56 protein-coding genes, 1 tRNA gene and 1 pseudogene (1 of these 58 running past the window's edge) are annotated in these 57,671 nt (G+C 41.8%); 25 read left to right on the top strand and 33 right to left on the bottom strand.

Features of this window, described 5'->3' with window-relative positions; genetic code table 11:
- Positions 1-998 carry the 5' portion of an anaerobic glycerol-3-phosphate dehydrogenase subunit A gene (glpA, locus tag AC4IFO_RS17745; protein WP_219244635.1) on the bottom strand. The gene continues 658 nt to the left of window position 1, outside the view, so only the first 998 of its 1,656 coding nucleotides appear in the window; it begins with the start codon at positions 996-998; the stop codon falls past the left edge of the window.
- A gap of 436 nt (positions 999-1,434) precedes the next feature.
- Here glpA and glpT point away from each other — a divergent pair, with 436 nt between their 5' ends.
- Positions 1,435-2,784, top strand: coding sequence for a glycerol-3-phosphate transporter (gene glpT, locus AC4IFO_RS17740; RefSeq protein ID WP_490736369.1), 1,350 nt, complete (start codon positions 1,435-1,437; stop codon positions 2,782-2,784).
- A 92-nt stretch (positions 2,785-2,876) separates the two neighbouring features.
- On the top strand, positions 2,877-3,944 hold the full coding sequence (glpQ, locus tag AC4IFO_RS17735; protein ID WP_490736367.1) for a glycerophosphodiester phosphodiesterase: 1,068 nt from the start codon (positions 2,877-2,879) through the stop codon (positions 3,942-3,944).
- 73 nt (positions 3,945-4,017) lie between these two features.
- Here the strand turns inward: glpQ and epmA are convergent, their stop codons facing one another.
- Positions 4,018-4,995 (bottom strand): elongation factor P--(R)-beta-lysine ligase, encoded by a 978-nt coding sequence (epmA, locus tag AC4IFO_RS17730; RefSeq protein ID WP_275076498.1) that lies wholly within the window; start codon positions 4,993-4,995, stop codon positions 4,018-4,020.
- Between the two features lie 834 nt (positions 4,996-5,829).
- On the opposite strand from epmA, the gene frdA reads away from it, so the two are divergent.
- The 5 genes from frdA to AC4IFO_RS17705 all read left to right on the top strand — a co-directional run bounded on the left by frdA (position 5,830) and on the right by AC4IFO_RS17705 (position 9,864).
- On the top strand, positions 5,830-7,626 hold the full coding sequence (gene frdA, locus AC4IFO_RS17725) for a fumarate reductase (quinol) flavoprotein subunit (protein ID WP_219244639.1): 1,797 nt from the start codon (positions 5,830-5,832) through the stop codon (positions 7,624-7,626).
- Positions 7,619-8,353: a succinate dehydrogenase/fumarate reductase iron-sulfur subunit gene (locus AC4IFO_RS17720; RefSeq protein ID WP_004258616.1), complete on the top strand. Its 735-nt coding sequence runs from the start codon at positions 7,619-7,621 to the stop codon at positions 8,351-8,353. Before frdA ends, AC4IFO_RS17720 begins: the two co-directional genes overlap by 8 nt.
- A 14-nt stretch (positions 8,354-8,367) precedes the next feature.
- On the top strand, positions 8,368-8,763 hold the full coding sequence (gene frdC / locus AC4IFO_RS17715; protein ID WP_004258617.1) for a fumarate reductase subunit FrdC: 396 nt from the start codon (positions 8,368-8,370) through the stop codon (positions 8,761-8,763).
- A 15-nt stretch (positions 8,764-8,778) separates the two neighbouring features.
- Complete coding sequence (gene frdD, locus AC4IFO_RS17710; protein ID WP_206083482.1) at positions 8,779-9,132, top strand: fumarate reductase subunit FrdD; 354 nt, start codon at positions 8,779-8,781, stop codon at positions 9,130-9,132.
- Positions 9,133-9,465: 333 nt separating this feature from the next.
- Positions 9,466-9,864, top strand: coding sequence for a hypothetical protein (locus AC4IFO_RS17705; protein ID WP_490736364.1), 399 nt, complete (start codon positions 9,466-9,468; stop codon positions 9,862-9,864).
- A 51-nt stretch (positions 9,865-9,915) separates the two neighbouring features.
- On the opposite strand, the gene tetR is transcribed toward AC4IFO_RS17705, so the two are convergent.
- Positions 9,916-10,515 carry a tetracycline resistance transcriptional repressor TetR gene (tetR, locus tag AC4IFO_RS17700; RefSeq protein WP_490736362.1) on the bottom strand — a complete coding sequence of 200 codons (600 nt, stop codon included), beginning with the start codon at positions 10,513-10,515 and terminating at the stop codon, positions 9,916-9,918.
- Between the two features lie 81 nt (positions 10,516-10,596).
- On the opposite strand from tetR, the gene tet reads away from it, so the two are divergent.
- The 5 genes from tet to AC4IFO_RS17675 all read left to right on the top strand — a co-directional run bounded on the left by tet (position 10,597) and on the right by AC4IFO_RS17675 (position 17,111).
- Positions 10,597-11,799 carry a Tet(A)/Tet(B)/Tet(C) family tetracycline efflux MFS transporter gene (gene tet / locus AC4IFO_RS17695; protein WP_490736360.1) on the top strand — a complete coding sequence of 401 codons (1,203 nt, stop codon included), beginning with the start codon at positions 10,597-10,599 and terminating at the stop codon, positions 11,797-11,799.
- A gap of 79 nt (positions 11,800-11,878) precedes the next feature.
- Complete coding sequence (locus AC4IFO_RS17690; RefSeq protein ID WP_206083478.1) at positions 11,879-12,460, top strand: TetR/AcrR family transcriptional regulator; 582 nt, start codon at positions 11,879-11,881, stop codon at positions 12,458-12,460.
- A 241-nt stretch (positions 12,461-12,701) separates the two neighbouring features.
- Positions 12,702-14,843 carry a TonB-dependent siderophore receptor gene (locus AC4IFO_RS17685; RefSeq protein WP_490736357.1) on the top strand — a complete coding sequence of 714 codons (2,142 nt, stop codon included), beginning with the start codon at positions 12,702-12,704 and terminating at the stop codon, positions 14,841-14,843.
- A gap of 19 nt (positions 14,844-14,862) precedes the next feature.
- On the top strand, positions 14,863-15,996 hold the full coding sequence (locus tag AC4IFO_RS17680; protein ID WP_490736355.1) for an ABC transporter substrate-binding protein: 1,134 nt from the start codon (positions 14,863-14,865) through the stop codon (positions 15,994-15,996).
- 11 nt (positions 15,997-16,007) lie between these two features.
- On the top strand, positions 16,008-17,111 hold the full coding sequence (locus AC4IFO_RS17675; RefSeq protein WP_490736353.1) for a hypothetical protein: 1,104 nt from the start codon (positions 16,008-16,010) through the stop codon (positions 17,109-17,111).
- Positions 17,112-17,186: 75 nt separating this feature from the next.
- Here AC4IFO_RS17675 and AC4IFO_RS17670 read toward each other — a convergent pair whose 3' ends face one another.
- Both AC4IFO_RS17670 and AC4IFO_RS17665 read right to left on the bottom strand, forming a co-directional pair.
- On the bottom strand, positions 17,187-18,371 hold the full coding sequence (locus tag AC4IFO_RS17670; protein ID WP_490736351.1) for an MFS transporter: 1,185 nt from the start codon (positions 18,369-18,371) through the stop codon (positions 17,187-17,189).
- A 57-nt stretch (positions 18,372-18,428) separates the two neighbouring features.
- Positions 18,429-19,205, bottom strand: a pseudogene (locus tag AC4IFO_RS17665) (hypothetical protein).
- 187 nt (positions 19,206-19,392) lie between these two features.
- Between AC4IFO_RS17665 and AC4IFO_RS17660 the strand changes: the two are divergent.
- On the top strand, positions 19,393-19,614 hold the full coding sequence (locus tag AC4IFO_RS17660) for a helix-turn-helix domain-containing protein (RefSeq protein ID WP_490736349.1): 222 nt from the start codon (positions 19,393-19,395) through the stop codon (positions 19,612-19,614).
- Between the two features lie 83 nt (positions 19,615-19,697).
- Here the strand turns inward: AC4IFO_RS17660 and sugE are convergent, their stop codons facing one another.
- Positions 19,698-20,012 carry a quaternary ammonium compound efflux SMR transporter SugE gene (gene sugE / locus AC4IFO_RS17655; protein ID WP_004258648.1) on the bottom strand — a complete coding sequence of 105 codons (315 nt, stop codon included), beginning with the start codon at positions 20,010-20,012 and terminating at the stop codon, positions 19,698-19,700.
- A gap of 267 nt (positions 20,013-20,279) precedes the next feature.
- Between sugE and AC4IFO_RS17650 the strand changes: the two genes are divergently transcribed.
- The 3 genes from AC4IFO_RS17650 to AC4IFO_RS17640 all read left to right on the top strand — a co-directional run bounded on the left by AC4IFO_RS17650 (position 20,280) and on the right by AC4IFO_RS17640 (position 24,070).
- Positions 20,280-21,188, top strand: coding sequence for an EamA family transporter (locus AC4IFO_RS17650; protein WP_353242592.1), 909 nt, complete (start codon positions 20,280-20,282; stop codon positions 21,186-21,188).
- Positions 21,189-21,530: 342 nt separating this feature from the next.
- The gene (cstA, locus tag AC4IFO_RS17645; protein WP_490736347.1) at positions 21,531-23,624 is read left to right on the top strand and encodes a pyruvate/proton symporter CstA; all 2,094 of its coding nucleotides are present in this window, start codon (positions 21,531-21,533) and stop codon (positions 23,622-23,624) included.
- A 248-nt stretch (positions 23,625-23,872) separates the two neighbouring features.
- Complete coding sequence (locus AC4IFO_RS17640; RefSeq protein ID WP_353242593.1) at positions 23,873-24,070, top strand: YbdD/YjiX family protein; 198 nt, start codon at positions 23,873-23,875, stop codon at positions 24,068-24,070.
- A 78-nt stretch (positions 24,071-24,148) separates the two neighbouring features.
- On the opposite strand, the gene efp is transcribed toward AC4IFO_RS17640, so the two are convergent.
- Positions 24,149-24,715 (bottom strand): elongation factor P, encoded by a 567-nt coding sequence (gene efp, locus AC4IFO_RS17635; protein WP_004258667.1) that lies wholly within the window; start codon positions 24,713-24,715, stop codon positions 24,149-24,151.
- A 43-nt stretch (positions 24,716-24,758) separates the two neighbouring features.
- Between efp and epmB the strand changes: the two genes are divergently transcribed.
- Entirely contained in the window at positions 24,759-25,787 is a 1,029-nt protein-coding gene (gene epmB, locus AC4IFO_RS17630; RefSeq protein WP_490736345.1) for an EF-P beta-lysylation protein EpmB, read from the top strand.
- Positions 25,788-25,834: 47 nt separating this feature from the next.
- Here epmB and AC4IFO_RS17625 read toward each other — a convergent pair whose 3' ends face one another.
- The 4 genes from AC4IFO_RS17625 to AC4IFO_RS17610 form a co-directional block, all read right to left on the bottom strand.
- Entirely contained in the window at positions 25,835-26,179 is a 345-nt protein-coding gene (locus tag AC4IFO_RS17625) for a DUF4156 domain-containing protein (RefSeq protein WP_047756639.1), read from the bottom strand.
- A gap of 393 nt (positions 26,180-26,572) precedes the next feature.
- On the bottom strand, positions 26,573-28,216 hold the full coding sequence (gene groL, locus AC4IFO_RS17620) for a chaperonin GroEL (RefSeq protein ID WP_490736343.1): 1,644 nt from the start codon (positions 28,214-28,216) through the stop codon (positions 26,573-26,575).
- A 51-nt stretch (positions 28,217-28,267) separates the two neighbouring features.
- Positions 28,268-28,561 (bottom strand): co-chaperone GroES, encoded by a 294-nt coding sequence (locus AC4IFO_RS17615; protein ID WP_206083465.1) that lies wholly within the window; start codon positions 28,559-28,561, stop codon positions 28,268-28,270.
- 163 nt (positions 28,562-28,724) lie between these two features.
- Positions 28,725-29,240, bottom strand: a complete 516-nt coding sequence (locus tag AC4IFO_RS17610) for an FxsA family protein (protein WP_490736341.1) — start codon at positions 29,238-29,240, stop codon at positions 28,725-28,727.
- Positions 29,241-29,680: 440 nt separating this feature from the next.
- On the opposite strand from AC4IFO_RS17610, the gene aspA reads away from it, so the two are divergent.
- The 5 genes from aspA to AC4IFO_RS17585 all read left to right on the top strand — a co-directional run bounded on the left by aspA (position 29,681) and on the right by AC4IFO_RS17585 (position 34,534).
- A complete protein-coding gene (gene aspA / locus AC4IFO_RS17605; protein WP_490736339.1) occupies positions 29,681-31,105 on the top strand; it encodes an aspartate ammonia-lyase in 1,425 nt (474 codons plus the stop codon).
- A 144-nt stretch (positions 31,106-31,249) separates the two neighbouring features.
- Positions 31,250-32,572: an anaerobic C4-dicarboxylate transporter gene (locus AC4IFO_RS17600; RefSeq protein WP_490736337.1), complete on the top strand. Its 1,323-nt coding sequence runs from the start codon at positions 31,250-31,252 to the stop codon at positions 32,570-32,572.
- Between the two features lie 665 nt (positions 32,573-33,237).
- Positions 33,238-33,531: a helix-turn-helix domain-containing protein gene (locus AC4IFO_RS17595; protein WP_490736335.1), complete on the top strand. Its 294-nt coding sequence runs from the start codon at positions 33,238-33,240 to the stop codon at positions 33,529-33,531.
- Between the two features lie 228 nt (positions 33,532-33,759).
- Positions 33,760-34,332 (top strand): division control transcriptional repressor DicD, encoded by a 573-nt coding sequence (gene dicD / locus AC4IFO_RS17590; RefSeq protein ID WP_490736376.1) that lies wholly within the window; start codon positions 33,760-33,762, stop codon positions 34,330-34,332.
- 126 nt (positions 34,333-34,458) lie between these two features.
- Positions 34,459-34,534 (top strand) — tRNA-Phe (locus AC4IFO_RS17585).
- 136 nt (positions 34,535-34,670) lie between these two features.
- Here AC4IFO_RS17585 and AC4IFO_RS17580 read toward each other — a convergent pair.
- From AC4IFO_RS17580 to AC4IFO_RS17565, 4 genes are all read right to left on the bottom strand, one after another.
- Entirely contained in the window at positions 34,671-35,495 is an 825-nt protein-coding gene (locus AC4IFO_RS17580) for a hypothetical protein (protein ID WP_490736333.1), read from the bottom strand.
- Between the two features lie 183 nt (positions 35,496-35,678).
- Positions 35,679-36,410 (bottom strand): fimbrial biogenesis chaperone, encoded by a 732-nt coding sequence (locus AC4IFO_RS17575; RefSeq protein ID WP_490736331.1) that lies wholly within the window; start codon positions 36,408-36,410, stop codon positions 35,679-35,681.
- 22 nt (positions 36,411-36,432) lie between these two features.
- Entirely contained in the window at positions 36,433-38,916 is a 2,484-nt protein-coding gene (locus AC4IFO_RS17570; RefSeq protein ID WP_490736329.1) for a fimbria/pilus outer membrane usher protein, read from the bottom strand.
- An 82-nt stretch (positions 38,917-38,998) separates the two neighbouring features.
- Positions 38,999-39,529 (bottom strand): fimbrial protein, encoded by a 531-nt coding sequence (locus AC4IFO_RS17565; RefSeq protein WP_490736327.1) that lies wholly within the window; start codon positions 39,527-39,529, stop codon positions 38,999-39,001.
- A gap of 630 nt (positions 39,530-40,159) precedes the next feature.
- On the opposite strand from AC4IFO_RS17565, the gene AC4IFO_RS17560 reads away from it, so the two are divergent.
- Both AC4IFO_RS17560 and AC4IFO_RS17555 read left to right on the top strand, forming a co-directional pair.
- Positions 40,160-40,567: a DUF2628 domain-containing protein gene (locus tag AC4IFO_RS17560; RefSeq protein WP_490736325.1), complete on the top strand. Its 408-nt coding sequence runs from the start codon at positions 40,160-40,162 to the stop codon at positions 40,565-40,567.
- A 100-nt stretch (positions 40,568-40,667) separates the two neighbouring features.
- Entirely contained in the window at positions 40,668-41,042 is a 375-nt protein-coding gene (locus AC4IFO_RS17555; protein ID WP_490736323.1) for a DnaJ family domain-containing protein, read from the top strand.
- Positions 41,043-41,044: 2 nt separating this feature from the next.
- Here AC4IFO_RS17555 and AC4IFO_RS17550 read toward each other — a convergent pair whose 3' ends face one another.
- The 18 genes from AC4IFO_RS17550 to AC4IFO_RS17465 all read right to left on the bottom strand — a co-directional run bounded on the left by AC4IFO_RS17550 (position 41,045) and on the right by AC4IFO_RS17465 (position 56,242).
- The gene (locus AC4IFO_RS17550; protein WP_490736321.1) at positions 41,045-41,746 is read right to left on the bottom strand and encodes a helix-turn-helix transcriptional regulator; all 702 of its coding nucleotides are present in this window, start codon (positions 41,744-41,746) and stop codon (positions 41,045-41,047) included.
- Positions 41,747-42,000: 254 nt separating this feature from the next.
- Positions 42,001-42,336, bottom strand: coding sequence for a tRNA-binding protein (locus tag AC4IFO_RS17545; RefSeq protein ID WP_490736319.1), 336 nt, complete (start codon positions 42,334-42,336; stop codon positions 42,001-42,003).
- 193 nt (positions 42,337-42,529) lie between these two features.
- Entirely contained in the window at positions 42,530-42,856 is a 327-nt protein-coding gene (locus AC4IFO_RS17540; RefSeq protein WP_206083448.1) for a DMT family transporter, read from the bottom strand.
- A 22-nt stretch (positions 42,857-42,878) separates the two neighbouring features.
- Entirely contained in the window at positions 42,879-43,304 is a 426-nt protein-coding gene (locus AC4IFO_RS17535; RefSeq protein ID WP_374446614.1) for a DMT family transporter, read from the bottom strand.
- A gap of 53 nt (positions 43,305-43,357) precedes the next feature.
- Positions 43,358-44,047, bottom strand: coding sequence for a hypothetical protein (locus tag AC4IFO_RS17530; protein ID WP_490736317.1), 690 nt, complete (start codon positions 44,045-44,047; stop codon positions 43,358-43,360).
- A gap of 14 nt (positions 44,048-44,061) precedes the next feature.
- The gene (locus AC4IFO_RS17525) at positions 44,062-44,706 is read right to left on the bottom strand and encodes a phosphate propanoyltransferase (protein ID WP_490736315.1); all 645 of its coding nucleotides are present in this window, start codon (positions 44,704-44,706) and stop codon (positions 44,062-44,064) included.
- Positions 44,703-45,119: a BMC domain-containing protein gene (locus AC4IFO_RS17520; RefSeq protein WP_490736313.1), complete on the bottom strand. Its 417-nt coding sequence runs from the start codon at positions 45,117-45,119 to the stop codon at positions 44,703-44,705. The genes AC4IFO_RS17525 and AC4IFO_RS17520 overlap by 4 nt, the downstream gene beginning before the upstream one ends.
- A gap of 13 nt (positions 45,120-45,132) precedes the next feature.
- On the bottom strand, positions 45,133-46,083 hold the full coding sequence (cutD, locus tag AC4IFO_RS17515) for a choline TMA-lyase-activating enzyme (RefSeq protein ID WP_490736311.1): 951 nt from the start codon (positions 46,081-46,083) through the stop codon (positions 45,133-45,135).
- A 77-nt stretch (positions 46,084-46,160) separates the two neighbouring features.
- Positions 46,161-49,592: a choline trimethylamine-lyase gene (gene cutC / locus AC4IFO_RS17510; RefSeq protein WP_490736309.1), complete on the bottom strand. Its 3,432-nt coding sequence runs from the start codon at positions 49,590-49,592 to the stop codon at positions 46,161-46,163.
- A gap of 59 nt (positions 49,593-49,651) precedes the next feature.
- Positions 49,652-50,782: a 1-propanol dehydrogenase PduQ gene (locus AC4IFO_RS17505; protein WP_490736307.1), complete on the bottom strand. Its 1,131-nt coding sequence runs from the start codon at positions 50,780-50,782 to the stop codon at positions 49,652-49,654.
- Between the two features lie 8 nt (positions 50,783-50,790).
- Positions 50,791-51,048, bottom strand: coding sequence for a EutN/CcmL family microcompartment protein (locus AC4IFO_RS17500; RefSeq protein WP_047757248.1), 258 nt, complete (start codon positions 51,046-51,048; stop codon positions 50,791-50,793).
- A 26-nt stretch (positions 51,049-51,074) separates the two neighbouring features.
- Positions 51,075-52,688 (bottom strand): acetaldehyde dehydrogenase (acetylating), encoded by a 1,614-nt coding sequence (locus AC4IFO_RS17495; protein ID WP_490736305.1) that lies wholly within the window; start codon positions 52,686-52,688, stop codon positions 51,075-51,077.
- 69 nt (positions 52,689-52,757) lie between these two features.
- Positions 52,758-53,036 (bottom strand): BMC domain-containing protein, encoded by a 279-nt coding sequence (locus AC4IFO_RS17490; protein ID WP_006658501.1) that lies wholly within the window; start codon positions 53,034-53,036, stop codon positions 52,758-52,760.
- 14 nt (positions 53,037-53,050) lie between these two features.
- On the bottom strand, positions 53,051-53,335 hold the full coding sequence (locus tag AC4IFO_RS17485) for a BMC domain-containing protein (protein ID WP_042845468.1): 285 nt from the start codon (positions 53,333-53,335) through the stop codon (positions 53,051-53,053).
- A gap of 20 nt (positions 53,336-53,355) precedes the next feature.
- Positions 53,356-53,634 (bottom strand): BMC domain-containing protein, encoded by a 279-nt coding sequence (locus tag AC4IFO_RS17480; RefSeq protein WP_004249182.1) that lies wholly within the window; start codon positions 53,632-53,634, stop codon positions 53,356-53,358.
- A gap of 604 nt (positions 53,635-54,238) precedes the next feature.
- The gene (locus AC4IFO_RS17475) at positions 54,239-54,757 is read right to left on the bottom strand and encodes a FidL-like protein (RefSeq protein ID WP_490736302.1); all 519 of its coding nucleotides are present in this window, start codon (positions 54,755-54,757) and stop codon (positions 54,239-54,241) included.
- Positions 54,754-55,611 carry a winged helix-turn-helix domain-containing protein gene (locus AC4IFO_RS17470; protein ID WP_490736300.1) on the bottom strand — a complete coding sequence of 286 codons (858 nt, stop codon included), beginning with the start codon at positions 55,609-55,611 and terminating at the stop codon, positions 54,754-54,756. Before AC4IFO_RS17470 ends, AC4IFO_RS17475 begins: the two co-directional genes overlap by 4 nt.
- A 58-nt stretch (positions 55,612-55,669) precedes the next feature.
- A complete protein-coding gene (locus AC4IFO_RS17465) occupies positions 55,670-56,242 on the bottom strand; it encodes a TetR/AcrR family transcriptional regulator (protein WP_273802833.1) in 573 nt (190 codons plus the stop codon).
- 314 nt (positions 56,243-56,556) lie between these two features.
- Between AC4IFO_RS17465 and AC4IFO_RS17460 the strand changes: the two genes are divergently transcribed.
- The gene (locus AC4IFO_RS17460; RefSeq protein ID WP_490736297.1) at positions 56,557-57,117 is read left to right on the top strand and encodes an NADPH-dependent FMN reductase; all 561 of its coding nucleotides are present in this window, start codon (positions 56,557-56,559) and stop codon (positions 57,115-57,117) included.
- Positions 57,118-57,671 lie beyond the last annotated feature (554 nt).

Below are 57,671 nucleotides of genomic sequence, written 5' to 3'. Positions count from 1 at the left end.
ATACCGCGACTAACATTTCGCCCTGAAGGGTCATCATCGCTAGCCACTAAAGGGCGAACCCCTGCGTAGGCACGTAAAATGCGCGTTGTCGCCAATGCAGGTGATAACATCGAACCTTCGCGAATAAGAATATCAACCTCTTCTGGAGTGACGTACATATTGTCGATTTGGTCATATTCAATGTGTGTGGAAGTCGTCCCAATTAGTGAGATCGTATCACCAGGCACTAAAATATCCGCATCCGCAGGTTTACGGCAACGGTTGATCACCATGTTATTTAACCGATGACCTAAAATGAGCAATGCCCCTTTTGCAGGGAACATTTTGATTTTTAGCTCGCCATATTCGGCAATTTTTTGCCCCCAGATCCCACCAGCGTTAACGACAATTTCGGCGTAAATGTCATACTGTTTTTTTGCTTGATGGTCGTACACAGTCACACCTCGAACAGTATCACCGTCGCGGATAAGGCCGATAACTTCATGGTAAGTCAGTACTTTTGCACCATGTTCTCTGGCATCTAGCATATTTGCAGCGGTTAGACGAAATGGGTCAACGGTACCATCAGGTACACGAACCGCACCAATTAAGGCAGGGTTGACCGATGGCTCAAGACGGATAGCCTCTGCGGGGTCAATGGCATTTGCGTCAATACCTGCACTTTGGCAAGCTGTGATAAATTTTTGCTGATAATCGAGGCTGTCTTCAGGCAAGGTAATAAATAAGCCATCCGTTCGCTCAATACAATGATGGGCGATCCGCTTTAAGATTTTGTTCTCTTCGATACATTCTCTTGCAGATTCGCTATCGGTTACCGCATAACGCGCGCCACTGTGGAGCAAACCGTGGTTTCGCCCTGTTGCGCCAGTCGCGATGTCGTGCCTTTCAAGTAAAACGGTTCTTAGACCTCGGCGAGCGCAGTCACGAGCGACTCCTGCACCTGTTGCGCCACCACCGATAATGATGACATCCGTTTCAGTCACAGATGAGCCATTCATGTCGCATCCCTCACATTAATAAACATTTCTATAATCGATAAGTATAGATTCTATTTTTATAATCTATTATTAAATATAGAGCAGAAACGCGATCAATGTTTGATAAGGAACAAAAACGAAAGCGATTTGTACATTTTCAGTGTTATAAAGAACAATATCGTGATGAAAGTCACAAAATAATTAACATTTCTAGTTCCATTCCATTCACAAATATCATTTACTATGCAACTTCATAAACAAAATCAATAATTGTGCGTTGGATTACAGATAAAATGTTTTCTAATGGATACAATTTAGAGCAATTAAGAAAATAAAAGCTCTTAAATTACTCGGTTGTTTTCGTTTTTGTTACTTCACCAATAATAAACACTCAATCTTTCTCAACATTGAGAGCGATCAAGTGTAAATAAATATTAGCATGCCATCGGAGGCGTATATGTTAAGCATTTTTAAACCAGCACCTCATATAGAGAGGCTGCCAGCTGATAAGGTAGACCCAGTCTATCGTAAGCTTCGCTGGCAGATCTTCATGGGTATTTTCTTTGGTTACGCAGCGTATTATCTCGTCCGAAAGAACTTTGCCTTAGCAATGCCATACCTTGTTGAGCAAGGGTTTTCTAAAGGTGACTTAGGTTTCGCCTTATCAGGGATTTCAATTGCTTACGGTTTTTCTAAATTTATCATGGGGTCATTCTCTGACCGCGCAAACCCACGCTATTTCTTACCCGCTGGTTTGATACTGGCCTCTGCAGTGATGCTGATCATGGGCTTCGTGCCATGGGCAACATCAAGCATCATGGTCATGTTCGTATTACTGTTCCTTTGTGGTTGGTTCCAAGGTATGGGCTGGCCTCCTTGCGGACGTACCATGGTTCACTGGTGGTCACAAAAAGAGCGTGGTGGTATCGTTTCCGTATGGAACTGTGCCCACAACGTCGGTGGTGGTATTCCTCCATTGCTGTTCCTATTAGGTATGGCATGGTTTAACGACTGGAAAGCTGCGCTGTATATGCCAGCATTAGCCGCTATCCTTGTTGCCATCATTGCATTTGCGTTAATGCGCGATACCCCACAATCTTGTGGTCTTCCACCAATCGAAGAGTACAAAAACGACTATCCAACAGATTATAAAGCGTCTGATGAAGAAGAATTAACAGCGAAAGAAATCTTCATGAAATACGTTTTCCCTAACAAACTGTTATGGATGATTGCGATTGCGAACGTATTCGTATACTTACTGCGCTACGGTGTTCTTGACTGGTCACCAACTTACCTGCGTGAAGTGAAACACTTTGCAATGGATAAATCTTCATGGGCTTATTTCCTATATGAATACGCTGGTATCCCGGGCACATTATTATGTGGTTGGATGTCGGATAAAGTCTTCCGCGGTAACCGTGGTGCGACAGGTGTATTCTTCATGGTTCTCGTCACCATCGCCACTATCGTATTCTGGATGAATCCAGCGGGTAACCCGAACGTTGACATGGCTTGTATGCTGATCATCGGTTTCTTAATCTATGGTCCTGTTATGTTGATTGGATTACATGCCCTTGAACTCGCACCGAAAAAAGCAGCAGGTACAGCGGCTGGCTTTACAGGGCTATTCGGCTACCTCGGTGGTTCGGTTGCGGCGAGTGCTATCGTCGGTTATACCGTTGACTACTTCGGATGGGACGGTGGCTTCGCAGTCATGATTGGTGGTTCAGCCCTTGCTGTTGTTCTGCTGTTCATCGTGATGATTAGCGAAAGCAAACACAAACGCGAATTAGCGAACTCTCAATAAACATTTTGTTTATGAATAAACGCTAAACCCGAGGGCTATATCATCATGATATGGCCCTTTTTTTATCCAAAAAGTGCCAAGGAGATATAATCATGAACTTCCCATTAAAAACATTGGTGGCAAGTATGGTTTTAGTGATGTCAGTGTCCGCAGCCGCGCAAGGGACAAACAAGGTGGTCATTGCCCATCGTGGTGCAAGTGGTTACTTACCTGAACACACCTTACCGGCTAAAGCGATGGCGTATGCACAAGGTGCCGATTTTCTAGAACAAGATTTGGTAATGACGAAAGATAATGAGCTGGTTGTGCTACATGACCATTATCTTGACCGTGTAACGGATGTCGCTGAGCGTTTCCCTGACAGAGCGCGTAAAGATGGCCGTTATTACGCGATTGACTTCACATTACCTGAAATCAAGTCTCTGAAATTCACAGAAGGGTTCGATATTGTTGATGGTAAACACGTACAAAGCTATCCGAACCGCTTCCCAATGGGTAAATCAGACTTTCGCGTTCATACCTTCCAAGAAGAGATTGAATTTGTTCAAGGTTTAAATAAATCCACTGGGAAAAATATTGGTATTTACCCTGAAATCAAAGCCCCTTGGTTCCATCACCAAGAAGGCAAAGATATCACCAAAAAAACGCTGGAAGTGCTAAAACAGTACGGTTATGTTGAAAAAGATTCCAACGTTTATCTGCAATGTTTCGATGCGAACGAACTAAAACGCATTAAAAATACATTGATGCCAGAAATGGGTATGAACCTGAAGCTCATTCAGTTAATCGCTTACACCGATTGGAATGAAACCGAAGAGCAAAAACCCGATGGGACTTGGGTCAATTACAATTACGATTGGATGATGAAACCGGGTGCAATGAAAGAAATTGCCACCTATGCGGATGGTATTGGCCCTGATTATCATATGCTAATCAGTGAAGAATCCACGCCAACCAATATCAAAGTCAATGGTATGGTAAAAGAAGCCCATGAAAACAACATGGCGGTTCACCCATTCACCATTCGTGTCGATAAACTGCCTAAATACGCAAAAGATGGGCTGCAGCTTTATGACATCATCTACAACCAAGCGGATGTGGATGGTGCGTTTACTGACTTCCCTGATTTAGGTGTACAGTTCTTACAAAATCAAAAATAATTTCTTTGTCTTGTAAAAACGATAATGCAGCCATTTGGCTGCATTATATAACGAGCTATAAGCTTGATAATCGTTATGCAATCGTGACGGGAAAAGCAATCACATCACTGATCCTTTCGGCATTTAACGCAATCATAATCAAACGATCGACCCCGACAGCAACCCCTGAGCAATCAGGTAAGCCATGCTCTAATGCGGCCAATAAGTGCTCATCAATCGGCTGAACCGATAAGCCCATCGCTGCACGCTTACGGTTATCTTGCTCAAAACGTTGGCGTTGTTCGCTCGCATCCGTCAATTCATGGAAACCATTCGCCAGCTCCATTCCTTTATAGTAAACCTCAAAGCGTTCTGCGACACGGTGATCTTCGGTACTAATCACCGCTAAAGATGCCTGAGTGGCAGGAAAATGATACACAACCGCCGGTTTTTCTTTACCAATGTGCGGCTCAACCCCCATTGTAAATAGCAGCTGTAAGAGCGTATCTTTATCTTCTTCGTGATCCGCAATATTGCTTAAATCAAGGCGGGCAGCGACTTCACGCAGCTCACTTTTTTCTGCGGATAGCGGGTCAATATCTAAATGACGTAAAAAAGCTTGTTGGTAGGAAAGTAATTCCGCACTTTCGCATTCCAGCACTTGTTGTAATAAGTCATCGACTTCATTAATTAAGCGATACATATCAAAGTGTGGGCGATACCATTCCAGCATCGTAAATTCTGGGTTGTGGTGTCTACCCGCTTCTTCATTACGAAAGCTTTTACCCAGTTGATATATCGGCCCACTGCCAGCCGCAAGTAAACGTTTCATATGGTATTCAGGACTGGTCATCAGGTAAAGATTGATGCCTTGCGCAGCACCCGGGCCAACAAAACGTGTTTCAAATGGCACAAGATGGAAATCAGTCACGGTAGCCTGACTCATAGCGGGGGTTTCTACCTCTAGTACACAGCGATCAGTAAAAAAACGTCTGATTTCCGCAATAATTTTTGCGCGCTGTAACAGGTTAGCGATGGGGGCGGTTGGCTGCCAATTCGCTATATCACTCATTAAGATGACTCCAAAATAAACATAGTCGTGCAGTGTACCCACCTGTCGAACAACGCACAATGCATTCCTATGCGTAAAAGCACATTTATCTGGTGCAAAACATCGCTAGGAAATAATCTGGGTTCTTCGTACTAAAGGTGAGTAAAGATGGCATGATTATCCTCGGCTTTACTCGATTAAGCAAACCTTTGCGAATAACGGTTTTTTACATCTTAAATAAGTAGGAAGGATCATGCTAATGCCCTGGATCCTAGACGATAGAAAACATGATTATTTCTTATATTATGTGACAAAGCTGTTAATAGAAAAGTGGAACAATTCTCTTTCTCAAAGATTAAAAGAACACAAATTAAAAAATAAAGAAATGTGCTTATATAAATAGTGAAGCAAGTCGCAATTTAATATTCAATATGAATTAAAATCTTCGCAGCAAATATCAGTATTATTCTCTTAGCGCTAATAAAACCCGACCAATTTACTCGGTTTTTAATCCTATTTTTTTATGTAAAAATAATGATAATTATTTGAAATTCCTTTTTATTCACCATTAACACACTAAAAAAACGCCAATTGTAAAAACATTTTATAAAAAGATGACGCACCTCACACTTTGTGGGTAAATTCACCCAAAACCCCCCTCTATATCAAATTTATCTCTGGGACTATTCGTTATAATTCACAGCATGATAAGTCATTATTAGCTATTATATTATTTACTATTAAAAAAGAGAGATTTGACAATTTGACATTAGATTGAATTGAAAATGACCTAGCTAATTATCAAAAGTATTTAAAAGAATTTATCAATTTACACTTGAACAATGGAGAAGCGCAGTGCAAACCTTCAATGCCGATTTAGCGATTATCGGGGCCGGGGGCGCAGGCTTACGTGCAGCGATTGCTGCCGCTGAAGCAAATCCCAATATCAAGATTGCTCTGGTCTCAAAAGTATACCCAATGCGTAGCCACACCGTGGCAGCAGAGGGCGGATCAGCCGCAGTTACTCAGGCTCATGACTCCTATGACTATCATTTTAATGATACTGTCGCAGGTGGGGACTGGCTGTGTGAGCAAGACGTCGTCGATTATTTCGTCGAACATTGCCCAACAGAAATGACCCAACTCGAATTATGGGGTTGCCCGTGGAGCCGTAAACCAGATGGTTCAGTTAACGTTCGCCGCTTTGGTGGGATGAAAATTGAGCGTACATGGTTTGCAGCCGATAAAACCGGCTTCCACATGCTCCATACACTCTTCCAGACATCATTAAAATACCCTCAAATTCAACGTTTTGATGAGCATTTTGTTCTCGATATCATTGTTGATGAAGGTCAAGCTCGTGGACTCGTTGCACTCAACATGATGGAAGGTACGAAAGTCCAAATTCGTGCAAACTCTATCGTGATGGCAACGGGTGGTGCAGGCCGTGTTTATCGTTACAACACCAATGGTGGTATTGTTACGGGTGATGGTATGGGTATGGCATTCCGCCATGGCGTGCCTCTGCGTGATATGGAATTTGTGCAATATCACCCAACTGGGTTACCAGGTTCAGGTATCTTAATGACCGAAGGTTGCCGTGGTGAAGGTGGTATTCTGGTTAACAAAGATGGCTACCGTTACCTGCAAGATTACGGAATGGGCCCTGAAACGCCACTGGGCAAGCCAGAAAACAAATACATGGAACTCGGTCCTCGTGACAAAGTTTCTCAAGCTTTCTGGCACGAATGGCGTGCAGGTCGCACCATTAGCACACACCGTGGTGATGTTGTGTATCTGGATCTTCGCCACCTTGGTGCGGAAAAACTCCATGAGCGTTTACCGTTCATTTGTGAATTAGCAAAAGCTTACGTGGGTGTTGACCCAGTAACAGACCCAATTCCTGTTCGTCCAACCGCTCACTATACTATGGGTGGTATCGAAACCGATCAACGCACTGAAACGCGCATTAAAGGCCTGTTTGCGGTGGGTGAGTGTTCTTCTGTTGGCTTACACGGTGCAAACCGTTTAGGTTCTAACTCACTGGCAGAACTGGTGGTATTTGGTCGTTTAGCGGGTGAAGAAGCGGCACGCCATGCGGCTGAAGCAACCCCTGCAAATGCCAGCGCCATTGAAGCACGTACACGCGATATCGAAAATGACCTGCAAAAACTCATGAACCAAAAAGGGAAAGAGAGCTGGTCGAAAATTCGCGATGAAATGGGTATTTCAATGGAAGAAGGTTGCGGTATCTACCGTACACCTGAATTAATGCAAAAAACCGTTGATAAGATTGCCGAACTGAAAGAGCGCTTCAAACATGTCGAAATTACCGACCATAGTAGCGTCTTTAACACTGACCTACTGTACACCATTGAATTAGGCTTTGGTCTAGATGTGGCGGAATGTATGGCTCACTCTGCAATCAATCGTAAAGAATCACGTGGTGCGCACCAACGTCTCGACGAAGGTTGTACTGAACGTGATGATGTGAATTTCCTTAAACATACTTTGGCATTCTATAACCCAGAGGGCTCCCCTCGTTTAGAATACAGTGACGTGAAAATCACGAAATCTCAGCCAGCTAAACGTGTTTACGGTGCCGAAGCTGAAGCTCAAGATAAGGCGAAGAAGGAGCAAGCTAATGGATGATATGAAACACCTAAAAATGGAGATCATGCGTTACAATCCGGAAACGGATAGTGAGCCCCATTTGGTGACGTATGATGTCCCTTACGACGAGCAAACTTCTTTGTTAGATGCGTTAGGCTATATCAAAGATAACCTCGCTCCAGACCTGTCTTACCGTTGGTCTTGTCGTATGGCGATTTGTGGTTCTTGCGGCATGATGGTTGATAAAGTACCTAAACTGGCGTGTAAAACATTCCTGCGTGAATACCCGCAAGGTATGAAAGTTGAGCCATTAGGTAACTTCCCAATCGAACGTGACCTTGTTGTTGATATGACTCACTTTATTGAGCGTTTAGAAGCCATCAAACCGTACATCATCGGTAATGATCGTAAACCTTCTGAAGGCCCGAATAAGCAAACGCCTGCACAGATGGCCAAATACCATCAGTTCTCAGGCTGTATCAACTGTGGTCTGTGCTATGCAGCTTGCCCACAATTTGGACTGAACCCAGAGTTCATCGGCCCAGCCGCTATCACATTGGCAGAGCGCTACAATTTAGATAACCGAGACCATGGTGCGAAAGAACGCATGACCTTATTAAACGGGGACAATGGTGTTTGGAGCTGTACGTTTGTAGGCTACTGTTCTGAAGTCTGTCCTAAGCATGTCGACCCTGCTGGCGCTATTCAGCAAGGGAAAGTTGCCAGCGCGCAAGACTTTGTTATCGCCATGCTGAAGCCACGATAAGGAGAATTGAAGTCATGACTACGAAACGTAAACCCTATGTCAGAGAAATGAAGGGCGACTGGTGGCAAAAGCTGGGTTTTTACCGCTTTTACATCATGCGTGAAAGTACCTCCGTCCTTCAGGTCTGGTTCAGTATTTTAGTCCTGTATGGGGTATTTGCGCTGAAAAGCGGTCCAGAATCATGGGCTGGTTTTGTTGGGTTCTTAAGCAACCCAATCATTCTTATCATTAATATCATTACATTGGCTGCGACATTGCTGCACACCACGACGTGGTTCAACCTTGCACCAAAAGCAGTCAGTATTATTGTGAAAGATAAGAAAATGTCTGATGAGCCTATCGTTAAAGGCTTCTGGGCTCTCACGATTGTTGTTACGGCGGCAATCTTAGCAATCGCATTGTTATTTTAATCTAAGGAGAATCTGATGAATCTAACGCCTAAACGTTCCGATGAGCCGATTTTCTGGGGATTATTTGGTGCAGGTGGTATGTGGAGCGCCGTGATTGGCCCTGCAATCATCATTCTATTAGGAATTTTAATTCCACTGGGTGTTGCACCAGAAATGCTGAGCTATGAGCGCATTATGGCATTTAGCCAAAGCTTTATCGGCCGTGTTTTCTTATTACTGATGATTATCCTGCCAGTTTGGTGTGGTATGCACCGTATCCACCACACACTGCACGATTTTAAAATCCATGTCCCAGCGACAAAATGGGTTTTCTATGGTGGGTCTGCAATCATTAGTGTTATTGCCCTGATTGGTGTATTTACCTTGTAATCACGCAATAATTTAAAAACGAACCAATACCCCATACGTGAAAACGATGGGGTATTTTTTTATGGCTAGGAAATTAAAGTTTAATCATGAAATTTAATAGAAAATAACCCTTAAACTACGCAAAAATAGATATTACCTGTTCTAAAATAGTGTTTATTTTAATTCAGACTAACCTTAGTTGTTATAAAAAATCGGCTTGTTATGATAAGTAAAGGATAATAAAAACTTAATTTATCCAATTTAAATCAATAAGTTAAACTAATCATATTTACTTAAACAAGTTAAAGACTAACCGTCTCTATTTTTATATCACTCATGGTAAGAGAAAATAAAATGAAATTTAAAGGATTATTTATTTCGCTGTTTCTTTCTGGAGTCATAATATTACCCGCCCATGCCAATTCGTTTTCCACGGAAAATGAAAGTGCTAATGAAATGCCAACCGAAAAAGATTTCTATAATGAATGTGTCAGCACAAACACCTACAGTTATTTGCCCATGGCAGGGGAAGCACAATCTTCAGTAGATAAAAAACGGGCAAAGCAACAAGCGGCTGTTGAGAAAAAATGTAAGTGTGTTGCACCACTTGAGTATAAATTGTTCTATGAGTTAGTGGGTAATGACCCTGAAGCATTCGCAAAAAGAATGCAAGCAGACCAACAATTGGCGATGCAAACGGCACAAAAAGCAGTCGATAGAAAACGCCAAATAGATAAGCAATGCTCTAAATAGTTTTCCATTGTTTAAGGTATGGCTTTGCGCTTATTTGCCATACCTTAAAGATTAAGGTTTAATCCCTTGAATTAATGCATCTAAACCAAACAAAAAAGCCTCAGTTCCATCATCATTATCCATGATTTGAAGCGCCGATTTTAATAATGGGGGCATTGCATTCTCATCCGTCGTTTCGCGTTCATTCAGGGCAGCACTATGCTCCTGCTGTTCAAGCACACTTCCCAACGTAAAGTGCCCTACTGCACTGATCGCATATAAACCCTTTTTTAATGAAAAACCGTTATCCACCATAAATTGCAGTTGCGTTTCTACTGTGGAATATTGTTCCGCGCTAGGTCGAGTCCCTAAGTGTACTTTTGCACCATCACGGTAGCTCAATAGCGCTCGACGAAAGCTTAACGCATTATTTCGCAAAAATGCCTGCCATGTTTCACCCTCTTTCGGCAACGAGCGGTCATGGTTTTGTCTTAGCATTTCAACAGATAACTCATCCAATAAAGCCCGCTTATTTTTCACATGCCAATACAGCGTTGGCTGTTCTACGCCTAGTTTTTGAGCTAGCTTTCGCGTTGTTACCCCTTCTATCCCTACTTCGTTCAGTAAGTCTAAAGCGGCTGTAATAATCGTCTCTTTATTTAATCGCGCCATGGTTGTCCCCTTATTTTCTGATTGACACTCTATCACTGATAGGGATATATTCCAACTCTATCATCGATAGAGAAATGAAAAATGAATAAATCCGCCATTACAGCTCTAACCATTACCAGCCTCGATGCCATGGGAATTGGGCTGATCATGCCTGTACTACCTGCATTATTGCGAGAATATGTGTCTGCTGAGAATTTAGCCAATCATTACGGTATATTGCTGGCAATGTATGCCATCATGCAGGTTTTTTTCGCCCCACTATTAGGGAAATTGTCAGATAAATTGGGGCGTCGCCCGATATTATTGCTCTCTCTCGCAGGTGCCGCTGTTGATTACACCTTGCTCGCGCTCTCAAGCACATTGTGGATGTTATATTTAGGGCGATTAATTTCAGGAATTACGGGTGCAACAGGCGCAGTCGCTGCCTCCGTAATTGCAGATAATACCCAACCTCATGAACGCACGAAGTGGTTTGGGCGACTAGGCGCCGCTTTTGGTGTTGGCCTAATCGCAGGCCCCACAATTGGCGGGTTTGCAGGTGAATATTCTCCCCATTTGCCGTTTATCATTGCCGCAATCTTAAATACAGGGGCTTTTATCGGTACCTTTTTGATCTTTAAAGATAGAGAAACTCAAAGAAAACAAGAAAAACCCCATAGTGCTCCGATAATATCCACCTCATTTATACAACTCATAAAGCCAATTACACTACTAATATTCGTCTTTTTTATGGCGCAATTGATAGGCCAGATCCCCGCGACAACTTGGGTATTATTTACCGAAAATCGCTTGCAATGGGGTAGCATGGAAGTTGGGTTATCGTTGGCAGGGCTTGGTGTGATGCATGCGTTATTTCAAGCTTTCGTCGCGGGGGCAGTAGCGAAGAAATTTAGCGAAAAAACAACGATTTTACTGGGCTTCATGGTAGATGGCTGCGCATTTTTGATTTTATCACTGCTCACACAAGGCTGGATAATTTACCCAACGCTAATTCTGCTAGCCGGGGGCAGCATCGCCCTTCCTGCACTTCAAGGGCTAATGTCTACGCAAGTGAGCCAAGAAAACCAAGGTAAACTGCAAGGTATTCTTGTCAGTTTAACCAATGCCACAGGCGTTGTTGGCCCACTGTTGTTTAGCTTCATTTATGGCCAAACATTATCGTTTTGGGATGGCTGGGTGTGGTTAATTGGGGCGTTGATGTATTTATTTTTGATCATCGCTTATTTACTTTTTCAGCAAAAAGTAACCTATAGAACCAAGAAGGCCATACTTTCAATGGACTAACTTTTAACACATCACCTTTCAATGCTATGATGCATTATTCCTACTGTTTTTTAGAACAAGACATTAAGAGACAAACCCAATGACACAACCACCTAAGAAGCCAAGAACAAAACCTGCAGAAGAACGGCTTGATGACCTGATGAATGCAGCGGAAGAGCTCTTTCTGTCTAAAGGGTTTGTCAACACAACTGTCAGTGAAATTGTGCGCTCTGCGGATGTGGCGAAAGGGACGTTTTACCACTACTTCCAGTCAAAAAATGACATCATGGAAGCCTTACGCACTCGCTATATGGATTGGTATTTAGGAAATATTGATGACGCGCTCGCCCTGCAAAAAAGTGCGGCGCATAAACTCCAGTCTTGGTGCGAAAACAGTGTCAAATATTACGTTGAAAAACAACAGGTTCATGACATGCTGTTTCATGATGAATATCACGGTCGCAGTAATGACCATGAAACGCGCGCAGTCCTGCAAATCAAAGCAATTTTAACCCTTGGCGAAAAAAACCAAGAATGGTCAGCCCTTCCTCCAGACCTTCTTGCCACCATGATTTACCACTCTATGCATGCCGCCGTGGACAACCTCGCCAATAGCCATGAATATACTCAACAAAATTTAGGCGAAATTTTGTATAAGCGATTTAGCCAACTGATTAAATAAAAAATACAGCGAGTGAATCACCCAGACGAGCTCGCGTTGTTTTAATCTCACACAAAAAAATATTTCGAACGCTGTCATATTTATTTTTAATATCAATACGATAAATAATTTTTCACTCACCCTACGAATCCCTTCCTTCAATATTAAATGCAAATGATTATTAATTAGATTGACTGATGGTCGGTCGACGATCTATGCTAACGCCATAAAATTTCTCTTTTACTTTATTGGCTAAAATTGCATGCATAAATTTACTCATCGAACCTACACGCTTTCCACCCTAAGTTTATTGGTCTGCGCCCTGATTTGCTCAAATACCGCAAATGCAAAGCCCAAAACAGACGTCTTGGTCGTTACGGCCGCAGAAAACCAAGGCCAAGAACCTATTGGCTATGCCAGTAAAACTCAATCTACTGCCACAAAAAGCTCAGCCACCTTATTGGAAACGCCGCAATTTGTTTCAGTGATTAAGCGCGAGCAGATGGATACTCTGCCTTCTGAATCAATCAGCCAAGCCTTACGCTACAGCGCGGGTGTAACCAGTGAGAAATTTGGCGCCTTTGGTGGCGGTATCGATTTTTCAAAAATTCGTGGTTTCGATGCTGATTACTACTTGGATGGATTACGGGTTATCGGCAACAGTGGGATCTGGGGGCCACAAGTCGATTCATGGACACTCAATAGTATCGAAGCCGTTCATGGACCATCATCTGCACTGTATGGTCAAGGAGGAGCTGGGGGGGTTATCAATATGCAATCACGCCGCCCAAGTGCCAATGAATCACATCAGATTCAGTTCCAAAAAGGTAATTTTGATAACAATGCCGTCAAATTTGATACCACTGGCGCCATGAATGACGATGAAACATTGCTATATCGAATGAATGGATTAGCGCTATCAACGGATTCACAAGTGAATTCCTCGAAGCAATCTCGCTACTTACTGGCCCCTTCTATCACATGGCAACCCAATGAAAAACTCAATTGGACAGTCTTAAGCCAATATCAACATGATCCACACATTGGCCACTATAATACCTTGCCTGCTCAAGCAATTGGCTTGCTACCGAACCCAAATGGAAAGCTGGATTTCACTCAAAACTACAGTGACCCCAAACATGAAAAATCCACACGTACACAGTGGTCAGTGACCTCATTAGTTGACTACCAAGTCAGCTCGTCCGTCACACTGAAACAAAATATGCGCTACTCTGATGTAGATACCCACATTAAACGAGACTTCACGCGCGGCTTCTTAGCGGGGGATCGGTTACTCACCGCGGTTTACCAAAATTCACCAAGCAAATCCAAAACCTTTGTTGCTGATAACCAACTGGTTTATAAAGTTAAAACTGGCGATATTCGCCACGAGTTACTCACTGGGTTTGATTTTCAAACTGGAAAGCTGGATAAAGACTGGTGGGGCTCGCAAACCGTCAGTTTCGATCCATGGGTGAAACCTCATCATCCTGAATTTAAACCTTACCCCGTTTCCCGCACATCAACAACCCAACGTTTTGATCGTTATGGGGTTTATCTACAAGACCAACTTAGTTGGCAACAATGGGATTTGATCCTCAGTGGACGCTATGATTGGTCTTATTTAGATACTGATAATAACCTCTCTCACACAACGCAAAAAAATGACACTTCCGCTTGGAGCCAACGCGTTGGGCTAACCTATGCTTTTGAAAATGGCTTTTCGCCATGGATCAGTTTTTCCGATAGCTTTGACCCCGTTTTAGGGACAGATGCGGATGGAAAATCCTTTATCCCAACCGAATCAAAACAAGCCGAAGTGGGGCTTAAATACCAATCGGATAACCTCATGGCAAGCGTTGCAGCGTATGAGTTAGAACAAAAAAATGTCACCACCCATAACCCGCTAAATCCAGATTACTATAATCAAACAGGGAAAATTCGCTCTCGTGGGGTTGATTTTGAAAGCCGTATGGCATTAACACCGTCAGTGAATGTCATGGTGAGCTATGCCTTTACTGATAATAAAATCACCGAAAGCCAAGACCTTTCAGTCTTAAATAAGCACCCTGTTCAAGTCCCTAAACACAGCGGCTCCGCATGGGTTGACTACCGTTTTCACTCCCCTTACCTCGAAGGCGCTTTAGTCGGCGTTGGCGTGCGTTATCTCGGCGAAACATGGGGTGACAACACCAACACATTTAAAGTACCAGCAGTCTGGCTTGGCGATATTAGTGCAAGGTACCAAATGGATGCATTAGCCCCTGAACTCACGGGTATGGAATTGGGGTTAACTGTCAGTAATGTCACCAATAAATCCTACGTTGCCAGCTGTACCAGTTCCACCTATTGCAGTATTGGCACGAATAGAACGTTACTTGCCACACTTAATTACTACTTTTAATTCAATAGGTAAGCAACTTATGGAAAGTTCTAAAAGGAATTTGATTAAGGCAGGGTTAGCAATGGCGACGTTAAGTGCAATGCCTTGCCCAGTTGTCGCAGCCGCAATGCCCAAGGTGACAGACATCCTTGGACGCACTATTGCTTACCCAGAAAATGCACAGAAAATTTATTTGGCTGACCCATCACTGATTTTTCTCTTTGCCACATTGGGAATACCCAATTTTGTGGAGAAACTTGTCGCTGTTCCCAGTAACTTTCGTACTGCTGATTTGCGTAGTTACCAACAATACTGTAAGGCGTTTCCTAAGATTGAACAATTACCCCACCTCCCCGCGATCGGCGGGGCGCAAGCTAATTTGGAAACGATTTTGGAACTCAAACCTGACATTATTTTCACGACAACGGGCACATTTTCGGGTCTACAAGCCAATGGGCTTCTCATGCTTTTACTGCGCGCTAATGTCCCTGTTATTGCCCTTGATATGAGTGTTGACCCACTCACCAATACGCCGAAAAGCATTGCGATTATGGGGAAAGTCTTTGGTTTACAAGAAAGGGCTCATCGCATCAATCGATTTATTAAAACACAACTAGATAATGTAAATACTCGCCTCGCTAATGCAAATCCTATAAGGCCCAAAGTACTCCTTGAGCGTGCAGCAGGTTTTACTGAAGAGTGTTGCTTAGCCTACGGAAACGGAAATTTTGGTCAGTTTCTCTCGTTTGCGGGTGGAGAGAATATTGCTAACCAATACATTCATGGAACATATGGTGTTCTAAACCAAGAGACGATTATTCACACCCAAGCTCAAATGGTGATTGTCACCGGCACCGATTGGAGTGGCTATAACCCGAAAGGCAATTGGGTAGGATTAGGCCCTGGTGCAGATTTACCGCTAGCAAAACAAAGGCTTAAAATTTTAATGCAACGTAATGCCTTTAAAACATTGCATGCAGTCAAACAGCAGCATGTTCATGCTATTTGGCACACTTTTTACGACAGCCCATTTGGCTTTATTGCCGCTCTAAAATTTGCGACTTGGTTACACCCTAGCATATTCCCTGATCTGGATGTTAATACGGTTTTCAAAGATTTTACTGAACAGTTCTTACCCATCAAGTGGCAAGAAGGCTACTGGGTTTCCCTTTAAAACAGAGGCTTATGATGACCACAATTTATTCCCCTGATCCACTACGAACCCAAGTTGAAAAACAAAGCCATGGGCAACGAACCATTATTTACAGCCCTAAAGGCCAGCCGAACTATGTCTTCATCGTACCCAAGTTTGATTTACAAGACATTTCCCCCTCTTTAGGCACTGGTATCCATCCAGCTTTTATCATTCATGAGCGCCCTATTGATGCCTTTTTCTACGCCTGTTACAGCGCAAGTTTGCGAGATGATGAATTAGTTAGCCAACCCAACCAATCACCCGCATGCAATTTAGATTTAGCGCAATTTCAATCATTAGCGCAACAATCAGGTAAAGGCTGCCATATCAGTACTAACGCAGAGTGGAGTGCCATCTCAGCCTTAACTAATCAACACAATAACCTTATTCATGGCAATACGGATTACGGCCGTAATTATTTTAACCATGATGAATTTATTCCACGAATTGACGGGCTAGCGACTGGCGGTTTGCAAGGCACCCCGACAACCCCAACTAATGCACAATGGGAAAGCTGGCACCATAATCACCAACTTTCAGGGGTAAGCGATTTGGTTGGTAACCTTTGGGAGTGGCAAACAGGTGCACGCCTAGTTGCGGGAGAAATTCAAATCATAAAAAATAATGATGCCGCTATTCATCTTGATGACGCATTGTTAGATTGGCGAGCTATTGATATGAGCAGTGGTGAGTTAATCCCCCCTAATAGCCCATCAAGTGCAAAATATGATTCACCAATAGCCAAACTTGATGGCAATGCTGGCACCCCGATAATCTCGGCACAAATCCATCATTTTAATGGTGAGCCAACGGATTCAGGCTACCCGCAGGGCCTGTTGGACAGTCCTTTTCGATTAGTTGGAACGACCGAAAGTGAAAAAATTCCGACTTTATTGAAGATATTGGGTCTCGCCCCTTACAAAATTAAACAATCAGATGATCAAATCTACCTGCGTAACTATGGTGAACGTGCCTTAATGCGCGGTGGTGCGTGGTATTCACAACATAGCGCAGGCATTGATGCATTTTGCCTTAGCCATACTCGATTGCATAAAAGTACCACTGTCGGTGCCCGAACTGCATGGGTCTTGTAGCGGTTTTGTTACTCTAAAAAATAGTGCTCATCCCCTCATTCAGCTCATTGAACGAGGGGATGAATGGAGAAAAAGCTAAGTATGAGCGTGCTTTGGTAGTAAATAGGAAATAAAATACGATAACCCACAAACAGCGATAAATGCCCCAACGTAAGCTAAGTGATATTGGCTAAGGTAACTGACAATTAAAGGCGTGATCCCTCCAAGAGAAGCTGAAGCGCCATTATAACCAATGCCTAAAATTGCCGCCTGCCCATTTGACTTACTGATGAGAACTGCTGATAAATTACACAATATCATTGCTGAATAAACAGACATTAGTAGTTGAGCTATTAGTACGAGTAATAAGTTATTCGTTTGCAATATGAGATAAAGCGGTGCAGAACAGAAAACCATTAATATGACGCCAATATTAAAAACCTGCTTAGCTGAGCTGTATTTATCCGTTAGCCAACCACATATTAACATGAGGAGTAAAAGTAAACTTGACGATAAAATTGCGTAATAGTTTTTTATTTCTTCAATCTTTAATTGCTCTATTATCAATGATGTTGATAGGTTTTGAGAATAAAATGTAACAGTTCCAGGAATTGTGAATAAAAACACCCAAAACACATTCTTCCAATTAATTGATTGTTTATCTTTAGAAATCACTTGATAATTTGGAAGATTAAACCTAAACCAAAAACTCATTAAGATATTTGCAACCCCTATGAATAAGGGAATTCGCCAACCTATTGATTGCATCATATCTTCATTCAGCGTATTTTTTAACACCAAAACAATGCCTAAAGAAGCAATAACACCAAGCAAAGAACTACCGACAATAATAGACGAAACTCTTGCTTGCTCTCTAATATATGCATCTTTAAATAAGTAGGTAATTAAAGACGGATACTCCCCTGCAAAACTAAATGACAAAGCGAGTTGTAATATTAATATAGCAACTGGTGTATAGTTACCTAATAGTTCAATAGGTAATATAGCCATCATTAATGTTGCAATACCTGTAATTAAGCTTGTTAATATTAAGGCAGGTTTTTTCCCAACCGTATCTGCATAGCGCCCTATAATATATCCGCCTAAAGGCCGTATTAAAAAACGCAGTGCAAATATCCCCCAAACCATTTCTGTCGCTTGCTCATAACCTAACTTTGTTAGCTCAGCGCTCAAATAAGTTGATATTGCAGCAAAAACAGCAATATCATAGTATTCGAGTGCATTACCTGCGACGGCACCAAACCTGAATTTCCATTTCATCTTTTTATCCTTATCATCCCTAAAATTTCATACATCAGCTATCTTATACATTGAAAATTAAGGATAATTGACTAAAGTTTCTAAGCAGGCGAGTGTAATTCCATTTTCTTTTAATGCACTAAATAAGCCACTTGAAGAAGCATGAGGGCAAGAAAGTTTCTCTTTAATCCTTTGAATTCGTTTGTGTTCACACACCTCTGAACATCCCTGCACATAGCTAATTTCTTTTACTTTACAATGAGATAGCAGCATTCTTATTGTAATAATTTCTTTTCGAGTAAAGCGAATATTTCCAAAACGCATATACTGGTGAATATCTAAAATTTCACTTTCTAAGTCATTAATACTGTTCTTACCTTCTATTGGTATATCTAAACGACTTCTTAATGGTAAATAATTTTCATCACTTTGTTTCCATACTCCGTGAGTATAATCAGAAATAATAGGTCGGCATTTATATATTGCCATTATATCTTTTATCGATAACTTTCGTTTAGAATTAATTGACGTAATTTCATATACACTTCCATATTTAGCACAAAAATCCACTTTTAGTTTACACTTATCTGTTCTTAATAAGGTGTTCATATATTCTTTTGAGTAGTTACTCCAATACTGTATCCCTGTCGATAGCCGCTCACCAATCACTTTATCCAAATCCGCATCTCAATACATCAAAACCCAATCATAATTACTCGATGCAGTATAAACCTGCCTATTTAAAATATCTACTTTTGAAAAAGACAAGTCAATATCATTCCAATCAAAATAATTAGAAAAAGTATTTTTTAAACCTGAACATGTTTTTTCCAAGAGTTCACTCTTAACATCCATAATAATTCCTTTTAATATAATTAAATGTTAATAAAAAAATAATAACCAAGGATATATATCACTATCACAGAATAAAAAACATTCAAAGTATAATTTAATAATAGTATTAAAAAAAGAAAATAAAAAATACAGTAATATTATTCTTAAAACTACCAAGCATTATTCAACTAATAACACTGGAGATATTATGAAAAAAGATTGGCACCCTGCTGATATCATTGCAGCAATAAAGAAAAAGGGATCTTCTCTTTCCGAAATATCACGTTCTGTTGGCTTAAATTCATCCACATTGAACAACGCACTTTCAAGACGCTGGCCAAAAGGAGAAAGAATTATTGCTGAATTTTTAGGTGTCACGCCGGCTGAAATTTGGCCATCTCGCTATCATGACCGAGACCAAAAGGACTAAAAAATTTATGCCTGACGATGTATCCAAAAAGCAGTAAAGGCGGATGGCTTATTACCTCACCCGCCTGTTTTTATATTAAATCATTAACTCGACACTTTGAGCCCAATTAACCCAGTGATAATCAAGGCAAGGCTTAATAAGCGGAACATATTGGCGGATTCACCAAGGAAAATAATCCCAACAATTGCTGTACCCACTGCACCAATCCCTGTCCAGATTGCGTAAGCCGTTCCGACAGGTAAATCACGCATTGCATAGGCTAATAACCCCATACTGGCGATAATCGCGATAATGGTAATAATACTGGGTGTTAAGCGTGTAAAACCGTGAGTGTATTTTAACCCTACAGCCCAAACCACTTCGAGTAAACCTGCAAATAAAAGGACGATCCATGCCATGGTCGTTGCTCCCATGAATAACTCGGGGCCGTCCCCATAATTGAATGACGTGATTCAGGTCGTCCTGAATACGTATGATGAGCCCCTCATTATAAACACTCGCCAGCACAGACTCAAGCAACGAAAAATAACAAATAAGCGTAAATTAACAATCTTATTTAACCTATTTATTCTGTTTTTCGCCAATAAGCATCATTGTCATCGCACTGCGCGCCTAGCAAAGGTAAAGTAGGAAATCTTATCGAGCCTATTCATCGAGAAAATAGAATGAGTTTCAAAGACATATTACTTGCCCTCTGTGTGGTAATCATTTGGGGCGTTAACTTCGTGATTATCAAACTGGGTGTAACCGCGCTTCCCCCATTACTTCTTGGGGCATTACGCTTTGTTTTTGTTGCCTTTCCTGCCATTTTTATTTTCAAGCGGCCTAAAATTCCGTTCAAATTATTATTGCTGTACGGCTTGACCATCAGCTTTGGCCAATTTGCCTTTTTATTCTGCGCTATCCGCGTTGGCATGCCTGCGGGGATCACTTCCGTTATTTTGCAATCTCAAGCCTTTTTCACCTTATTGCTTGGGGCCATGATTTTAAAAGAAACACTACAACCAACGCATTTTATTGGCATGTTTATCGCTATCGCAGGGTTGACCGTGTTAGCCAATGGCGCAACTGCGGGCGGATTAGATGATATCCCAATGCTCGGTTTAGCCTTCACATTAATTGCTGGTTTATCATGGGCTTGTGGGAATATTACCAACAGAATTATCATGCAACACGAAGGCACAGAAAAATGCAGTGCTTTGTCACTCGTGAGCTGGAGCGCATTGATCCCCATTATTCCATTCCTAATTAGTTCATGGATCCTTGAAGGTGAAGATGCCATTGTCGACGGGTTATCTGGCTTTAATTGGTCTGTATTCGGTGTGATTTTGTATTTGGCGTATTTATCCACGTTTGTCGGCTATGGCTTGTGGGGCGTACTGCTCGGGCGCTATGAAGCATGGCGGGTTGCACCATTTTCATTATTGGTGCCCGTGTTCGGTTTAAGCAGCAGCGCATTATTCCTCGGTGAGCACATTAATGGCATACAAGTTGCTGGTTTAATTTTGATCATGTTCGGTCTTATTACGACGCTTTTTGGCAAAAAAATCATCCAACGCTTAAGACACGCCTAAGATAATGCATTTGATTACCGACGGTTTTTCGCTTTCGGTAATCAATGCTCTCACGTATTTTCGCCCGCTGACTTTCTTTTCCCCCTCCAGCATATAATACTAATTAAAAACCAGAACCCAGATAATCAGCCAATCAATTGGCTATTCGCTAGTCGAAAACCAAATAAAATCCAATAAATAATCTTAGATTAGTGATATTCACTGCAATTATCGAATTTATCTCAGATTTCAATTAGGTGTCTCGTTTTAGCTACTTTTTCTTTCACTTAACTATGGCTATATCTTCCTCAGTTTTACTTAAATAACTAACAAATATCATTCATTGAACAGATGGGGATGGCTATGGGTAAACAATTTATTTGGATTGCGCTCGCTCTGCTCGGTGCTTTTTCACTCGGTTACATCGCCTTATATCGTGGCGAGCAGATTAATGCGCTGTGGATTGTGGTAGCAGCCGTGTGTATTTACTTGATTGCATACCGCTATTACGGGCTATTTATTGCAAAAAAAGTTCTGCAAGTTGACAAAACGCGTATGACTCCCGCAATTCGTCATAATGATGGATTAGATTACGTTCCAACAGATAAAAAAGTATTATTTGGTCACCATTTTGCGGCGATTGCAGGTGCAGGTCCTTTAGTTGGCCCTGTGCTTGCTGCGCAAATGGGTTACCTGCCGGGTATGCTGTGGTTACTTGCTGGGGTAGTATTAGCAGGTGCCGTTCAAGACTTTATGGTGTTGTTTGTTTCTACGCGCCGTGATGGTCGTTCACTTGGCGAGTTAGTCAAAGAAGAAATGGGCAACACCGCGGGTGTGCTGGCGCTAATTGCCTGCTTTATGATCATGGTGATCATCTTAGCGGTACTCGCGATGATCGTGGTAAAAGCCTTAACTCACAGCCCTTGGGGAACCTACACGGTCGCCTTTACGATTCCACTGGCGATTTTTATGGGGATTTATACCCGTTATATTCGCCCAGGTCGCATTGGTGAAGTGTCTATTATCGGGCTCGTATTCCTTGTTTTCGCCATTATTTCAGGTGGATGGGTTGCTGAAAGTGAAACATGGGCACCCTATTTTGACTATACCGGCGTGCAATTAACGTGGATGTTAGTCGGATATGGCTTCGTCGCTGCCGTTTTACCCGTTTGGTTGCTGCTTGCACCACGTGACTACCTTTCGACTTTCTTAAAAATCGGGACCATTATTGGCCTCGCAATTGGTATTTTAATTTTAAATCCGAACCTGCAAATGCCATCACTAACGAAATATATTGATGGTACAGGCCCTGTGTGGGCAGGTGATTTGTTCCCATTCTTATTTATTACGATTGCCTGTGGGGCAGTTTCTGGCTTCCACGCACTGATCTCTTCCGGTACAACGCCGAAAATGTTAGCCAATGAGAATCAAGCTTGCTTCATCGGTTACGGTGGCATGTTAATGGAGTCATTTGTTGCCATCATGGCATTAGTCGCCGCGTGTGTGATTGACCCGGGTGTCTATTTCGCCATGAACAGCCCAATGGCGATGTTAGCACCAGCAGGTACCGAAGATGTGGTCGCATCTGCCGCGCAAGTAGTCAGTAGTTGGGGCTTCCAAATCACCCCTGAGCAACTCAATACCATTGCCAGCGAAGTAGGTGAAACCAGTATTATCTCCCGTGCCGGTGGTGCGCCAACGCTTGCCGTTGGGATGGCCTATATTCTGCATGGGGCGCTTGGTGGGCTGATGAATGTCGCCTTCTGGTATCACTTTGCGATTTTATTTGAAGCCCTGTTTATCTTAACCGCTGTTGATGCAGGAACCCGTGCAGCACGCTTTATGCTGCAAGACTTACTGGGTGTTGTTTCCCCATCGCTAAAACGGACAGATTCCTTACCCGCAAACTTGATTGCAACTGCGCTGTGTGTGCTCGCGTGGGGATATTTCCTTCACCAAGGCGTTGTTGACCCACTCGGCGGTATTAATACCTTGTGGCCGCTGTTTGGTATCGCAAACCAAATGCTGGCAGGTATGGCGTTAATGCTATGTGCTGTGGTACTGTTCAAAATGAAGCGCCAAAAATACGCATGGGTTGCTCTCGTCCCAACGGCTTGGTTACTGATTTGTACCATGACCGCTGGCTGGGAAAAGACCTTCAGTGAAGATGCCCGTGTTGGTTTCTTAGCTGTAGCGAATAAATTCCAAGCGATGATTGATAGCGGTAATATTCCAGCACAATATACGGAATCTCAGCTCACACAGTTGATTTTCAATAACCGTTTAGATGCTGGCTTAACGATTTTCTTTATGATTGTTGTGGTTTTACTGGCTCTGTTCTCCATCCGCACCGCGCTTAAAGCGTTAAAATCAAGCGAACCAACCGCGAATGAAGTGCCATACGAGCCAATGCCAGCCAACTACGAGGAAATCGTGGCCAATACACGCCATCATTGATTTTTGCGGAAAAGCTAGTCACTGTTTAGGACATATACTCTTTCTCCAAAATAATTCACGTTGGAGCAAGGCGGCAAAGAAGATAATCCCTAGGAGCATACGCCAGTATGTGACTAGGGTTAGCGAATGAAGCCAACGCAGCAACAGCGTGAAGTATGAAGGAGAAACTAGGAGCATACATAACAGTATGTGACTAGGGTTAACAAGTGAAGCCAACACCGCTACAACACAAAATATGACGAGGATTTATGTTTGGAAACTTAGGAAAAGCCGCAAAATACCTCGGCCAAGCGGCAAAAATGATGGTCGGCGTTCCAGACTATGACAACTACGTCGCCCATATGCAGCGGACTCACCCCGATCAAACTCCGATGACTTACGAGGAGTTTTTTAAAGAACGCCAAGATGCACGTTATGGCGGAAAAGGTGGGTTTAAGTGCTGTTAGGCCTAAAAAAGAGGCAAAAAAAGCCGTGGCACTCGACCACGGCTTTTTATTTTTAACGATCCCGTATAGGATACGCCATTATTTTACGCGTGAAACGTATTCGCCTGAACGAGTATCAACACGGATAACTTCACCGATCTGAACAAACAGTGGAACCTTAACAACTGCGCCAGTGCTCAGTGTTGCAGGTTTTCCGCCGGTACCTGCGGTATCACCTTTCAGGCCTGGGTCAGTATCGGTAATTTCTAACTCAACAAAGTTAGGTGGAGTTACCGCGATAGGACGACCGTCCCACAGTGTTAAAATACATTCTGCTTGGTCAACTAACCATTTCGCGTTATCGCCAACGGTTTTTTCATCCGCTGCTAACTGTTCGAAAGTTTCGTTGTTCATGAAATGCCAGAACTCACCGTCGTTGTACAGGTAAGTTAAGTTCATATCCATGACATCTGCGCCTTCAACAGAATCAGTAGATTTAAAGGTTTTTTCCAACAGTTTGTTAGAAATCAGTTTACGGATGCGCACACGTGCGAACGCTTGACCTTTACCCGGTTTTACGAATTCGCTTTCTAAAACGACACAAGGCTCGCCATCTAACATGATTTTAAGACCTGAGCGGAATTCATTGGTACTATAAGTAGCCATGGTGATCCTCTAATTTATAAACTAAAAATGGCATAGCCAAAAAATGGTCGATATTGTAACTCAAAATACCTCATCCAGAGAAGTCTGGATACAACAACTTGCTGAAGCAATCACTAATCCAGATGAATTGCTGCAAATACTTAACTTGGAAAATCATCTTGCTTCGCAAGAAGGCCGTGAGGCACGCCAATTATTTCCATTGCGTGTCCCTATGCCATTTATCTCACGAATGAAAAAAGGCGATCCACTAGACCCGCTGTTATTGCAGGTATTAACTGCAAAAGCTGAGTTTGATGTACATCCTGGTTTTTCTACCGACCCGCTGGAAGAGCAGGATAATGAGATCCCAAGCTTACTGCATAAATACCACAACCGCGCATTACTGCTCGTTAAAGGTGGCTGTGCAGTGAACTGTCGCTACTGTTTTCGCCGGCATTTTCCTTATGAAGATAACAAAGGAAATAAAAATAACTGGTTGATGGCTGTGGATTATATAAAAAACCACACCGAACTCAATGAAATCATCTTCTCTGGTGGTGATCCGTTAATGGCAAAAGACCATGAACTCGATTGGTTGATTAGCCAATTGGAGGATATTCCCCATATCAGCCGGTTGAGAATTCATACGCGTTTGCCTGTTGTCATCCCAGAACGGATCACGGATGCATTATGCGAGAGACTGGCACGCTCGCGCTTGCAAGTCATTATGGTCACGCATATCAACCACGCTAATGAAATTGACGAGGCATTTACAAGGTCAATGCAGAAGCTCAAAAAAGCGGGTGTAACATTATTGAATCAAAGCGTTTTACTGCGCCAAGTGAATGATAACGTGACGGCGCTGATGAATTTGAGCAATGCCTTATTTGACGCAGGGATTCTGCCTTACTACTTGCATGTATTGGATAAAGTGCAAGGTGCTGCTCATTTTTTGGTCAGCGATATCGAAGCGCGCCAATTGATACAACAGTTATTGAGTAAGGTATCAGGATATCTCGTGCCTAAACTTGCACGGGAAATTGGTGGAGAACCTAGCAAAACGCTGCTTGATCTCAATTTAAGGCAGAGCTAATCAGCAAAACGCCCAAATAATAGTTATTTGGGCGTCGCTAATTCATTTTAGGGGCATTTATAGACTTGGCCAACCATTTTGCTGTCTAGCGGGATAAAGCTAGATAACACGGTTTCACTAGGGCTCGTCGCGCCGAAAATTACATTTCCGCCCATTTCAGCCGCTTTATTGCGTAAATCATTCGCAGCGCTGCGCATGGAGCTAGATTCATTATTTACGCCACTCAACCAGTTGCTTTGTGTCCCTGCAACCTGACCGAGAAGTTGGCAATCACTTCCAGGTTGATTCTCAACAAAACGAACTTGTGAGCCTGCCGCAGTCAAGTTAGTTGACGTTGAACAACCCGCTAAAAGCAGTAATGCAGCAGCACCAAGCAAGACTTTAATTCGCATGTTTTCCCTCATTTTTCATTGTGTTTTTGCAGCTGGTTTGAAAAATTATTAGCCTAATACGGTATTGATAGCAATCTATCATAAATCGCTAGGAGGTGATCCGCATACTGCGTCACAATTGCCGCACATCACCAGCCGAATAGAGTCTACCACAAATTAATCAAGAACCTGCCCTATTCTTTGCTAATTCAAACCACTTACCTTACGTTAAATATAACCCGCTAAGCAACGTTGACGCAAAAATAAATCGCCTATCACATCAAATAGACATTCATTCTAGGTATTTATTGTTTCCAATAAAAAACCGGCACGACGAGATAAACTCACCGTACCGGTCTTATTCAGGCTATATCACGAATTATCGTGATTAGAGCGTGATGTTTGCCAAATGGCTTACATCATACCGCCCATTCCACCCATGCCGCCCATACCAGCGCCACCTAAGTCAGGTGCATCTGATTTTGGCAGGTCAGTGATCATCGCTTCAGTGGTGATCATCAGGCCAGCGATAGACGCTGCAAATTGCAGAGCAGAACGCGTAACTTTAGTTGGATCCAAGATACCCATGTCGATCATGTCGCCATAAGTGTCAGTTGCTGCGTTGTAACCTTCGTTACCTTTAGCCGCTTTAACGTTGTTAACCACAACTGAAGCTTCTTCACCTGCGTTAGCAACGATCTGACGCATTGGCGCTTCCATCGCACGCAGAGCAACACGAATACCAACGTTTTGTTCTTCGTTCTCACCAGTCAGTGCTTCCAGTTTCGCTGCAACACGAACCAGCGCAGTACCACCACCAGCAACAACGCCTTCTTCAACTGCTGCGCGAGTTGCGTGCAGAGCATCGTCAACGCGAGCGCGTTTTTCTTTCATTTCAACTTCAGTTGCTGCACCGACTTTAATGACCGCAACACCGCCAGCTAATTTCGCTACACGCTCTTGCAGTTTTTCACGGTCGTAATCTGAAGAAGATTCTTCAATTTGTTGACGGATTTGAGCAACACGGCCTTTAATCGCCTCTTCTTCACCGATACCATCAATGATAGTCGTGGTGTCTTTGTTGATCACGATACGTTTAGCTTGACCTAAGTCTTCTAATGTTGCTTTTTCTAACTCCATACCGATCTCTTCAGAGATAACAGTACCGTTAGTCAGTGTTGCGATATCTTGCAGCATTGCTTTACGACGGTCACCGAAGCCCGGTGCTTTAACCGCTGCCACTTTGACGATACCACGCATGGTGTTAACAACTAATGTTGCCAGCGCTTCGCCCTCAACATCTTCAGCGATGATCAGCAGTGGTTTGCTTGCTTTCGCAACGCCTTCTAATACTGGCAGTAATTCACGGATGTTAGAAACTTTTTTGTCAACTAACAGGATGAATGGGTTTTCTAACTCAACTGCACCAGTTTCTGGTTTGTTGATGAAATAAGGAGACAGGTAACCGCGGTCAAACTGCATACCTTCAACCACATCCAGCTCATCTTCCAGACCTGTACCTTCTTCAACAGTGATAACGCCTTCTTTGCCGACTTTATCCATTGCTTCTGCGATTAAACGACCAACGGTTTCGTCAGAGTTTGCAGAAATAGTACCTACCTGTGCAATCGCTTTTGTGTCTGAACATGGAACAGACAGTGCTTTCAGCTCTTCAACCGCAGCAACAACCGCTTTATCAATACCACGTTTCAGGTCCATTGGGTTCATACCCGCAGCAACCGCTTTTAAGCCTTCAGTGATGATAGCTTGTGCTAAAACTGTCGCAGTTGTTGTACCGTCACCCGCAGCATCGTTTGCTTTAGAGGCAACTTCTTTAACCATCTGCGCACCCATGTTTTCGAATCTATCTTCTAATTCGATTTCACGTGCAACAGAAACACCGTCTTTAGTGATAACTGGTGAGCCAAATGATTTGTCTAAAACAACATTACGGCCTTTAGGACCTAAAGTTACTTTAACTGCGTCTGCCAGAACATTCACACCACGAAGCATTTTCGTACGTGCATCACTACCAAATTTAACGTCTTTAGCTGCCATTATCTCTTTCCTTCAAATTCTTTTCGTTCGTTGAGAAGTTTTAAGTGAAAATTACGCTTCAACAATTGCCAGGATGTCGCTTTCGGACATAATCAGCACTTCTTCATTGTCGATTTTTTCAGCTTTCACGCCATAACCGTCGTTAAAAATAACGATATCGCCAACTTTCACATCCAGCGCTTTAATTTCGCCATTTTCGAGGATGCGGCCTTGGCCTACTGCCAGAACTTCACCACGCGTTGATTTGCCTGCCGCAGTACCGGTCAGAACAATGCCACCCGCAGATTTAGATTCTACTTCTTTACGTTTAACGATAACACGGTCATGCAATGGACGAATTTTCATTAATAGTTCTCCTATAAATAAAGTCCACACTAGGTAAAAGGACGATACCAGCATGTCTTAAATAAACTAGTACCATGTTTGAGCAGATTGGGGCTAGACCTTAGGACTTCAAGGGGGGAGATAAAAAATTTTTCATTTTCATCTCCCTATAAATATAAAGGATTTACGATTTCGGACGATCGTCTTTATCTGATGAGTCTGATTTATCTGTATTATCAATGGTAAAAGATGGGTCGTCTTGCTTACGTTGGAATTCCCCATCAAACGTATTACCGTTTTGGTATCCACCATTTCTTGGTTGATTAAAGCCCGCACCCGGTTGGTAAAAACGAATATGTGGAATTAGTCGCATCACGATAAGTTTTTGTACTGGTGGAAGTAATAACAATAAGCCAATAAAGTCAGTGAAAAACCCTGGCACGATGAGCAAAAAGCCCGCTAGAACGAGCGCAACACTTTTGATCATTTCCGCCGCAGGGCTTTCACCAGACGCTAATTTCTGTTGGATTTGCAGGACATTTTTCATACCTTGGTTTTTCACCAAAGACACCCCTAAACAGGATGTTAAGACCACCAGAATCAGCGTCATCAAAACACCGACTTCAGAAGCCACTCTGACAAAAATGACGGATTCAATGTAAACGAGAATACATATCAGAATTAGTGGTAACCAGCGCACAAGTTCTCCTTTATTTCAATAAGCTATCAACTATTTTACGCCCCTCGGAAAACCTTTGTGAACTGCATCTAAGAGACAACTATCAATATTCGCTTTTTTCTTTAGTATAGCCATAATAATTGGGGCAAAGATAACGCTTTTCAACTCACTATTTTTTTTGATTAACCAGACTTATCTGTGACGAATATCACACAATGAAAAATCTGTTGCATAAATCAAACTATATAGTGATCTAGGTTCAAGGCATTGTTTCATTAAAGGCATATCATCTACCCATAAATCAGTAGATCATAATGCTGATAACGTAGTAGAAGGTGTTAATCGCTTGTAAAGTTTTATTTTACAATATTAATCACCTGTGAAGTTTTGTTTTTACGATATATGGATTTTTAAAAAGCGCATAAACGGACAGTAACTGTAATCTAATTAAGAAGGTTCTCATGTCAAACAATACTCGTATCGAAGAAGACCTGTTAGGTAAAAAAGAAGTTCCAGCCGATGCCTATTATGGTGTTCATACTCTGCGTGCGATTGAAAACTTTTATATCAGCGACCGCACTATTAACGATGTCCCAGAATTTATTCGTGGCATGGTTATGGTTAAAAAAGCGGCGGCTTTAGCCAACAAAGAACAACACACTATTCCACGTAACATCGCGGAAACCATCATCAAAGCATGTGATGTTGTTTTAAATGAAGGCAAATGCATGGACCAGTTCCCTGTTGACGTATTCCAAGGTGGTGCGGGCACATCACTGAATATGAATACCAATGAAGTCCTTGCTAACATCGGTCTTGAGCTGATGGGTCATAAAAAAGGTGAGTATGAATTCTTAAACCCAAATGACCACCTGAACAAAAGCCAATCCACTAACGATGCATACCCTACCGGGTTCCGTATCGCAGTGTATAACTCTGTACTGAAGTTAATTGAATCTGTTGAATACCTGAAAAAAGGCTTTGAAGCTAAAGCTGAAGAATACAAAGACATTCTGAAAATGGGTCGTACCCAGTTACAGGATGCCGTTCCAATGACCGTCGGCCAAGAATTCCATGCTTTCGCTACTCTTCTGAAAGAAGAAGAGAAAAACCTGAAACGCAGCATCGAATTACTGCTCGAAGTTAACTTAGGCGCAACTGCTATCGGTACAGGCCTGAATACCGCACCAGGTTATTCAGAACTGGCAGTGAAAAAATTAGCAGAAGTCACTGGTTTACCATGCGTTCCTGCGGAAGACTTAATTGAAGCAACTTCTGACTGTGGTGCTTACATCACTGTTCACGCGGGCTTAAAACGTCTGGCAATGAAACTGTCTAAAATCTGTAACGACTTACGTCTGTTGTCTTCTGGTCCTCGCGCAGGTCTGAAAGAAATCAACTTACCTGAGTTACAAGCAGGTTCTTCTATTATGCCAGCAAAAGTTAACCCAGTTATCCCTGAAGTGGTTAACCAAGCGTGTTTCAAAGTTATCGGTAACGATATCTGTGTAACAATGGCAGCTGAAGCAGGCCAATTACAGTTAAACGTAATGGAACCTGCTATCGGCCAAGCGATGTTCGAATCTATCTCTCTGATGAGCAACGCATGTCGTAACCTGCAAGAAAAATGCATCAACGGCATTACTGTGAACAAAGAAATCTGTGAAGCGTTCGTCTTTAAATCAATCGGTATCGTCACTTACTTGAACCCATTCATTGGCCACCATAATGGTGACATCGTGGGTAAAATCTGTGCAGAAACTGGTAAGAGCGTACGCGAAGTTGTTCTTGAACGCGGTTTACTGACTGAAGCTGAGCTGGACGATATTTTCTCTGTTGAGAACTTAAAACACCCAGCTTATAAAGCAAAACGTTTTGATGACTAAAAATTTATGTTTATCATAAATAATACTTAAAAATAAAGGCACGCCTCTCATCAGAAAGCGTGCCTTTTTTGATTAATGCACACACAAATAATTAACATAACAGTTTCATAATTTTAATTTTCATTTTGTCGAGGAGTAAACACTATGTTAGCCGTAGAATTTATTATTGTTCTGCTGGCCATTTTTTTGGGGGCCCGTCTTGGTGGGATAGGTATCGGCTTTGCCGGTGGCCTTGGTGTACTGGTACTCGCTGCAATTGGCGTGAAACCAGGGACCATTCCATTTGACGTTATCTCCATCATCATGGCTGTTATTGCCGCTATCTCTGCAATGCAAATTGCTGGCGGTTTAGATTATTTAGTTGCCCAAACAGAAAAATTACTGCGCCGCAACCCTAAATACATCACCATCCTTGCGCCAATCGTGACTTACTTTCTAACACTTTTTGCTGGTACAGGTAATATCTCTTTAGCAACACTGCCTGTTATCGCAGAGGTCGCGAAAGAACAAGGTGTTAAACCTTGCCGTCCATTATCAACCGCCGTCGTTGCCGCTCAGATTGGTATTACTGCATCACCTATTTCCGCTGCGGTTGTCTATATGGCATCAGTGATGGAAAACCCTGCAATGATGGGCGCTGGCAATACTGTTAGCTACATCACCCTGCTAGGGATTTTACTACCATCAACCTTCCTTGCGATTATGTTGATGTCATTTATTATTTCTTGGACGTTCAACTCTAAACTTTCTGATGACCCAATCTACCAAAAACGTTTAGCAGAAGGCTTAATTGAACTGCGTGGTAGCCAAGTCAAAGAAATCAAACCAGGTGCTAAATCTTCCGTCCTGCTGTTCTTACTCGGTGTTATCGGCGTTGTTTGCTACGCTATCATCAATAGCCCAAGCTTAGGGATTGTCGAAACACCATTAATGAACACCACCAATGCGATTTTGATCATCATGCTGACAGTCGCAACGTTGATTACTATCCTTTGCCGTGTCAATACCGATGCAATCCTGAACTCCAGTACCTTTAAAGCAGGTATGAGTGCATGTATCTGTATCTTAGGTGTTGCTTGGTTAGGTGACACTTTCGTACAGCACAACCTTGAGTGGATCAAAGCCACTGCGGGTGACTTAATCCACGAACATTCTTGGATGCTAGCGGTTATCTTCTTCTTCTGTTCTGCACTTCTGTATTCACAAGCAGCAACAGCAAAAGCATTGATGCCAATGGCGTTGGCTTTAGGTGTTAGCCCACTGACAGCGATTGCATCATTCTCTGCGGTTTCAGGCCTATTTATTCTGCCAACTTACCCAACACTGGTTGCTGCGGTACAAATGGATGATACTGGTACTACACGTATTGGGAAGTTTGTCTTTAACCACCCATTCTTTATCCCAGGTACCATTGCCGTCGCCTTAGCCGTTACGTTCGGCTTCCTGTTCGGTGGAATGATACTCTAGCCCTAATTCATTCGATTGAGTAGACTAAAACCCGTGAAATCGTTCACGGGTTTTTTATTGTCACGTGAATGCCAATAATCAATATAAAACCTGAGAAGAACATTCTTCAATATTATTGAATATTCACATTGCAAATTTAAATTTCAATTCAATAAAATATGTAAATATATAAATCATAGCCATCATATATATATTCAAAATGCCAAATTCAGATATAAAACGTGAATAAAAAAAACAAATCTTTCTAATGAAACATTTATATTAATAACCTCAATATAAGTGTAACAATCAATGAATATATTGATTAAAATTCAGTGTAATCCTGCAAAAATCGCCAAAAAACAACGCAAATTATAAAACCAGAAAATGATAAAATTGAAATATATAAATCCAACAACTTCAAAAAAAAACCAGAAACACCAAAATATACCCCCAAAAACCGAATAAATCATACTCTTTTATTGTGTATTGAAAATAGGTGTCATCTATTAATAATCACAAATCCATCCGCCATAAATATTGGTAATACGACACTCACCCTTGTCTAATAGGTATTAGAAAACCATTCAGGTTCTCTTTTAAACCCGTTATACGAGCGCTAAATATAGAATAATTTATTAATTAAAATAATTTATCTCGTCAACATTAATTTATTTGGAGGAGGAATGTTAAGTACTCAACGAAATGATAATACCGATGTTTCCATTTATATTGGAACTTATTTAAAACGCCGTAGAAAAGCCGTTGGTTTAACAGGTGCGCAATTAGCATCACGGTTAAGTATTAGCCAACAGCAAATTTCTCGTTACGAAAGGGGTAAAAATGCCATCACCATACAAGGTTTGTTGGATATTTTACAAGCCCTTGAGCTAAGAAAGCACGATGTCGATGATTTTATGAAGAAAATTTTTCAATTTTATTATATCGATGTTGCACTAGAGGCAAAGTTGATTAACTAAGGCTCCAATCTAAATTTGAAATAGCGCATTAATTTAGGTTCAGGGGGGATAATTCCCCCTCCTGTATTTCATGTTTAATATCATTCTATTTCATAAAAAGTGACAATTCCCCAAGCTACGTACCTTCCCTATTGATATCTTACTCGCAAAGTAAACCGCTATAATTCAGCATTGATCATTGCTATGATGAAAAAAATAGACCTCATGGTGATGGAGTTCACAATGCCTATCCAACGCGAAACGATTTTAAGCCATGCATTAAACCAATTAGAAATTCAGGGTTTATCCGCATCAACAGAAAATTTACTCAGTGAAATTGAATCTGATTTTTCGGCTATTCGCCAATTTTGGCCTGATGATGAAGCACTTGTTTATGATTGCCTACGTTTTCACGGGCAGCAAATTGAAATTTGGCAGCGCCAAACCCTCCTAGATGAAGCACTGAGCCCACATCAGAAGCTAATGGCACGTTACCAACAGCTATCAGAGAAAGTGAGTGAGGGACGTTTCCCAGGCTGTTTATTTATCTCTGCCTGTAATTACTACCCAGATTCAGAGCACCCAATTCATCAGCTTAGTCGTTTGCAAAAAGAAAATTCATTCAACTTCACCAAAGAGCTATTAGATGAGCTCGATATTGAAGACTCCGAACTTGTTGCCAATCAAATGGAGTTGGTACTCGAAGGGTGCTTAAATCGGTTGTTAGTCCAACGTGACATTCAAGATGTTGAAACAGCACAACACCTTTCTGAAGATATTTTGACGATTGCGTTATGCCGGAAAAAAGGTGCGCTAAGCTAAAAAAGCATCATTCGCGCATTAAACCACCACCTTTTGCTGAAAAAGAAAACACTCAGTAAAAAAATGCGTTTTTTTATGAAAAACTCATTGACGCAAACCGCTGAATACGGTTTAATGCGCCCCGTTGCCCGGATAGCTCAGTCGGTAGAGCAGGGGATTGAAAATCCCCGTGTCCTTGGTTCGATTCCGAGTCCGGGCACCACTATTTAAAGAAACCAGCTTAAGGCTGGTTTTTTGCTTTTTATAACCTTATCAATCCTTTCGCCTGCTTTTTAAAACATAAAAAGCCCACCACGCTAACGTAATGAGCTTTGAACGAATACTAGGCCTGAAACTCGCTAGCGGTAAGTAAATAAAACATTCACCGTGTTACTAAACTGCCCTGATTTAATCGCTTCGTTATCTTTCTTCGATAACTCAACACTATACGGGAAGTAACCTGGGTTTTGTTTACTAATGCTACCTTTATAATAATATTGGTCAAAGGTAACCATTTGATTATTACTTCTATCGGTTATTGCCGCTTGTAGTCCATTGTTAAAGACCATGTATTTTTTATTTATCACACCACTGTTGCTCTGGAATGCGACGCTGATTTCCAATGCGGCATCACAGGTCGAATCTGGCACTAAATCTAAGGAAAAATTTTCTTTAACTGTTTTACCATTTTCAAAATTCTCAACCGTGAGTTCTTTGAAATCAACCACTTTGTTGCTCATATGAACAATTGGCGTTGGACAGTAGTTCACCAGTTTCCCGATGATCCTCGCTTGATAAACATCTCCTAAACTTTTCTTCTGGTAATCACTGTGATAACCAACATTAAAAACCCCAGTATCAAATGATTTTAACTCCCCAGTGCCTCTTACTACTCGGTACGTATAACCAAACATGACATTCATCGAGCCTGCCGCCCAATATCCTACTTCCAAGGCGGGTGTACTAGCTGCCGTAATCTCAACAGAGCCTGAGTATATGTTATCCTGATAAAGTCTAACGCCACTATTTTTAAGTAAGTTTTTTGTATTTGTAGGCGTTTGATTATTAAACCAGATTGTGCGCTCAGCTTTTGAGCCTGAAAATACACAAGCCCACGAGAACCATCCACTACTTGCAGAGCCGAGTAACGTACCTGGAGCAATCGCGCCAGGTGTTGTATTCATATCAATATACACCTCAGGGAGCGGGTTCCATGCATTTCCTCCCGATCCAGGTACCCCAGAATTGGGTTTACACGTCACCCCCGCATAAGCCGCGGAGCCTGATATAAGAAGGAGAAAAATCCCCCCACTTTGACAAAGTCTTTTTTTAAATTTTATTTTGGTGAGATTCAATTTTTGCATTTTTTATTTCGCCTGTGGCAATAACTGGCAAGGCTGCGCAGGTGCACATTGGTATTTATTAAATTTCAACCCACCAAAATCATCAATATAAGCAACTTCAAAACTATTCCATGCTGGATTTTTTAACGTCACCGTGGAATCACTAAACGGTGCAACAAGCACCTCAGGAAAGTTTTTATCCTTGCTTTGGTCGACATTAATATTTGTTATCACGATATTAAACGGCGTTGGATTCGACAACGTAATATTTCCACCTTGTTTTGTCACTTTTAAATCACGTTGAAAATCTTTATCTACGGATATTTTGTAATCAATGCCTTTTGGACGATAAAATAATTTTAAGCGTGATTGAATAGTAAACTGAACTGTATTCGCTTCTTTACCTTGAGGTGGAATGCCTAATACATTGAAATAAAGTAGGCTTTCCCTATCTGTCGGTAATGTATTTTGCCCATCCATATAAGCGATTTTGATTTGTTTTTTCTGTTTAGGCCCAATTTTTTGTAAAAAAGGTAACGCAACTAACGAATTCGTCAGTTTTTCGCCTTTTTGGTTTTCTATCCATGTCTGTGCTAAAAAAGAAGACCCTGCATCTTGGTTTTCAACCACCACGCTGGTTCCACCATCCGCTTCATTAAAAATAATACGGGTTCTATCTAATCCAAGTACCGCATGCGCCTGGCTCATTACACTTGATAGTAAAACAACGGAAAATATTTTTTTGAATAATGTCATTTTTTCACCCATTTTAATCATATTAGTGACTGCATGTAATTGAATCGCTGCTTTTAGCAAGGAGACTGTCAGCAAGGAATGTACACGCTTGTGCATCCCCCCAATTGACACTAAGTTGATCGCCCATATTCAACCCAGTTAAGTACACAATGCCTGATTCAGCAATAATGCCTGAAACCTTACCCGTTACATTGTTTTTCACTACTGAACCTAATGGCGGGTATTGTCCATTAGCCAGTTTAATTCTTGTTATCAATGACTTACCGATATCCGCATCCATTTTAACGTAACCTATTGCACCATCCGTGAGTGTCGATGCTAAAACGTTATCATCAATATTGACGCTATCTGGCAAATTGTTCACATCAACCTTATATTCCATATTATAGTAGGTTGGTACATTACTGATGGTTGCTAATCCGCGGCTATTGGTAGATGCATGACTATTTTCAATAATTACACCTTGTGCATTTGGAACATCAACCACTAAACGAGATTGGTCACGGTACGTCAAACGGTGCGCTGAAATGCCGTGTTGTGTCGCTGTCACTGAACCACTCACTGTCATTCCTAATGAATTGATTGAATCCGATAGCGACCCCGTGACTTGCACTTGCCCTGCCTCACCACTATGTGACACATAAGTGCTGACCATACCTTCAGATAAACCATCCTGTGTTGATGCGGTTAAGTTATAATTTGTATCTTTATCTACATGTCGGCTGTAATTAATGTTATTCGCGTAGCGTTTGTTATTATCACTATAAGAGGCAAAGTAAGATATTGACGCATTTTGGTTCTCAGAACTTAATGGCTTACTGACAGATAAATAAACTTGGTTATCTGTTTTATCATTAGCCCCACGAACTTGGTTTAAAGAAAGTGATATGTTGCCACCTTTCATGAAACCTTCATCAAAAAACTTATTTAACCCCACGCTGAAATAGTTATTTTGCTTGCCATTCCAATAGGTCTTACGTGATGCCGTGATATTCGCACTCGCATTAATGCTTCTTAATTGTTGGGCATAAGATAATGAAAAAACATGCTTATCCTTGTTTATGTCAACGTCTTGTTTATCTGTAAAATTTTGCTCAACAAAATTAGATAATGAATTAAACGTTCTGTCCGCAAAACGATATCCGGTAAGCGTCAGCTGACCATCGATACTTGGTAGATCTTTAGCGTAGTTAATACGGTAACTTTTTCCTTTTTCACGCCCCAACACGGTATCAGCATAAGACTGAGTAATATCTAGCGAAAAAGCGCCTAAGAAACCGAGATTTTGACCAATACCTAAGTTAATGGCTTGATATTTATTCCCTGATGTTGCCACTAACCCACCAAAGACGGAGGTATTATTGAATACACCAACAGAGCTTTCGACAGTCATAAAATTATCGTTAGCAAACGTTCCATTTTTAGGGGATAACTGCCCTAAATTCATCGTGTAGCGAGCTTGCCCCTTGCGAGTCAAAAATGGAATATTGGTTGTGGTGAACTGGAATTTAGTTTCTTTACCATTATCTTCAGTCACAGTGACATCAATAGTCCCCATAACTGATTGGCTTAAATCTTTAATCACAAAAGGACCTGCGGGAACTTTAACCTGACTAATGATACGGCCATTTTGCGATAATGTGACGGTTGCATTTGATGCCGCAACCCCTGTGATCTGAGGTGCATAACCCCTTAAGCTTGGTGGCAACATACTTTCATCAGTAAAAACGCTCACACCTTTGAAGCGCACACTGTCAAACAGGTCAGATTTAGTAAAAATATCACCGACAAATAGCTTTGCAGATAGGCTAGCAATGTCTCTAAAAGCATACACTTGCTCCCAATCTAAGCTTTTTTTCTGATTTCCACGTCCATCTTTTCCCATTAATTTATTTTCATATTGGTAATTTGCACGCAGGCGCCATTGAGCTAAATTAGCTCCCACATTACCAAAAGCATATAACTGGTTACGTGTCTCTGCGTTTTTGCGAACCAAATGATTATCACTAATGGTGTAATCTAAAATTAAACCTGAAATTCCGTAGTCACGCATCTCAGGGCTAACCCACGAAGAGTAAGTGGACTCCATGTACTTTTGCGGAATCGAAATAACAAGAATTTGTTCACTATCATTGAAATCAATAGCCACACTTTCATCGAGTGATGATAAATTAATACAATTATCTTCTTGTGAAGATATTAGTTTTTCTTTGGCTTCTTCATTTAAAGGAAAACGTTTTATTAACTCTACTGTAATACATGGCTCAACAATTCCATTATTACTAATAAACTTAATTTTTTCTCCACGGATAATTTTTTTGTTATTTAATATAATATCTGATTCATACAAACCTTCACTTAAACTGTTTTTTTCAAAATAGCTTAGGTCAATATTATCATCTACAGATAAATTAAGTGCATTAATATTAAAAGTTTCAGCGCTAGAATATCCACCACACATAATGAGGGAAATAATATAACCTATATTTTTTTTCTTAAAATACATGATTTCACTCTTATGATCATAGGGAGGATACAAAGCTTTACGCTAATAAGCGTAAAGCTTTAGATTAGGCATAATTGAGATCTTATTCGTAGCTTAATACATAATTTGCTACAGAGCTGATGCTACCTGAAGTTGCTTTACCTGTTGATTCCGCTTGAGCAGATAAAATAATTGTTGTTTCAGATGCTTTCAGTGTTTGAGTTAAAATATCGCCTGGTTTAATTGTGTTTCCTGAATTATCAAAGAATGCAACTGCAACGTTATCTGCGCTACCTGCATTTGACCATAATGTAGCTTTAGTTGCATCTGGCTGGCCATTAAATTCAATTTTTACTTTAGAGTATGGAGAGCCCGCAGTACCTGAATCTAATTGGCAATCTTGTAATTTTAATTCGAAAGTATTTAATGGACCTGTTTTACCTGCGGTTGATAAATTAGCTGCTGAAATACTTCCTAACTGAACTTCTTTATTAACATCAGAAGGAGCAATCGTACAAGCACCACTATTTACTGTTCCTTTAAATGTAATTTTACCAGAACCTGCATCCGCAGCCATTGCAGAAATAGAAGTAGTTGTTAATGCTAAGCATAGTGCGATTAAAGTTTTATTCATTTTATATACCTTGTATTAATATTTAAAAGTTATTTAATTAAAAAATTTATCTGTTGTTGGGAACGAGGCAAATATTATCCATAAAGTGCGTACGCGGATATATCTAAAGTATGTATTCAGCTTGAAGAATGTAACTAAATATATTTAAATAACCCATTGATTTAAATGAAAATTAAAAAATTTAAAAAATTCGTCATCGCGATAACCGATAATAACCCCTGCCAAACGCAGACTAAAAAACCAAAAAACAAAATTAAATCAACATTAAATTCCAACCATTCCGATATAGGCAACAAAACACACGACAGGAGTAAAATATCAGTAAAATATATTTTAAATACGCCAAATTGGTGTTTTTGAGATATTTATTTACAACCATTCACTGAATTGAAATGAATTTATAGCGTCGAATTATCAGTGGTATAAAAAAACAAACACAATAACTTGATTTTAAAAGAAAAAAATCTCCCCTCATATACATCAATTTTACAATTCCTTCTTAATAAAAGAAACGCACAAAGTAAGAATAATCTATAAATCAATAATTTAAGATTTTTTCTCTCCTGCTTATTGCAGTTTTAACGGTATTATTTGCATTGTGGATTTATTTAAAACAGTAAGGGATAAAAAATGGAACAAAAACAATATTCTAGTAAATGGCAAAAGCGCTTTGATTTCTTTGATACTCACGGAGCACCTGATACACCAGAATTTAAAGCTGCATTAAAAGCAGAGTCTTTCGGTGGACGACTTCTAATTAGTATGAACTTTTTTGCCTTTTTCTTTGGCATTATTTATTTTTTAATTTTAGGTTTATGGAAAAAAGGTTTAGTCCTGTTAGGCATTTCCATTGGCTTAGGTCTAGTGCTTAATATTATCGATTTTATGATTGGCGGTACCATCCCTAATGGAGCATATACTGGGCTATCTGTTGGTATCTCAGCACTTTGGGCGATGATCGCTAACTACGCTTATTATATAAAAGAAACCAAAGGGCTAGATGGCTGGAACCCGTTTGAAGGGATCCGCATGGTGTAACTTTCTGCCCACCAAAATCAGTCGCTCACCTAGCGACTGATTTTACTCTTCGACTCTACCCGCTATAATAATCTCCTCACATCACAACGTTGTTACGATAATGTCGATTATTGATCTCTGGGTTGAACGCCATATTCAGGAATCCTTAAATAAAGGGGAATTGTCACAACTTAATGGCGAAGGCAAACCGCTGCATCTTGAAGATGACAGTTTAGTTCCTCCCGAGTTAAGGGCGGGATACCGCTTATTAAAGAATTCGGGGTATTTACCTGCTGAGTTGCAGCAAAGAAAGGATGCGCTAACACTTAGCCATATGCTTCAAGGGCTATCAGTTGACGACCCGAATTATGCCAATGTGAGTAAGCAGCTCGCACTACTTGAATTAAAATTAAGGCAAGCTGGCGTCAATACTGATTTTTTACAGGGTGAGTATTCTCAGGCGATTTCGACACACATGGCACAGACTGAGAAATAACTTTAACGGGATATTGCCATTTGTGTTCGGTATTCAAGCGGGGTTTTGCCATAGTATTTTTTAAATGCATGGCTAAATGCAGAATGAGAATCATAGCCAACACAGAGGCCTATTGTTTCTATACTGCTGTTGGTGAGCAGCAAACTCCCCGCAGCTTCCATCCTTTTTTGCTGGATAAATTGCATCGCCGTTAAATCTGTTACGGCCTTAACTCTCCGTTGTAACGTACTAACTGACATACAAAAAGCCAATGCCATATCTTCACAACTAATGGGCAAGTGCAGCCGTGTTTCAACCCATTGAGAAACCGCATCAATCCACTGACTTTCAGGTTTTAATTGCGCCAACAGTAAACGCGCCACGGCAAAATTATTTTCAGGTGCTTGAGGAAAGCTTTGTAGCCAATGAAGTAAACCCATTGCTGATGGCGTAAGTGTAAATTGGGTCATTTTTTCGTCTAGCGCCCACTGCGCAGTGGCTGGCATTTCCAGAACGTAGTTTTGATTACCATCTTGGCCACTAAACGCATGGCTCACACTTGGCGGGATCACGATACCCTTTCCTGCATCTAATTGAAAATGCTGCCGATGCATATTGATTTCCATTTGCCCTGATAACGACAATACGACTTGCCACTGCCCATCATGTTGATGAGAAATGACTTCGTCAGAATATTGCCGAAAATGCAGCTCAGGTAATCGCAAAGGAAACACTCCCACTGATACAGATAGTCGCAGTATAACCTTTTTACCTATAAATGGCAGTGATGCCAATATGGCATCACTTGAGAATTCAAATAAATATAACGAAAAGTTATATCAAATTAAATGCTCTAAATAGTTCGTGCTGTAGCAAAGCGGCAAGAAAATGAGATCCTAGGAGCATACAAAAGTATGTGACTAGGGTAACTTTGTGTAGCCAACACCGCTACAGTGCGAAATATGACGAGCATTGAGCATTAGGCAAGTAAAGCGCCATTTGGAAGAGGCAAATTAAATTCAGCAAGGACAATAGCCCCCGTTTCATCAGGCGCCCCTGTGATTAATACTTCAGATTTGATGCCTGCTATACGTTTTACTTCAAAGTTACAAACGCAAAGAATACGCTTGCCGATTAGGCTTTCAGGGGTGTAATTGACGGTAATTTGTGCGCTAGAGCGTTTAATACCCAGCTCCCCAAGATCAACTTCCATCACATACGCGGGTTTCTTGGCCTTACTGTTTAGCTCTGCACTAATAATAGTACCAACACGCATTTCAACACGGGTAAAATCATCCCACTCAATAATTTGCATACTCTTCATTCCTAAACTAAATCATTATTAGTCACTAAATTAGCATAGGCCACGCAGAAGATATTATCGCCAAACAATCATTTTATATTGCGAAAAATTCAGCGACCTCAGATGATTTGCAAAAAATAACCCTCAACAGAAAAACAGTTGAGGGCAAACAATGAACGAGATAAAGAGCAAAATAAAATAAGACTTACATCGTCGAGAAAGTATTCATAATTATCCCACCGGAGATAATTAACCCCATCGCAAATACCGCAGGAAAATCGGGTTTTTGTTTATATAAAATCATGGAAACTAATGTCACACCGACAATACCAAATCCACACCATAATGAATAAGCCACTCCGACTGGGATATACCCCATTGCGCGGGTCAATGCGAAATAACATAAACAGTAGGCGATGATCACTAAAATAGACGGACCGAGTTTGCTGAAGCTATTGGTTTTTTTAATCATTGAGGTTCCGGTTATTTCAGAACCAATCGAAAGTGCTAGCCATAAAAATCCAGTAAACATAATCTTTCCCCTTAAATTTTAATTAATGAACGGCTTTATTATTGGTGGATAATAATGACTCTTTCGTTTCTTTATTGGGTGCTTCGGCTTCTTCTTCATCCGCGCCCATTTTAGAGAACAGATTCATGATCACAATCCCACTTGCGATAACCGCCATACCAATCATTGCTGCCGTATCAGGATGTTGCCCATAAAACAACATGCCAAGTGTGGATACCATAAGGATCCCTGTACCTGACCATGTTGCGTAAGCCAAGCCTACAGGGATATATTTAACCGCTCGGGAAAGTGAGTAATAACAGATAACATACAATACAACGATCAGTGCTAATAATAAGGATTTTGTAGTACCTTCACTATTATCAAACATTTTCAATGTAGAGGTTGCTGAGGTTTCTGAAATAATAACCGCCAGCATCCAAAGCCATGATTTTGCTTTAGGGGACATAGATAATACTCCTACAATAAATAGACAAATTAGATTAAATTAATTTTGATATTTTATTTCTTTAAAGATTTCAAATAATCGATAGCTGAATCTGTTAATTTATTATCATTCGCAATATACCCTCCAGGGTTTTTCATTACTTCATTTAAAGTAATATAGCGACTTTCGTAGTGGTTATTTTTAGGCTCTGTAATTTGATTAACATTATTTTTTAAAAGCTTATTTTCAATTTCATTGAATGTATTAAATTGCACGCCCAACGAAATAAGCTTCGTCATATTTTCTTTAATCAAGTTGTTATAGTGTTTATTTTTATCTAAACCTAAAATTTGGCTGAGTTCACTTTCAGGGCAACAATGGTGTTTTAATGCCAATACAGGAATATTTTGAGCAAGGGCATGCAAGACCAGCTGGCTTTCCTCACTGGTAAACAAGCCATTTGCCACTTCCCCTACCACTTTGGCATCAATAAAAGGCAAAAATACGCTGTGATAACGTCCTAATGCATTTAGCTGTAACGTATTTTTATCAAACATTGTTCCCAGCGTTGCCCACTGTTTAAAATACGGTGTTGAGGGCATTAAATCCGTAGCGTAGAGTGAAAAAGAAACCGATGAAAATTGCGTTAGTCTTTGATAAATCGCCTGTTGGTAGCCCTCTACTGGGGATAACACTACAAGAACGCGTTGATTTAACTGCCGTACAATTTGCTCAACTATCTGCTCAATCTGTTTTTCGTTCACCTTGCCACCATCCCTTAACCAACAATAAATACGCTGTCATTATTGCGCAGACCCGCAGCGTTGGCTTCGTCAGTATCAATATGAAATTCAAGGGAAAAGCGCTCATCCACACGGACAACAACTTCATCAAACACTAAGCGGCGCTCACCTTCCGTGCGAATATTGACCTTTTGCCCATTCACCACGTTTAACGCTCTGGCATCCATCGTGTTCATATGAATATGACGCTGCGCGCAAATCACTTGAGATTCAAGGTTTGCATGCCCTGCAGGGCCAATTAATAATGCGCTGCCAGAATCCGTTAAATCACCAGACTCCCTCACTGGCGCTTTAATTCCTAAGGCAAAGCAATCCGCTTTTGAGACCTCTAACTGGCTTTTTGGGCGTACAGGACCTAAAACTCTAACCTTACTAATTGAGCCTTTTGGCCCAACCACCATCACGCACTCCTTCGCCGCAAACTGCCCAGGCTGCTTGAGATCCTTAAACGGCGTGAGTTGATAACCTTGACCAAATAAGGCTTCGACATCCTGTTGCGAAAGGTGTACATGGCGGTTAGAAACGCCCACAGGGATCGCAATCGCAGGTTGCATTCCACTTGCAGGGTTGTAAGTTGAAAGGCGAGATAAAATTTTGCCCATCAATTGCTCATTCATCATGATTTTTTACCTTTACGCAGGTCATTTTTGGGCTCTTTAACGCTATTTTCCGTCACTTCTGGTTCAGCTTTTTCCTCGGTAACCAAATTTTCTTTTGGTTTTTCAGCTTGTTCGGCGCTTTTTTCTAACTCGCCTTTTTTGCTTTTTACTGTTAATAATTTTGTAATCACACTTTCTTCAGGGCGCGCAATCACCAGTGAGCCTACGCATAATTGGCTATTGCTAATTACCGCAATACCGTGGTCGACGGCGGTACGTACTGCACTGATTTCCCCTTGAAAACAAACAGAAACCAGGCCAGAACCAATTTTCCGATAACCGACAATCTCAACACTCGCCGCTTTACACGCCGCATCCGCAGCCTGTATTGCGGATGTCAGTCCCCGAGTTTCAATCACACCTAAACTTTTCATCTGTCTCTCCTACTTAGTGACGAACCAGTCGAATATCAAAATCAAACTGTTTAAAGAACGCTTCTAATTGGTCAAGCTCTTCTGCGCTATAGGTTGGGTCTTGCTTCACTGGGTAAATCATGTCCAGTTTGTCGTATTTACCGCGTCCCAACTGGTGATAAGGTAGAATATCGATACGTTTTACATTGCCGCGTTTGGCTAATTCCATCGCGTATTCAATGGCACCCGTGATGGCATCGTACGAATCGTTATACCCACGAACCAAAGGCATCCGCACCACCACGTTTGCACCTAATTCAATAAGTCTTTCAAGGTTTTGGCGTACATTTTCGTTACCAATACCAAAGATACTTTTATGCTGTGCGCTATCGATATGTTTGATGTCATACAAAAACAAATCAACAACTTGGGCGAGCTTTTCATAGTTGGCTAATGATGTTGTCCCTTGGGTTTCTACCGCGGTATTAATCATCATTTTTTTGCATTCACGCAGTAGCTCAACCGCAAAATCAGTTTGCAGACTCATTTCCCCGCCACCAATCGTGACGCCACCACCAGAAGAAATATAAAAATCATAATCTTGCATAATGATTTCCATCATTTCCGCGACCGTGACATCTTTGCCCATAATGTCTAACGCACCGCCAATGCACACTTCTTCACATTTACGGCAGCCAATACAATCAATGCTACGATTTACACGGTGAATTTGTTCACCCTGCTCATTGGTTGTTTTGTAATGAATACCGGTAGGGCAAACATCCACACACTTACCGCAATTGACGCATTTATCGTGGGAAAACATCACTTGAAATTGGCTACTTAACCCTTCAGGGTTTGCACACCATAGACAACGAATATTGCACCCTTTAAGGAAGATCAGCGTGCGAATACCATCGCCGTCATAAATGGAATATTTTTGGATATTAAATATCCGACCTTTAATATCTGCCGCGCTCATCATTGCACCTCAAAATATGGCAAAACTTATTGTTTTTATTCTGAAATGGCAGGTATGTCACCATACCTGCCGATATCGATTTAGAACTTCTCAATCACGGTACGGCTAATAATTTCATCTTGAACTTCTTTACAGAGTTCGACGAAGTAAGCGCTGTAACCTGCAACTCGAACGATTAAATCACGATATTTTTCAGGTTCTTGCTGTGCTTTTTTCAGCATTTCATTGTCGACATAACTAAATTGCATTTGGCCATTACCTAAAATAGAAGCGGTTCTGAGTAAGGTAATTAAGCCGTGGCGACCTTCTGGTGTATCCAACAAGCCTTTTAAGAACTTGAAGTTATGCACCATACCGATGTTCATTGTTTCCACATTCATTTTACTGATGGATTTTATGATGGCGGTTGGGCCTTGTTTGTCTGCACCTTGTGTTGGGCTGATACCATCGGATAGTGGCATCCACGCCAAACGACCATTGGCACTCGCGGCAGTCAATTCCCCGATTGGGGTATTATTCGAAATCGACAAAGTTCCGTGGCTGAATGTGGAGTACAACATGTCGTATTTACGGCACTCACGCTCTGTCCACTCCGTAATATCCAGTGCATATTGGTCAACATAGTTGTCATCGTTACCAAATTTCGGCGCATTTAAGCAGTCACGACGCAGTTCTTCATAGCCTTCAAAGTTAGCTAATAAGCCATCACGCACTTGCTCAAGGGTGTAACGTTTATCTTCATAAACCAGTTTGCGAATGGCGGCGAGGGAATCGACGTAAGTCGCAAGGCCAGAGAAAATCAAACCTGGGCCGTGGTTAACCATCGCACCACCTGCCGCAACGTCTTTACCTTTTTCCATACAGCCTTCCACCAGCAAGGACATTAATGGTTTTGGCGCAACATCACGGTGTACACGCTGGCTAATCACCGTACCAACAGCGGATAAACGGACGATATGGGCGATTTGTTGTTTCACCGCGCGGTCAAAGTCTTCGAAGGTTCTCAAATCACGCAGGTCACCCGTATCTAAACCTTGGTAGCTATCAAATAGCACCATGCGACCACGGTTTAAGACAAACTCAATAGCGATTGGCCACTGGGTATAACCTGTTGATGTCCATTGATAAATTCGGCCTGATTTTTGTGGTTCAACGCAGCCCATCAAGCAGTAGTCACGCGCATCTTCAAAATCAAAGCCTTTACGCAGCATCATTTTGATATGGGAATCATCGAAGTGGCAGGCAGGGAAGCCCATACCGGCTTTAACCACATCGACAATTTTTTCCATGTATTTCTGTGGTGATTGGTTATGGATACGGCAAGCCAGTGATGGTTGGTATACTTTAACAAAGCGCACTGCATCCATAATTAAGTAGGTCAGGTCATTACACGCATCACCGCCTGAGCGTTTTTGCCCGCCCACGGTTAAGTTGATAAACGGCTGGTAACCCGCAAAATATTTCGCCCCTAACTCACTGGACATCCACATTAATTCAGCACATTTGATGATAAACGCCTGCATCATTTCCAGTGCTTGCTCTTGTGTTAAGCGGCCTGTTTTGATGTCGTTTTCATACATCGGTAAGCAATATTGATCGAGGCGCCCTAAAGACAGGCCCGTTTGGTTTTCCTCGATTTCAAACAGAGACTCCACCGTCCAAATGCTTTGCAATGCTTCTTGTAAGGTCACTGGTGGGTTGGCAGGCACATTTTCATTCACTTGCGCGATAGTCAGTAACTCTTCACGACGTTTTGCGTCCGTTTCTTTTGCGGCTAATTCACGTGCATGCTCTGCGATACGGTGTGCGTAAGCCACAACGCCTTCACAAGTTTCAATAGACGCTTTATAGAAATAGATACGGTCGATATCATCCGGGTTTTCCATGCTGAGCTCGGCCAGTTTCGCCTGTGCATCTGCTTTAATCCCATTCATACCTTTAGTGAATAATAAGACGTCGTAGCCTGGGCAAGTATCGCCCCCACCGTTGATTTGGTGATAGGACAAGTCACTGACAAACGTTTCGCCACTAAACTCCCACACACCTGCCTCACGGTATTGCGCCTCACAGATTTCATCTAATGAGCGGCCTTCCCAGAACGGTGCGATATCTTCACGAATGACTTTTTTGTCTTCTTCAGAGATAACAAATGGGTCTTGTGGGCGCGTGCTCATGGTGTCGAGTTCTTCGACCACCCAGCGCCATGCGATATCTGGGGAGAATGCACCTGCACGCGGTTTTCCACATGGATGCCCAACAATTAACTCTTCCGGTTGGATTAAGATTGGTGCGGTTTCACATGCGCGGCGAAACGCTTTTGCGCGCAGTAAAATCGGCGGTAAACCTGGGTTATTTTTGACAACGTCAGTAAAGGCTAAAGCGCGGTAGATAGAGACGCTTGGACGCGCTTCCAAATAGCGATTACGCAGGCGTTGTAAACGTGGGGTCAGCCCTTCCATGACTTTAAATTCTGTCTCAGCTTGTGCAGACGGTGCAACATAACTGGCATTCGGTGCAGAATATTGCGGTTGCGTACTGGCTTGACCACAATATAAGCGAACTTTTAACCCATTATTGACGGCCATGATATTCTCATGAGCCGATAACATCATGGAGGATAATTCGTTAATGCATACGCGAGGGTCGGTTAAATACACACCGCCTTTTAATGCATCAAACATTGGGTAACCATCCACCACTTTTGTCGAGCGCACTTCAGAAAGCTCCGCCAATTTCAGCCATAAACTTTCAACCACTTCATACGCTTGGGCTGGTGTTAAACGGCCTTGCTCGATGTCTCGTTGGTAGAATGGGTAAACCGCTTTGTCGAAGCCCATTGGGTTAACTGCATAGCTACCATTTTCCAGATGCAAAATAAGCTGCAATAAATAGAACGCTTGGCAAGCCTCTTTAAAGGTTTGTGCTGGTTTAGCTGGGACATTACGTAAAATTGCTGCGCTTTCTTGCAGTTCTAAACGGCGGTATTGGTTTGATTCCACCGCAGCCATGCTTTCCGCTTTCGATGCAAGGGATTGCGCAAAATGAATAGCCGCATCACAGGCATAAATTGCGGCACGGCAGTTATTTGCCTCATCAATACTATTGCGGCTGACCGCGCTACCAATGTTTCTTACGCGGTTTTCTAATTGAGATTTAATTTCTAAAAAACCGATGTTCAGTACCGCTAAATAGTCAGGGGCATCAACGGTGCTGTCCCCCGCTAAAAAGGTGTAAATACTGTTGCTGTGAATTTCGTTTTCAGTGAAGAAAATCGCGCCACGTGGTGTGGAGGATTGGCTACCAATAATCAATTCATCTTGCGCGATAAACGCAGGGAAATGGCGAATAAATTCATAAAAACGTTGAGCAGGTTTAATTGCCTGCGGCGCACCCGAAAGTTGGTTTTCCAGTGCTTCTAAAATGTTGGCACGTTCAGTAATAATTGAGCTATTGCGGGCACTTAAGCGTTCAGCCAGCATTTTTACGCGTGGGGTCAGAGCATATTTAGTCATGTTAGCCTATCCTGATGTTCGTTTTAGTTTGTTGTTCATCACCTAACAGCTTATTGCTGTTAAAAAGATTGCCGATATAGCGTTTCAAGTTGCACTTGGTTCACATCCCGTGGATTGGTCGGAGTGCAACTATCACGCAGTGCTTGCCCCACCATTTCCCCTAAACGGGCGTTAAAATCGGTTTCATTAATGCCTGTTGCTTGAATGCCTTTTGGCATATTCATTTCATCTTTCAATACGTTGATTGCCATAATCAGGCTTTCAACGCCTTCACGTACGTTAGAAGCAGGTAAATTCAAATTCTTCGCAAGGTGCGCATAGCGCTTCGCCGCATCGGTATCACAACGTCCTTCTAACTCGGCATTAAATGCCACTACATGTGCCATCAATAGTGCATTGGCACGGCCGTGTGGAATGTGAAACACACCGCCTAATGCGTGAGCTAAACTGTGCGTGATCCCTAAAGAAGCATTGGTAAATGCCATTCCTGCAATACAAGAAGCGTTATGCATTTTTTCGCGAGCAAGCAAGTTGCCCCCTTCGCGGTAGCAGTCAATCAAATGACCGAAAACCAGTTGTACGGCTTTTTCCGCTAGCGCATCAGAGAAATCAGATGCGGTATTGGAAACATATGCTTCTAATGCATGGCAAAGCACATCCATACCGGTATCTGCGGTAATCGAAGCGGGGACGGATTTCACTAAAACAGGGTCGAGGATCGCCACATCGGGCAACATAAACTCATCCACTAACACCAGTTTTTCAGAGTGAGACTTAATCACTGAAAAACTGGTTACTTCAGAGCCTGTTCCGCTAGTTGTTGGGATGGCAATAAACTGCGGTTTTGCCCGATTGGCGTCATTTTTCGTGTGCCATAAGGAGTAAATAATCGCTTTCGCCGCATCAATCACAGAGCCGCCACCCAGCGCAATCACCACATCGGGATATTGCACATCCATGACTTTCATGCCTTTTACGATGGCTGAAATATCAGGGTCTGGCAGGACATCGTCATACATTGAAAACGCAATGCCTGAGTGTGTTAACCGACGAGTGACTTCCTCTGCTAAGCCAAACTTCACCATGGCTTTATCGGTCACGATAAAGGCCTGCTGAGCTTGCATCGTTGAGATGAAATCCAGTGCGTTAGCACCAAATTGCACTCGCGGTTTAATGAGAAACTGGTTCATGCTGTTGTTTACTCCTTGGTATAAACCTTTTCGACAATGGCAACCACTGACATGGCTTTGTATTTGTCTTTGTTCAACGCGAAATACGCTTCGGCTAACACAATGTCGTTGATACCAGCGCCAACGCTGTCTACCGCGACATACGTTCGGTCTTTCAACGGTTCAAGGTCATCCCCTAGCGCAGCAACCATCAATAAATTGCTTCCGCTAAGTTCTTGGCATTTTTGCGTTGCGACAACATGTCCGATTACTTTTGCCAAAATCATGGTTTATACCGCCTTATTTCAATGAGTTACTTATTTAGGCGACCGAGAACGGCCTTGATGATTTGCTCAACATTTTCCTCAGTGATATCACCTTGGGAAACCACCGCTTCCGTGATGGCCGCCGTACTAAAACGGTTGTCTGCGGTGTTAGAAACAGGTGCAGAAGCCGTCACTGGCTGGCGAAAACGGTCATCATCTAAAATGCTAATTTGCGATTGATTTACTGCTGTTGAAACCGCAGGCTGAGCAACTGAGCACGGTTGTGCTGGCTGTCTTAAATCATCAATAGAGCGCACGCCATAACCTACTTTACGAATGTTCAACAAGTTCATTGGCCCGACGTTATCTGAACTCGAACCACCGCCCACTGCACCGCAACCTAAGGTTAATGCAGGTGTAATATTGGTCGTAGCCCCAATACCACCCAGTGCCGCAGGGGTATTAATTAAAATACGGTTAACCGGTTTTTCGAGGGAGAACTGGCGGATCACATCTTCGTTTTGCGTGTGGATCACCAGTGTGTGGCCTAAACCTTCGTTGGTCAGTAAGTCCACCACACGATGGCAGGCTGATTGCCAATCCTCTTCGATATACATCCCTAAGATTGGGCACAATTTTTCACGCGAATAGGGGTTTTTCGGTGAAACGGTATCTTGTAACGCAATGAGCACACGAGTATTTGCAGGTACGCTAAACCCTGCGCGTTGGCTTAAAGTAATGGCATCTTTCCCAACCACTTCAGGGTTGATGGTGCCATTTGCCCGCAATAACATTGACGCCATGCGCTTCGCTTCGTCTTCATTCATAAAGTAAGCGCCTTGCGCTAACAGCTCACGGTGCACTTCGTTATAAATACAACGTTCGACGATAATTGATTGCTCAGACGCACAAATCACCCCGTTATCAAACGTTTTACTGGTGATAATGTCATTCACGGCTTGTTTGATATTGGCACTGCGCTCAATAAAGGCAGGGCCATTACCCGGACCGCCACTGATTGTTGGCGTACCCGATGCATAGGCTGCACGCACCATGCCCTCCCCGCCAGTCGCTAAAATTAAGGAAACATCTTTGCTGTGCATCAGCTCTTTGGTCGCTTCAAGGGTCAACATCGTGACGCCATCAACGATCCCGGCGGGTGCGCCAGCTTCTAATGCCGCTTTTTTAACGATGTCTAATGTGCGGAAACTACAGGCCTTGGCATTAGGATGCGGGGAGAAGACAATGGCGTTACCTGCTTTTAAGGCAATCAACGTTTTGTAGATGATGGTCGATGTCGGGTTTGTCGATGGCACCAGTGCCGTGATCACCCCTAATGGAACGCCTACATCCATGACTTTGTTGATTTTGTCATCATTAATGATGCCAACGGTTTTGAGATCTTTGATGTGTTCATAGACACGCATTGAAGCGAAGGTGTTTTTCAGGACTTTATCTTGCCACTTACCAAAACCTGTCTCTTCATTGGCCATTTTCGCCAGCTCTTCAGCGTGAAGGGCGGATTCAATAGCAATGTGTTTCACGATACTGTCGATTTTTTCCTGCGAAAATGTCGCAAAAACTTTCTGCGCTTGTTTCGCGTTTCTAACTAGCTCTCTTGCCAGTTGTCTGGATTGCAGATCTTTATCTAATGCAACCATGTCTTCCCCCGTATCGGAGTCAAAATTAACTAATTAACTTGTTGTTTTATTTACTTATCAGCCAACAACTTAGGCTTTGTGTTGCTGTGCAATTTTGCCGATATCGTTATGCGGTCTAGCAATCACACGTGATGTCACCACGGTGCCAACACGTTTTGCGGCTTCAACACCCGACTCAACAGCTGCGTTAACCGCACCGACGTCGCCTTTCACCATCGCAGTCACCAGCCCTGAGCCGACATTTTCATAGCCAATCAGTTCGACATTAGCGGCTTTACACATGGCATCAGCGGCTTCAATACAGGCCACTAAACCTTTGGTTTCGATTAATCCAAGCGCTTCTTTCATAAGTAATTTCCTTTTTATTCCGTGACTTTATACTGGGCGACGATTTTCTGAATATCGCTGTGAGGACGTGCAATCACCAGAGATGTCACAACAGTGCCAACACGAGAAGCTGATTCAACACCTGAATCAACCGCCGCTTTGACTGCACCAACATCCCCTTTCACCATTGCCGTCACTAAACCTGACCCAACATTTTCATAACCAATCAGCACAACATTTGCGGCTTTACACATTGAGTCAGCCGCTTCAATACATGCCACTAACCCTTGAGTTTCGATAAGACCTAATGCGTCACCCATGTTTTTTCCTCCGGAAAAAGTTATGCCTTATGTTTAATCACGATTTTGTTGATATCGTTATGTGGACGCGCAATGACTAGCGATGTCACGACTTCGCCAACACGCTGAGCAGATTCAACACCTGAATCAACCGCTGCTTTGACTGCGCCAACATCTCCTTTAACCATTGCGGTTACGAGGCCTGAACCGACATTTTCATAACCGATTAGCTCAACGTTTGCGGCTTTACACATCGCATCAGCCGCTTCGATGCAAGCTACCAGACCTTTAGTTTCGATAAGACCTAATGCATCACCCATTGTTGTTTCCTCCGAGAAGCCTTCTTCATTTTTCTTTACCGCGCTCTTTAAGTTGATGTGTCCGAATACATGTTTCTTGCAGAACCGAGGTAATCATTTACGCCAACAGTGTCTGCGCGGTGATTAATTGAACGCAGCCTTTGGCTTCAAATTCACTATAGAGGCGAAAAATAAAAACAAAATATAAATCCACAGCAAGGAGATACTTAGAATATTTGACTAGTAATTAGATTTGATAAGTCTTTAATTCACATAACTGTGCTAAAAAAACCAAAAATTCACGCATCCATCTGGTGAATAAAAAACAGTAAAAATAGATTACGGATTAATCGAGGGAGATTGTTAACAGGATATTATTAAGCTGATACCAAGGGGTAATTTACGCAATGATAACTGTGGGGCGGCTCACTGGTTTATAAGCTTTGCTCGCAAATAAAGATAGCCTTTTACATTACGGTACTTAGGCACTGAGCCAAGAAACTCACACTAAGATAGCCTGCCAATAACACGAAAGGTGCTTATCATTTCAATGGAAGTTAAAGGCAACTAGAAGGGAAAGAGATACAACAATAGGACGACTTTAATACTCTCGACAGGCATGTTGCTAATCAAATTTACTGCCAGGCTTTAATGTGCAGATATAGAGTGGGGAGCTAATTGAACTTAATAACAGCGCTTTGTCATTGAGCTTTTGGGCGTTAAGAAATAAGCCATCATGGCTATCAGACATTTCCCGCATAAAGTAGTCAAAAATCACATCGGGGGATTCATCAATGGAAGAGGCACTCGATTCCCATTGACTAATATTATAATGGCGCTCCGTTGGTGACACGCGTTTGGTCGTATAATTAAATTTCACATAGCGCTGTAAATATAACCATCCTGCTTTAGAGTCTGTATAACCCTCAACAACAATAGACCCTTTTCCATTCGCCCCAAAATTGAAGTGAATATTGCCATTGACGTTTTCGTCTTTCATATTTTCAAAACGCATAATCCCTTTGGTAGAACAAACCATTAAGCCATCTTGCTTATTAGCAAATAAAACGGATTGCGTATAAATCACCACCACAATAAAAAGCAAAGCACTCAGTAAACATAATACTTTCCCAGATATTTTCATGATGGCTTCCAAGAATAATAAAAATAGTTATCACAGTAGCTAAAAGGATTATCTTCATTTACTGCGCAATGGGCTAAAAACACACGTCCTAATCCGTTGGTTTGTAATTTATCCCCATAGAAGAAAACAAATCGCTCTTTTTCTACACAGGTAAGATTTAGGTTCTTTCTCACCTTGTCAAAGTTTTGTACATAATTTTGCGCGACAGTGCCGTTAATCATTTTTTCATTTGAAAGCACATCGCAACCAGCATGTTCCAGCACCGTCATATTAATCGGTTGGGATGGCTGATTCGATAAATAAGCCATAACTAATAATAAGATAGAGCACAGCAAAAATGCACCACTGGCAAAATACCAGCACATTTCTCTTTTTGCTTTGGTGAATGGTTTGGGGGACTTAGGGGGTAGCGCAGCGTTGTTTTCTGGTTCAATTAACGGTGGCTCAATAACAGGCGATAATACAACTTCGGCGACATCTATCTCACCCAAGCTTTTAATAAATTCCGCGGGGTGCATTTTGGCATCATTCAAACGCTCTAACGTTACCTCTGAATTAAATTCCAATCGCCCTCTTGCCACCGTAATAATGATATTTTCAATACCATATTGGCGAAATGCTTTTCTTAATAAGCTCAAATATTGGTTTAGATTACTGTTGGATGAAACTAACCCATTATCATCCCACACGGCTTTTAATACATCGTCACGGGATACCACCCCCCTATTTTGGATAAAATAATAGAGTAGAGCATTGGCGGTAATAGACAATTGCGTATCCACCTCGTCGTCTTTCAAAGACAAAGTGCCATCAACTGCATCATATATAATGAAGGCATTGATTTTATATTTCACTGTCGCCCCATGTTTTTATTATATTAATGACGGTATTTTCGGTGTTTACTTATCCATATTAAGGCAGCTTTTCAAACGATATTTCTGTTAACCGACTGACAATAGCATCACGTTCCTGTTGTGATAGCGTTTCGCCCTCCGTTAACGATGATAACCATAGACCGTCCGCACCATAACGCACTAGCGCCCCTAAATAGCTGTTATCGAACTCATCACCTTTAGCTAAGTGGCCCAGCACCCAATCACGCCAGCATTTACGTAATACAGGCTCATTAGGCATGGCCAAAGACAATAACGCGAGCTGGAAACTTTCATCTGACTCTTTTAGCTCGCCAATATAGTGTAAATACGCGCGAGAAAAGCGCCCATATGTATTGGTATCATTTTCCATGATGAGGCTAATTCGCTCATCCATAATGCCCAGCAATTGCAGAAATAGCGCATGGATAAGCTCTTGTTTGCTCGGGAAATGGTGCATCAGCCCCCCTTTGCTGACACCCGCTTCCCGCGCGACCGCATTAAGCGATAATGCAGAAATGCCTTCCCTACCCGCAATAATACGAGCCGCTTTCAGTAGCTCCACTTGGAGTTTGATAGGGTCTTTTTTTCTGTGCTGCGCTGTTTTGTTCATGCAATGGATGATACCGACCAGTCGGTATGTTTCATTTTGACCAAAATCAAGTAACCCTGTTTTGTTCAAGGTTAAATCAAAATAGTGGAATGGGACTCACAATATCCATTTTAGATAAGCCATAAACCCATAATTAATTGATAATTTAAAATTATTTTGTATTTTGATTTTATTGTTTTGGCTGACTTTATATTTAACTTAGTTTTGCACCGATTCGAGTTATGATGTTTAATAATAGATGCAAAATAAAATTCTGACAAAGTGCAAATTATTTGTCACATTCGTCACCAACCGTCGATAGAAGAGGTTTTACCATGTCAAAACAATATAATATTGGTGTTATTGTGGGTAGCTTGCGTGCGGATTCTTACAACCTAATCGTCGCTAAAGCCATGACTAAGTTGTTCCCTGCAAATTTTTCATTCAAATTTATCAACATTGGCGACCTTCCTCTCTACAATCAAGATGCTGACCAAAATGTGCCTCCTGTCGTTGCCAATTTTAAATCCCAAATTAAAGCCTGTGACGGCATTATTTTTGCCACCCCTGAATATAATCGCTCTATCCCCGGTGTATTAAAAAATGCCATTGACCAAGGCTCTCGCCCTTGGGGTGATAACTCGTGGAATGCAATTCCTGCGGGGGTTTTAGGTGTTTCTATCGGTAATATCAGTACGGCAATTGCCCAGCAACACCTGCGCAACAGCCTTGCCTTTTTGAATATGCCAACGATGAACCAACCTGAATGTTACCTGAAATGGTATGACGGTATGGTGGATGAGCAAGGCCATATTTCACCGAAAAGCAAAGATTTCTTGCAACCGTGGGCGGATACCTTTGCTCAGTTTGTGAAACATAATGCTGTAAGTAAATAAGTTTATAGAGCCTCCCCGCTGGGTTGTAGAGCTTGGCGGGGATGTAATTACCTATCTGACCCTGGCAATTTAATCTCAATAGAAGCCTTAAGCAGCCGCCCCTATTAAGAGTATCATAATTACATATCAATATATTAACCCATACTAATGTAAATTTAAAAATTTAAATTCCGGATTGTATTATGAAAAGATCGTGTAGATTAGGGGCAAAACAAAAAAACCAGATTAACTCTATTAAATCAACAAATTAAAAAAAAACCGAACTAGAAACCTTTAGTTACATAGTTTATTTCTATGTACATTAGAACTTACTGGGCTCACCGTGTTTTAGTGTGTTTTTTGTTCGAGTATTATCCTGTTTCAGCTTATTTTTATTGGTTTTATTAGAGTTATATAGCGATATTTCAACCAGTTTACGCTAAGTCACTTATCCTAGGGAGATGCGTTAGTGGTACGTGTATTTACATCCCATTCATCAGCTTTTATTATCCTTTATACCAATCTTACCGTGCGCACTGGCTGAGATGACGGAAATTAATCGATAATTATGTCGA

The organism is Providencia sp. UF-224 (genome assembly GCF_058245955.1).
Note: the sequence above shows the minus strand (reverse complement) of the source record. Positions and strands in the feature narration are given on the sequence as shown.

Coding starts and splice junctions, on each gene's coding strand:
- glpT (WP_490736369.1), top strand. CDS start 1,435: ATGTTAAGCATTTTTAAACCAGCACCTCATATAGAGAGGCTGCCAGCT.
- glpQ (WP_490736367.1), top strand. CDS start 2,877: ATGAACTTCCCATTAAAAACATTGGTGGCAAGTATGGTTTTAGTGATG.
- epmA (WP_275076498.1), bottom strand. CDS start 4,995: ATGAGTGATATAGCGAATTGGCAGCCAACCGCCCCCATCGCTAACCTG.
- AC4IFO_RS17720 (WP_004258616.1), top strand. CDS start 7,619: ATGGATGATATGAAACACCTAAAAATGGAGATCATGCGTTACAATCCG.
- frdC (WP_004258617.1), top strand. CDS start 8,368: ATGACTACGAAACGTAAACCCTATGTCAGAGAAATGAAGGGCGACTGG.
- frdD (WP_206083482.1), top strand. CDS start 8,779: ATGAATCTAACGCCTAAACGTTCCGATGAGCCGATTTTCTGGGGATTA.
- AC4IFO_RS17705 (WP_490736364.1), top strand. CDS start 9,466: ATGAAATTTAAAGGATTATTTATTTCGCTGTTTCTTTCTGGAGTCATA.
- tetR (WP_490736362.1), bottom strand. CDS start 10,515: ATGGCGCGATTAAATAAAGAGACGATTATTACAGCCGCTTTAGACTTA.
- tet (WP_490736360.1), top strand. CDS start 10,597: ATGAATAAATCCGCCATTACAGCTCTAACCATTACCAGCCTCGATGCC.
- AC4IFO_RS17690 (WP_206083478.1), top strand. CDS start 11,879: ATGACACAACCACCTAAGAAGCCAAGAACAAAACCTGCAGAAGAACGG.
- AC4IFO_RS17685 (WP_490736357.1), top strand. CDS start 12,702: ATGCATAAATTTACTCATCGAACCTACACGCTTTCCACCCTAAGTTTA.
- AC4IFO_RS17680 (WP_490736355.1), top strand. CDS start 14,863: ATGGAAAGTTCTAAAAGGAATTTGATTAAGGCAGGGTTAGCAATGGCG.
- AC4IFO_RS17675 (WP_490736353.1), top strand. CDS start 16,008: ATGATGACCACAATTTATTCCCCTGATCCACTACGAACCCAAGTTGAA.
- AC4IFO_RS17670 (WP_490736351.1), bottom strand. CDS start 18,371: ATGAAATGGAAATTCAGGTTTGGTGCCGTCGCAGGTAATGCACTCGAA.
- AC4IFO_RS17660 (WP_490736349.1), top strand. CDS start 19,393: ATGAAAAAAGATTGGCACCCTGCTGATATCATTGCAGCAATAAAGAAA.
- sugE (WP_004258648.1), bottom strand. CDS start 20,012: ATGGCATGGATCGTCCTTTTATTTGCAGGTTTACTCGAAGTGGTTTGG.
- AC4IFO_RS17650 (WP_353242592.1), top strand. CDS start 20,280: ATGAGTTTCAAAGACATATTACTTGCCCTCTGTGTGGTAATCATTTGG.
- cstA (WP_490736347.1), top strand. CDS start 21,531: ATGGGTAAACAATTTATTTGGATTGCGCTCGCTCTGCTCGGTGCTTTT.
- AC4IFO_RS17640 (WP_353242593.1), top strand. CDS start 23,873: ATGTTTGGAAACTTAGGAAAAGCCGCAAAATACCTCGGCCAAGCGGCA.
- efp (WP_004258667.1), bottom strand. CDS start 24,715: ATGGCTACTTATAGTACCAATGAATTCCGCTCAGGTCTTAAAATCATG.
- epmB (WP_490736345.1), top strand. CDS start 24,759: ATGGTCGATATTGTAACTCAAAATACCTCATCCAGAGAAGTCTGGATA.
- AC4IFO_RS17625 (WP_047756639.1), bottom strand. CDS start 26,179: ATGCGAATTAAAGTCTTGCTTGGTGCTGCTGCATTACTGCTTTTAGCG.
- groL (WP_490736343.1), bottom strand. CDS start 28,216: ATGGCAGCTAAAGACGTTAAATTTGGTAGTGATGCACGTACGAAAATG.
- AC4IFO_RS17615 (WP_206083465.1), bottom strand. CDS start 28,561: ATGAAAATTCGTCCATTGCATGACCGTGTTATCGTTAAACGTAAAGAA.
- aspA (WP_490736339.1), top strand. CDS start 29,681: ATGTCAAACAATACTCGTATCGAAGAAGACCTGTTAGGTAAAAAAGAA.
- AC4IFO_RS17600 (WP_490736337.1), top strand. CDS start 31,250: ATGTTAGCCGTAGAATTTATTATTGTTCTGCTGGCCATTTTTTTGGGG.
- AC4IFO_RS17595 (WP_490736335.1), top strand. CDS start 33,238: ATGTTAAGTACTCAACGAAATGATAATACCGATGTTTCCATTTATATT.
- AC4IFO_RS17580 (WP_490736333.1), bottom strand. CDS start 35,495: ATGAATACAACACCTGGCGCGATTGCTCCAGGTACGTTACTCGGCTCT.
- AC4IFO_RS17575 (WP_490736331.1), bottom strand. CDS start 36,410: ATGACATTATTCAAAAAAATATTTTCCGTTGTTTTACTATCAAGTGTA.
- AC4IFO_RS17570 (WP_490736329.1), bottom strand. CDS start 38,916: ATGTATTTTAAGAAAAAAAATATAGGTTATATTATTTCCCTCATTATG.
- AC4IFO_RS17565 (WP_490736327.1), bottom strand. CDS start 39,529: ATGAATAAAACTTTAATCGCACTATGCTTAGCATTAACAACTACTTCT.
- AC4IFO_RS17560 (WP_490736325.1), top strand. CDS start 40,160: ATGGAACAAAAACAATATTCTAGTAAATGGCAAAAGCGCTTTGATTTC.
- AC4IFO_RS17555 (WP_490736323.1), top strand. CDS start 40,668: ATGTCGATTATTGATCTCTGGGTTGAACGCCATATTCAGGAATCCTTA.
- AC4IFO_RS17545 (WP_490736319.1), bottom strand. CDS start 42,336: ATGCAAATTATTGAGTGGGATGATTTTACCCGTGTTGAAATGCGTGTT.
- AC4IFO_RS17540 (WP_206083448.1), bottom strand. CDS start 42,856: ATGTTTACTGGATTTTTATGGCTAGCACTTTCGATTGGTTCTGAAATA.
- AC4IFO_RS17535 (WP_374446614.1), bottom strand. CDS start 43,304: ATGTCCCCTAAAGCAAAATCATGGCTTTGGATGCTGGCGGTTATTATT.
- AC4IFO_RS17525 (WP_490736315.1), bottom strand. CDS start 44,706: ATGATGAATGAGCAATTGATGGGCAAAATTTTATCTCGCCTTTCAACT.
- AC4IFO_RS17520 (WP_490736313.1), bottom strand. CDS start 45,119: ATGAAAAGTTTAGGTGTGATTGAAACTCGGGGACTGACATCCGCAATA.
- cutD (WP_490736311.1), bottom strand. CDS start 46,083: ATGATGAGCGCGGCAGATATTAAAGGTCGGATATTTAATATCCAAAAA.
- cutC (WP_490736309.1), bottom strand. CDS start 49,592: ATGACTAAATATGCTCTGACCCCACGCGTAAAAATGCTGGCTGAACGC.
- AC4IFO_RS17505 (WP_490736307.1), bottom strand. CDS start 50,782: ATGAACCAGTTTCTCATTAAACCGCGAGTGCAATTTGGTGCTAACGCA.
- AC4IFO_RS17500 (WP_047757248.1), bottom strand. CDS start 51,048: ATGATTTTGGCAAAAGTAATCGGACATGTTGTCGCAACGCAAAAATGC.
- AC4IFO_RS17495 (WP_490736305.1), bottom strand. CDS start 52,688: ATGGTTGCATTAGATAAAGATCTGCAATCCAGACAACTGGCAAGAGAG.
- AC4IFO_RS17490 (WP_006658501.1), bottom strand. CDS start 53,036: ATGAAAGAAGCGCTTGGATTAATCGAAACCAAAGGTTTAGTGGCCTGT.
- AC4IFO_RS17485 (WP_042845468.1), bottom strand. CDS start 53,335: ATGGGTGACGCATTAGGTCTTATCGAAACTCAAGGGTTAGTGGCATGT.
- AC4IFO_RS17480 (WP_004249182.1), bottom strand. CDS start 53,634: ATGGGTGATGCATTAGGTCTTATCGAAACTAAAGGTCTGGTAGCTTGC.
- AC4IFO_RS17475 (WP_490736302.1), bottom strand. CDS start 54,757: ATGAAAATATCTGGGAAAGTATTATGTTTACTGAGTGCTTTGCTTTTT.
- AC4IFO_RS17465 (WP_273802833.1), bottom strand. CDS start 56,242: ATGAACAAAACAGCGCAGCACAGAAAAAAAGACCCTATCAAACTCCAA.
- AC4IFO_RS17460 (WP_490736297.1), top strand. CDS start 56,557: ATGTCAAAACAATATAATATTGGTGTTATTGTGGGTAGCTTGCGTGCG.